This is a genomic window from Thalassobacillus cyri, assembly GCF_900107755.1.
In the GTDB taxonomy this organism is placed as follows: Bacteria; Bacillota; Bacilli; order Bacillales; family Halobacillaceae; genus Thalassobacillus; species Thalassobacillus cyri.
In genome coordinates, this window is record NZ_FNQR01000028.1 from 1 (window position 1) to 49545 (window position 49545).

Here is a 49545-nt window from a genome sequence, read left to right on the forward strand (position 1 = left end):
CCTAATACAGTTAGGAAACGCAACGCGTCCCTTTATTTACCTTAAATTTGAATAAAAGGAATAACTTGATTGATGAATGTAAAATAAAAAAATTTAAAGTGTTAAAAACGATTTATAACCCTTGGTGTATCAACATTTCCGGAGGGAGTCTCGCCGTTTCCCTGCCCATCCAACCAGTTTTGTATTAAACGGACCCTTCAATAGGAGAAAGAATGTACCTGAAACCTCAACTTGACGCATTTACAAAGGAAATGAAGGTGCCAAAGTCTTCTTTCTATCATCATGAGCGGTTTCCACAAATGAGATTTCGATAACTTCCTATGACAAGGAGCGTAGGGAAACGGTGAGACTCCTCGAAAATGCTACGCATTTCCTTCGCGCGTGGGTTAAGTCAAGGAGAAAATTCAAAGTCCTGTGGGAGTTGAGTGATAGCTGAGGCCCCGCAAGGCGAAGCCTGAGGAGACTCAGCACACGCTCACGGAAAGCGAACTGTTTCCCGGAGCCCCTAAACTCCAATATTATCTCGAAATCAAGTCTTCGACTTTTCGGCCATTTAGTTGAATAAGTACTTCATTTTTTGAAATTATTCATACTATGACATCAAAAAATCGAGTATAAATCCTTTGTGGCTTTATACTCGACTTGATTACATCTATCAGCCCGAGGGCGTTTTTTATTGAAAAGGGAAGAGTTATAATATTACGAATCCAGCACGTTTCCAAGGGTAGGAATGGGATGAAACTTGAAAAGTTCAGCAAAATGAACCAAATTATACGTCATTCTTTCAATATTGTTCAGTGCTTTATCATCTCTTGATATATCCACTGCTTCCTCTTGATGGGAATCTATTCTCCCTTCATACGTGGCGTGTGCGTGAGGGGGGATAGCAAACCCTAACATAGTGAGCTGGTAGAATATTGACTGGGCAGCAGTCCGTCCTCCGTCCTCTTTGGCGCCAGCTACTACCACTCCACCGACTTTATTATAAAAAAGGGATTGTCCCTTTTGGTTTTTTAACTCTTGATAACCTTGAAGACGTTCCAATATCAAACTGGCGATACTGCTTTTTTCCCCCATAGAAATCGGGGTGCCGATAATCATAATGTCAGCTTCTTTGATTTTATTAAAGATAAATGGCCAATCGTCATCACCGTCTAGGCGGTCGGTAATTCCGAAAGAAATATGGAAATCTCTTAAGTGGATTCGGTTGGTATCGATCTGTTCTTTTTGCAATATTTTGGTTGTCTCGTGAAGCAGCTGTTCTGTTTCACTTGCGACTGTTCCTCGTTTCAATGTTGTATTCAAGAGTACAGCTTTCAACTTTTTCCCTCCTTTCGTCAGCTTTCCTACTGTGATTATACCTGTTCTTTAATACAGATAAACCAAAGCTGAAAACTTACCAGCTTTTAGTTTCACTCTTTTCTGTTACGGGAAAATACTTGTAAACAAGCAGTCTGACTAAAGGAGTGATTATACATGCTATACCTTGCAAGCGCGTTAGAAAACTATAATATCCAGGCTGTAGATGGAGAGCTCGGGAAGGTGAAAGACTTATATTTTGATGATAATAAATGGACGATTCGCTATTTAGTGGCTGACACAAGAAAGTGGCTGCCAGGAAAAAAAGTGGTCGTTTCCCCATCTGGGGTGGAGATGATAAACACAGAAGAAAAAGTCATTCACGTTAAGAATAAGAAAGAGGACATCAGAGATAATGCAACCCTTGAGGAAAAGCAAGAATTTTCCTATGATAAGGAAGTTGAATTATCGGATACCTTTGGGTGGAAACAATATTGGAGTGGAGAGTTTCTCTGGGGCGGATACCTTACGCCGCTTGATCCTATGGAGGAGCCAGTAAGAACCGCTGAGCCAGCAGGTACAGAAGAGCCGCCGATCAATGATAACGTCCATGGCAGCAACCATAAACTACGAAGTATCGAAAACATTAAAGGTGAGTTCCAACATGGGGTTGTGCATGGGGATAATGGTAAAATCGGTTATATCAAAGATATACTCATTGATGATGAGACTTGGAGAATCAGATATTTCATTGTTGATACCAGTGAGTGGTCAACAAATGTAAGAGTATTAATTTCCCCGGACTGGCTGCAGTCTATAGATTGGGTGGACAAAGATTTCTATATTGATTTAAAACTGGAATCCATCGAAGAAGGCCCTAATTATGAAAAAGACCGGGAAGTAACAAAAGAGCTCGAGGAAAAGATTTATGAAAAATATCGCAAAGAACCTTATTGGAAGTAATGGGAATATTTGCAAAAAGCCCTGCCGTTTGGTAGGGCTTTTTTCTTACCTGATACCTGTCCAGAGGTAATAGGTACTATCTTTTGAAATCATCATTTAATAAAATGTAAACAGCCTGTGCTAGATACTGATTCTATAATTCGATAAGATAGTCACGTTGAATATAAATAAAATCATAGGTCCCTTAATATAGTTAGGTTATACTTCAGAAATAAGGTTGGTTGAAACATATTTGTAACATAAATGAAAAGTTTTTTAATAATTACACCCATAAAATGAAAGACTTTCTCGAAATTACTTAATAGCTGGAGGTGGTAAAGGTTGATCAGGAGTCTGTTTTATAAGAAAACTGACACCTCCCTTAATGAGCAAGTAACATTAGCACAAGCGGGAGACGAAGAAATTCGTAATCACCTATTGAAGCAATATCAACCTTTTATCGCCAAAAATGTTTCTGAAGTATGTAAACGGTACATTGACCAAAACAGAGATGATGAATTCAGTATCGGCTTAATGGCATTCAATGAAGCGATTGATTCCTTTTCCTCCTCCCGAGGAAGCTCGTTCCTATCCTTTGCGCGGCTGGTCATCAAGCGTAAGGTGATCGATTTCATCCGGAATGAGCAGCGCCATTTGATGGCTGCTTCCCTCGATGAGGACTATGAAAATGATGAACAGATGGAGAACCCATCCGAAATCACAGCGGCTAAAGAGCAATATGAACGTCAGACAGAGGCATGGTATAGACGAGAAGAAATCAAAGATTTCCAAATTAAATTGAAGCAGTACAAGCTTTCTTTCAAGGAACTTACCGATGTTTCACCCCAGCATCGCGACGCCCGTGAGTCAGCAATACGGGTAGCGAGGCTGATATATGAAGATGAGGCATTGAGGGAGAAAGTATTGAAAAAAGGCAGACTGCCAATCAAGGATCTTGTCGATCGTGTTGATGTCAGTAAAAAAACGCTGGAACGGAATCGTAAATTCATTTTAGCGATGGTCATCATCTTGAGTGAAGAATATGTGTACCTCCAAGACTATATTAAGGGGGTGGGGTTGTGAGAAAAGGGATTGTCATGGAACACCACCGTGGCTATACCATCGTACTTACCGAATTCGGTACCCTTCTTAAAGCAAAACCACTGAACGATGTAGAAGTTGGAATGGAGACCAGTTTCGAACTTTTACCGGAGAATACTGGGTTAGCAGCGCTATTCCAGTGGAGAAAGCAGCAGGCACAATTAAGAATCATTGCCATAGCAACAGCATTGCTGATAGCGTTATTTCCGCTTTATTCATGGTATGACAGCAACCAGGCTTATGCTTATGTCAATGTCGACATTAATCCAAGCATTGAATTGGAAATCAATGAGGACCGGGAAGTACTGGATATAACCCCCCATAACGACGAAGCCAGAGAGCTTCTTGAAGATCTTTCAGATTGGAAGCATCAAGCAGCAGGAGATGTCATCCTGCAAATCATTGAATTCAGTGAGCAAAAAGGACTGATGAATGATCTTGATAGTGTACTAGTGGGTGTTAGTTATTTGAAAGAGGGCATTGCAAGTGATTTTACCGATGAAATTGAAACGTATGTGAGCAAACACGCGGCAACTTTGACTGTAGCAGCTTTCGTCGTTCCTGAAACGCTCAGAGATAAGGCGAAAGAAAACAAACAATCGGTGAATCGATATATGGCTGAAACATTGTTTGATCCCACCTCGGCAAATACCGATAAATCATCCGATCAAGTGCAGCTTGAAGGGGAAGATAAGGACGTTATTCAATCTTTTTATAATAAGAAACAAGACCGCAAGCCATCACAGACGAAAGAAAACGATACGACAAAAAATAAAGCATCTAACATTGAAAAAGTAACAGATCCAGGACCTCCCGGCCATGAAAAACAAAAGGAAACCCCCGTAAAGAAGAAAGACGAACACCCAGGTAAGGGAAAAGGACTGGATAAAAAATCATCCAACAAAAAAGAAACCCCATCGAAAGGGAATGGTCCTCCGGACAAGGTGAAAGAGAAAAAGCAGCAAGCACCTGGTCACAAAAAGAAGGAGAAGGACTATTCTCCTTCGCGTGCAGATAAACAAAAAAAGGACGATCCTTCCGGTAAAACCAAAATACCTGGCCAGCAAAAAAAAGATAAAAGCTCGAAAAAGCAGAATGCCGACCCGCCAGGACAGGCGAAAAAAAATAATAAAAAGTGATTTATCAGCCGTGAGTGCTCTTGGAGTCTCACGGTTTTTTGCATGTATGGCAGGACTTCAGAATAAATATAATAGAGGACAAGCAATTACATATATCTATTATTCTGAGAAAATAGTATACTAATATACTGGAATCTATTTGTAAAATATAGCACTTATATGAAACTTTCAGCAGGTGAGGTCGTAAGACTATAGTGACAAAAATTATAAGCAGAATCAGGGGGAGAACTATGAGTTACAACCAAAGAAGAAATGGTGCAGGCAGGGGAAAGGGCAGTATCAAAAGCTGGGTGTTTATTGTTTTAACGGTAGTGATCGTAGCTGGCATCGGTGCGACAGCTTTCGGTATGCTGAAGAACAAAAATCCGATGACACGTTATTTGACCGCTGAGCAGAATACGATAGAAAAACAGATGACGTTCATGGATAGTCAGTCAGAGCAGATGGAACAATTGGAAGAGAAGATGATGGGGAATGGATTCCGTAGTAACTCCACTATTACTGCTGATTTTAACCTGGAGGATGGAGCGCAATCGTTTGGTGCCATGCTCCCGATGATTAAAGGAATGGTGTCCTCCTCGAAAATCGAGACAGAACAAAGGATGGATCCTGACACAAAGGAAACGTTCCTGGCATTTGATCTTTTATTGCAGGGACAAAGCTTAGGAAATGCAGAGTTATATCAAAATGAAACGAATGCCGCGTTGAAAGTACCATTTTTATATGAAAGTTATTTCACTTTGCCAAATGACCAATTTGGGGAATTTTTACGGAAAAACGGGGAAGTAACTGTTGGGATGGAAAAACTGCCCAACCTTGCTGACTACCAATCGGCGACACTGACACGTGATGAATTGGATGAAATTGCAGAAGATTATGTAACTACTTTAATTAAAGAATTGGATAAAGAACAGTTCAAGATGGAAAATGGGGTAGCCTATGAAGGCAGCAAGTTCGATAAAGTGACCCTTACCCTGTCTGAAGCCGAAACGAAAGAGATCTTGAAAGTCATGCTTGAAAAATTGAAGAATGATGATCGTATTTGGGATATGGTAGAGGCGCAGATGAACATGAATATGGCTGCTGGTAATATCGAGGATGGCAAGGCTTCTGTCGAGGAGTTGGAAAAAGAAGTAGATAACCTGGAGCTCCCTGATGGATTCAAGCTGGAAGCTTACCTCGATGGAGACGTTGTCGCTTATCGAGATATCAATTTCAAAGTAAGTCATAAAGAAGCAGATGAAACAGCAGCATTTGCTATCCATACGGGTTATTCCGAGGAAAATGAGGATACTTATACCTCGACGATGGAGATGAATGTCGTATCTTCTACGGATGAAGAAGCCATGTCATTTACATTTGAAGAAAAAGGAAAGAAAAGTGGAGAAGAACTTCATTTCGATCACAATATTTCTCTTAAGCTGGAAGAAGCAGGAGGACCTTCCACCATCGGAGCCAATCTTTCTTCTGTGATAAAGGACAATACGACAGAGATGACGTTCGATGTGATGATGGAAGGTGCAATGTTTGCAGGAGGACCTGTTCCTGAAATCGGTGGTTATTTCAATACTGAAACAGAAGTGGATGGGTCTGCTGCGAATCAAAAGATGGATCTTGGCATTGAGTTCGCTATGGAGGATCCGATGACGGGTTCAATAAGCGGGATGGTGGAATTCCATATCGATACAGATACGGAATTCACCAATGACCTGCAATTCCCTTCACTTGACGATAGGGACACAGTTAATGTCATGGAAACTTCGGATCAGGAAATGGAAGAAATTATGATGGAGGTTCAAATGAATCTTCAAAGCTATTATCAAAATATGTTCGGAAACCTTGGAGGCCTTGGCGCCTTTTAAGGGTGTAACTGTTCCGGATAGATAGGAGGATCGGTTGTGCAAAGCATCTCGCTGCTATTACTAGAAATCAGAGCGGCTGCCAGACGGCCGCTCCTTCTTTTTGTTTGTTTACTTGGACCTTTTCTATTGCTTGGATTCCTTGGCTATGCCTTGAGCGGGTTTGTGGAAGAAGATAATGCAAACATTGTAGTTTCGATAGTCGACCATGATCAGACCTTTGAAACAAAGTCATTGATCAATCAACTCCAGGATGATGAAACACTGGCCCAACAGCTTGAATTTGAAGGGATGAAAATGCCCCAAGCTGAACAGGAACTGCAATCTGGCAATGGGACAGGTGTTGTAATCATTCCAGAAGGGTTTACTGCTGATTTGCGAAACGGTACTAATACCCCGATTGAAGTATGGCTGGATGACCAGCAGCCTATCGAATCAGGTGTCCTGCGATTATTGCTGGACAGTGCAGCTAGCTACATTTCTGCCGCACAAAGTGGAGTAAACGCGGTGTACGATTCTGTTATCGAGCCAATGGATCATTCCAGTAACCGCCAGCAGTTATTACAGCAGGTGATCGTTACATTCACTCTGGAGGCACTCGATCGAAATGACTTATTCGATACAAATACTGTGGAGCGTGGGACTAAGATTGGATGGGAAAGGCATGGGGCCATGGCTGTTTGGATGCTTGGTGCGTGGCTGGCGTTGGGCTTGTTCATCACTTCAAGGCAGTCGATTTTACATGGAGGTGTCAGTGATCGTCTGCGTACCATGAATCTAGGAAGAAGTCACATCCATATTACCCAGGTTGTCTTGTACACTTTTTTCCTGTTTATTGCTAATGAAACTTTCTTTTTAGCATATGGCATCTATGACCAGGAGACGCTTCAAGGGGGGGATTTTCATTTGCTGTTGCTGACTCATGCGTTTCTTCAAGCAGCATTAGCAGCCTTTTTACTTGCTTTAAACAGCAGGAAAGGACAAGCGGGATTGTGGTATGTCCTACTGGCGCTTCCGTTGCTGATGGCAAGCGGTATTTTAATTCCTGCCAGCTATCTGCCTCAATGGCTTAGTGACATTACTATGTTTTTACCCTGGCCCCATATTTATCAAGGCCTGCAGCAGCCATCGTCTGGCTTCCTGATCGTACCCGCTGGATTCGGTCTTGCATTGTTTATAACAGGCGGGCTTATCAATCAGAAGGTGGAGAAGCATTATGGTTACCCAGCTTAGACTGCAACTCTTCCGGATGATGCTACGTTGGAAAAGCCTGCTGTTTCTATTTTTATTCCCCTTGGTAATTGTGACGGGCCTTTATCCTATCCTCTCTGTCACTGTATCGGGGACTCAAATCCCCATAGCATGGGTGGATCAGGATAACTCGGAGTTTTCTCAGCTGGTTTATGATCGTCTGCAAGAAAATGAACGTCTTAACATAAAGCCTCTTAACCAGGAAGAAGCGGGAAGACAAGTGCAAACTGGAGAAGTAGAGGCTGTGTTTCTTATCGAAGCTGGTTTTGAGGAACAACTAAAAACTGGAGAAACAGGTGAAATCATCAACTGGATCCGATCAGAGGCTTCTACCCTTGATGCTTTTGCGAAAGAAAAGATTGCATCCGAAGCGGTCAGGGTGATGCTCAACAGTAAAGCAGCCCAATTCGTTGCTGATCGACAAGGGGAGGAAGCCTGGGAAGGAACGTTCAAACGTGCAGATAGTTACTGGGTACCTGAACCTCTTTTTCAAATGGAATTCAAGTGGAAAAGAGGGGTGGAAAAGCAGGGTGGTGCTGCCCTCCCATTATCAGTACAAGGAATGATTTCCTTCTTGCTTTTATATGTAATGGGGGTTACCGCTTACTTATATCGACAATGGTTCGAAGACAAAAAAACAGGTTTATTGGAACGGATAAGATTGAGTACCGGGCATGTATATTACTATTATGGCGCCTGGTTGCTGATCCAGTTCGCCTTATTGATAAGTGTCACTTTGTTTGTATTTGCACTGATGGTACCTGTTTTTCATGTAACTTGGAGTTTACTGACACCCTGGATGCTGCAATTGATGGTAATCATAAGTATTGTCCATGTATTTTTGTTCATGATGGCAATTACACTGAGAAGCTCCGGGTTATTTTTTAGTATCTGTGCGAGTATTATTCTGGCCTCGTTTCTTTTAGGAGGCATTCCTTTAGAAAGCCTGGATGGTTTTAGGATTGGAAAGTGGCTTCCGCACGGTTGGTTGTTTGATTAAAGCTGGATGGAGGGGTGCATGTGATCCGTACAGAAGCACTTGAAAAACATTATAAACAGAAGCTGATATTGCATGGACTATCATGGGATATTAAGTCCGGGGAATCGGTAGGTATTACCGGTCCAAATGGTGCAGGAAAAACAACCTTCCTGAAGTTGCTGGCAACGATTGAAAAGCCGACTGGAGGAGGGTTGTACTTTGAAGAGAAACCCTATTCCACACAGGTTAAAAGAATCCGCAAACGTATCGGATATATCCCACAGGAAATCTCCTTGTTCGAAGGGTTAAAGGTTAAGGAACAAATCAACGCCTGGCGTAAACTGAGTGCTCAAGCCATCGACGAGGTACATGTGAAAAATATGATGGAAGTATTACGTTTGAATGAGGTAATGGATCGGCGTTCCGATGATTTATCCGGCGGCTGGAAGAGAAAGCTGCATTTATGCATCGGATTGTTGCACAAACCGGAAATCTGCCTGCTGGATGAGCCAACTGCGGGTATTGATATGGCAGCCAAAGTGGAAATCATCGATTGGCTGAAAAAGCTTAATGATTCTGGTATGACTCTGGTTTATATCAGCCACGATTGGTATGAGCTGGAGCAGTTGAGCAAACGGTTGCTGCTGATGGATGAAGGAAGTATCGTTTTTGACGGGGGAAAGGCAGAATTGAAGCATTTACCGACAAATGAATATAGCAGGGAGCTTGCCAATATTGTCCACGCCGGCAAGAAAATCGTGGTGCATAAATAAGAGCCTGACTTCGCGCAGGCTCTTTTTGATAGTACAAAAACAATGATGGTTGATAACATTTACAGCGGGCTGCACCCAGCTTCGACGCATAGGGAGTGTTAGTGCCGATCTCGCGACACTAGAATTACTTCATTGAAAGTACTTCGCAGAAAAAGACAAAGTCTTTTTGAGGACGTGGCGTTTTCATCGGTCAGCGCCTACCCCCTCGAGGTCTTAAGTCCATCCTCTCTGTGATTAGAAAAACTTGGCTTATCGCCGTCCTAATGGCGAAAGCCTTAGTTTTTCTTATACTTTGAACCTTTAATAAAGTTAGTTTGAATTAAAGTACAAAATAAAAACCGTCACGTCGAGAATTGTCTTAAGCTTGTCGGGGTGAGCAAGGCGCTTGCACTTTTGTTATATTTAAAATGTCGGTAAATTATCAAGGTTGTTCGTCGGATCACCGTCTGCATCACTGCGTAAATGCTTATCCCCGTCTCTGCCTTGGAAGGTGTTTACATGCTCGATTTCTCCGTTATCAGCCATCTGCTGGGCTTGCTTATAATCGACAACCTGGCCGGAAGACAGTTTCAACTCAATGATATCTCCGTCACCATTTTTTCTTACTGCCACTACTTGTTCAGCCATTTAGATCGCCTCCTTATCCATAGTTTGTACACTTTTATAAATTTTATTTGGTGAAATTTGTACATTTAAAGAAGCGGTTACGAGAAACCTAGAAAAGGGTAAAACTAGACAAGCGATTCATTTTTTTAATAAGCTATATTTAAGATAAACGATTACCAGGAAAGGATAAAATTGCATGTCCAAACTTGATTTATCTCAATTTGAGAAAAAACTGGCGGTCAGAAATCTCCAGGATAAAGATATTGAGGCTATTTTAAAATTACAGGCCATCTGTTTTCCAAATATGGAACCGTGGAAGCGCGAGCACCTGGAAAGTCATTTGCGGTATTTCCCGGAAGGACAATTTGTTGTCGAATATGACGGTTACATCATCGGGAGTTGTTCCAGCCTGATTGTCAATTTTGATGAATATGATGATAAGCATACCTGGGACGACATCACGGATGAGGGCTACATCACTAATCATGATGATGAAGGATACAATTTATACGGGATCGAAGTGATGGTTCACCCGGATTTTCGCGGGATGAAAATTGGCCGGCGTCTGTATGAGGCACGAAAAGAACTGGCGCGTCAATTGAACTTGAAAAGTATCATTATCGGTGGTCGTATTCCCAACTATCACAAATATGAACATGAGCTGACACCGCGGGAGTATGTGGAGGAAGTTCTGAACAAGAATATTTACGATCCAGTCTTGACGTTCCAGGTAATGAACGGATTTACTATTATGCGGATTAATCCCAATTACCTGCCGGATGATACCCAGTCTTCGAAGTACGCGACGTTGATGGAATGGAACAATGTCGATTACCGGGCCAGGACAAAGCGACATTTCAAGACAAGCTATCCTGTCCGCATTATGGTGATTCAATACATGATGAAGAATATTGATTCGTTTGAAGAATTTGCAAGACAGTGTGAATACTACGTGGATGTCGCGGCTGATTTTGGCTCGGATTTTGCTGTTTTCCCGGAAATATTCACTACACAGCTAATGTCATTTCTCGAAGAAAAAATTCCATCGAAAGCTGTGCGCAGATTATCGGAATTCACGGAAGATTATATTGAGTTGTTCACCCATCTGGCAGTAAAATACAACGTCAATGTCATCGGTGGCTCTCATTTTGTGGAAGAGGACGATCATATCTATAATATCTCTTATTTGTTCCGCAGAGATGGTACGATAGAAAAACAATATAAAATCCATGTTACCCCAAACGAGCGTAAATGGTGGGGCATCCAGCCTGGAGATGCTGTCAAAGTATTCGATACCGATTGTGGTAAAATCGCTATTCAGATCTGCTACGACATCCAATTTCCAGAGCTTGCCCGTTATGCCGTCGATAAGGGGGCGAATATCATCTTCGTTCCATTTTGTACCGATGATCGTCAGGGATACTTACGTGTCCGCTATTGTGCCCAGGCTCGTGCGGTTGAGAACCAGGTTTACACTGTTATTGCTGGTACGGTCGGCAACCTCACCCAGGTGGAAAACATGGACATCCAGTATGCCCAGTCCGGCATTTTCACCCCGTCTGATTTTGAATTCGCAAGAGACGGGATTATTGGTGAATGTAACGCTAATGTCGAAACAGTGGTCGTCGGTGATGTCGATCTTGAAATTTTAAGACGTCAGCGTAAATCAGGGACGGTTCGGCAGTTGCATGATCGGAGAAGAGATTTATTTGAATTGGATTATAAATTGGACACCATTGTCAAACCAGAACGAACGTAAGAAAGGAAGATAAAAATGTTGAAAGACCAAGTTGCAATCATTACCGGGGCTTCCCGTGGAATCGGGAAAGAAGTCGCTCGTCAATTAGCCGGGAAAGGTGTGAAACTTGCGATACTCGGAAGCTCGCAAGATATCCACGATACAGCGGAAGAGCTGAAGCAGGAAGGTTATTTAAACGTCCAGTCTTTTGTCGCTGATATCAGCAAAGAGAACGATGTGGAACGTGTAGTTGAAGCTACGAAGAATGCTTATGGGAAAGTTGATATTCTTATTAATAATGCAGGTATCGGTGCTTTCAAAAAGGTGGATGATGTCACCGTGGAGGAATGGAATAAAACATTCGCCATCAATGTCCAGGGTGTTTTCCTCGCTACAAAAGCGGTTCTGCCCATCATGAAAAAAAATCAATTCGGTACCATCATCACCGTAGCATCGGATGTATCCAGGTATACCGGGTTCTCTTTATACGTCAACGAAATACGCCGTTCAAGGCTTTATGGGTGCAGTCGCTCAGGAAGTTCGTGAGCATGGCATCCGGATCGGAACGATCAACCCAGGCATGGTCGACACATACTTTGCCAATAGTAAACAGGGTCTTCCAGAAAAAGAAGAATGGCTGAAAGTGGAAAATATCGCTGAATCGATCGTTTACATGGCTGGCGTTCCTAAACACATGCTGATTGATGAGCTGCATCTGCATCCACTGTCGCAAACTTATCCAAGGCCGTAACTACTGGCTCACGTCAACCGGTTAAATATGTATTAAAATTTGAAAAGCAGCCATAGTGGCTGCTTTTTTTAAACCATCATTGCCGGAGCTGTGGTATCCATGGCATGATCGATATAGGAAAGTAAACTTTCATGGGATTCAAGCAATTGCTGCTCGGTTGAGCGATAATGGAAGGCGTGCAGGAATACTTCAATTTTCTTTGATAAAAATTGGTCCTGTGTCCGCACCATCAAAATCAACAAGTCATCCCATTGTCCCCAAAGCGTGTAATACAACGCTTTGTCATAGTCAGAGTAATACATGGAGTCGCCCCTTTCTAAAGCGAAGGGTTACTTTTATTATGTCCGTCAAACGTTTAAGTCTTCCTGTCGATTGGTACTAAAAATGTCAACACTTGACGGAATGAAACAGGTTTATCGACAGAAAATAAGGGTAATCCATTGAAAGGAGCACTTCTATGACCAGTCATAACGGCAGTAAAGGAAGTAAGAACCAAAGTTCACCACGACGAACAGGAAAATTGCCTGGTGGAAAGATGAATGAAGAATTTGGAAAAGAAATCACTTCCGGCGACCAGAATAAAGGAAAAGAATACCGTTCAAAAAAAGGTCCGAAAGCAAAAAAGACTCATAATAAGTAATGATGGGTGCTCCGGTATTTTCTCCGGGGCAGCCGTCTTTACATAAAGAAAAATATGGTATAATCATTTTGAATATGTTGGAGAGGAGTGGTGTCAGACATGGAAATGGAAAGAGCAAAACAACTACTCATTGGGACGGATAGAAAAGAACAGTTATTTTTATCCAACGTATGGAGTATTGCAGCATTCGGTCTCTTTATGTTGTTCACCTTCACAGTAGCCGGGACAGATACTGCCTTGCGTGTAATGGTCATCTTGACTGAAGTTATCGGGGTTCTGGCATTGGGTGCTGCAATTTTCGGTATTCTATATTTATCTGGAGAACAACAATGGTTTTCGATTGCTAATGTATCCTTTTTGAGTGTATGGGTTATTTTTGCTATCGGTTATGAAATCGGGCTTAGTGAACCAATGAATAATTATTGGCTCTTATTTATTACATATTATATTTTCTTTATCGCTTCCATTGTATTCATTCGATTAGCCTACACAAGGATAGCAGGTGTATATAAGGTAGTGCCGCCTGTTTTTATGTTTGTGAATGCACTGTTGACCGTATATATGGCTTTCTTGAATATGTGGTGGGCATTGACAACTTAACTTTAGATGAAGGCTTATTGCCTTCATTTTTTTGTACTTAAAGAAAGTTTCATTTTGTTAAAAGATTACATTATAAAAAATACTCAGGGTTTCGCCGTAAGTACTAGGCGACAAGCCAAGTTTTTCTAATGGAAAATTTGTGTTTTTATTCTTGGTATCCTGTGTATAAACCTCCTCATTTTTGGAAGGATAATCAACGACAATGATTACATTCTAACCATAAAGAAGGAGGAAGTGTAAAAATGAAAATAAAAACAATTGCTCTCAGCTTTCTTGCGACAACAGCTTTGGTAGCCTGCCAGGCGGATCCAGAAGAAGGAGCACAAAATAACGACAATATTAATGGACCGGAAAATGTAGGTTTTGAAAGAGATGCAGAAGAGATGGCTGATGGCGATGATCGCGGTAAAGGTGACATGCGTAGTACGAATTATGAAGTGGCTGATCAAGCAGCAAAGACCATTACAGACCAAGTAGAAGGTGTCGATCGTGCCAATGTATTGACGACACGTAATAATGCTTATGTCGCGGTAGTCATAGATGGTAAAGATAAAGGCGATAAAAATGGCAATAACAATGATACTAACGGTACTAACAATGATTTAGGCAATCAAATGAATAATGCCAATGGTGTGCGCGACAATGGGAATAATGATAATGGAATGGACGTCGGCAGAAACGAAGATGGAGACGTCAGTGATGAAATGAAAAAGAAAATCGCCGATATTGTCAAGAACCAAAATGAAGATATCGATAATGTGTATGTTTCTACAAATCCTGATTTTGTCGACTTGACTACTAACTATGCCAATAATGTAGACGGAGGAGAACCAGTAGAAGGTTTCTTCCGCCAATTTGGTGAAATGGTAGATCGTATCTTCCCGGACGCAGAATAACAATAACCAGGCTGTTGCTAAAAGCAGCCTGGTTAATTTTTTTTGGCAATCTCCACAGGGAGAATTCTGAGCGGAAAAAAGTACAGAATAATGAATAGTGGAGGTGACAATAATGGCACAAGATGTGTTGTGTGAAGTAAATAACTGTGTGTATTATAAAGAAGGAAACCGTTGTGGTGCATCTGAAATATATGTAGTGAGCCATGCTGGAAGTACTGCTGTAGACAGCAAAGAAACAGACTGTAAAACGTTTGAGCCGAACCACCACTAAAACGAAGCAGCGTCTGGGACGCTGCTTTTTAAAAATTCACTATTGCATATATAAGCATATTCTTATAAGATTATTGATGTGGAGGTGGACGAATGGAAAAAACGACGGTAGACATAGAGCGCGCGGCAAATGTATTGAAGCTGCTTGGAGATAAAACACGACTGACAATCATTGGGCTTTTGAAGGCGAATGAGTGCTGTGTGTGCGAATTTGTCGAGATTTTACAAATGAGTCAGCCGGCAATCAGTCAACATCTTCGTAAACTGCGGGATGCAGGATTAGTAAAAGAGGAAAGACGGGGGCACTGGATTTTTTATAAATTGAATGACACGAATGATATTTATCCATTGGTGTCAGAAGTACTTGAACATATACCGGATCAAACTGAAAAATTAGAAGCATTGGAGAAATCAGGCAAACGGATTCAATGTAATTAATAGGAGGAATTGTTTTTGGCTTCTGTATTATTAGCAACCATCATCTTCATCATTACCCTGATTCTTGTCATCTGGCAGCCGAAAGGTTTAGGCATCGGGTGGACAGCGATCGGTGGAGCAATTCTTGCGTTGCTTGCAGGTGTCGTTGATTTTAACGATGTCGTGACGGTGACAGGAATCGTCTGGAATGCTACGTTAGCTTTCATCGCTATCATTATCATATCCTTGATTTTAGACGAAATCGGCTTTTTTGAATGGTCAGCGCTTCATATGGCACGGATTGCTAAAGGTAAAGGAATTCGGATGTTTGTCTACGTGACATTGCTTGGAGCGATTGTTGCGGCTCTATTTGCAAATGATGGTGCAGCGTTGATATTGACACCGATTGTTCTCGCAATGGTGCGTAACTTGAACTTTAAAGAAACGATGATCCTGCCTTTTATCATGGCAAGTGGTTTTATTGCGGATACCACCTCGCTGCCGTTAGTTGTCAGCAACCTGGTGAATATCGTATCAGCAGATTTCTTTGATATCGGGTTTGCTGAATATGCTTCACGCATGATTATTCCTAACTTTTTTTCATTAGGAGCAAGTATCCTTGTACTGTACTTATTTTTTAGAAAAGATATTCCTGAAGATTACGATATGAACCAGTTGAAAAAACCGGTGGATGCTATCAAGGATCATAAAATGTTCCGGCTCTCCTGGGGAGTATTAGCGGTCTTGCTAGTCGGATATTTTGCCAGTGAATTCATTGGTATTCCAGTTTCTATCATTGCAGGGATCGTTGCTATTTTCTTCCTGGTCATGGCACGAAGAAGCCCGGCAGTTGAAACTGCGAAAGTCATCAAAGGGGCTCCATGGGCGATCGTTTTCTTCTCAATCGGTATGTATGTCGTGGTTTATGGACTTCGTAATGTTGGGCTTACAGATGTCCTGGCTAATGTCATCCAGGCGACGGCAGATACTGGCCTGTTTGCGGCAACTATTTCGATGGGTTTCATCGCCGCTATCCTGTCTTCGATAATGAACAATATGCCGACCGTCATGATTGATGCACTGGCGATTGCCGATACGAATACTTCCGGTACCATTCGTGAAGCATTGATTTATGCCAATGTCATCGGTTCTGACCTGGGACCAAAAATCACCCCGATCGGTTCACTTGCCACGTTACTGTGGCTTCACGTACTTTCCTTGAAAGGAGTAAAAATCTCCTGGGGCTATTACTTCAAGGTAGGGATCATTTTGACTATACCAACACTGTTCATCACGTTAGTTGGTCTATATTTATGGTTGTTGCTCATTTAAATCTAAAAAAAAGGAGAATCATTATGTCTAAAAAACCAGTCATTTATTTCTTATGTACAGGAAACTCCTGCCGAAGCCAGATGGCAGATGGGTTTGGTAAAAAATATCTTGGCGATGAGTATGAAGTATTGTCAGCAGGAATCGAAGCTCATGGCTTGAATCCGAATGCAGTGAAAGCGATGAAGGAAGTAGGAATCGATATCAGCAATCATACTTCCGATATTATTGATCCTGAAATTTTGAACAACGCAGCCTATGCGATTACATTGTGCGGGGATGCTAACGATAAGTGTCCGGTAACTCCTCCGCACGTGACCCGCTATCATTGGGGGTTTGACGACCCTGCCAAAGCGGAAGGTACCGACGAAGAAAAATGGGTTGTATTCCAGCGTGTCCGGGATGAAATAGAAGCACGTATCAAACGTTTTGCAGAACATGGAGAATAGAAATCACTTAAACCGGGGACTTGTTCCCCGGTTTTTTGGGTAAGCACAGCCAGTTTCTAAGTGACTTGGATAATATGTTTGGAAAAATCCCAGCTTGGTTAATAGGTATAATGGAAGGAAATATGTTAGATAAGCAATAGGTTGCAATTTTTGGACATACTATCAACTAACCAATGAACTGTTAGGAGGAATAACAAATGGCTCATAAAGCGATTATTTTAGGAACAGGTCCGTCCGGGTTGACGGCAGCTGTCTATTTAGCAAGAGCAAATATGGAACCACTGGTGATAGAAGGTCCGGAACCAGGTGGACAATTGACATTGACGACAGAAGTGGAAAACTATCCTGGATTTCCTGATGGAATCATGGGACCGGAATTGATGGATAATATGAAAAAACAAGCCCAGCGTTTCGGTGCGACATTTGAACGGGGCTGGGTGACAGATGTCGATACATCAAACCGACCTTTTAAGATTTCCGTAGATGGTCTTGGTGAGCTCGAAGCAGACTCTCTGATTGTTTCTACAGGCGCCTCAGCTAAAATGCTCGGCATCCCGGGAGAGAAAGAAAACATGGGGAAAGGTGTCAGTACCTGTGCAACCTGTGATGGATTCTTTTTCCGGGATAAAAAAGTGTTGATTGTCGGTGGCGGTGACTCCGCAATGGAAGAGTCCAACTTCCTGACCAAATTTGCAAGTGAAGTGAACGTCGTACACCGTCGTCATGAGCTTCGCGCTTCAAAAATTATGCAGGATCGTGCGAAGAACAACCAAAAAATCACATGGAGACTTAACAAAACCCCAATCGAAGTCCTTTCAGACGGTATGAAAGTTTCCGGTCTTAAAGTGAAGGATAACGATACCGGTGAAGAGGAAATTATTGAAGCAGATGGCATTTTCATTGCCATTGGTCATAATCCGAACACGGAATTTCTAAAGGGGCAAGTCGATACGGATGAAAACGGCTATATCCAGGTGACTCCTGGTACGACGAATACCAATATCCCTGGCTTGTTCGCTTGCGGCGATGTCCAGGACAATAAATATCGCCAGGCGATTACAGCTGCAGGAACAGGTTGTATGGCAGCTATGGATGCCGAGAAGTATCTGGAAGGTGAAGTGACGATCGACTGGAGTCAAAACTTATCCTCGTAATAACAAAAGCGTGCAGACAAAATCTGCACGCTTTTGTTACACTTCAGGAAAGTTTTACATTTTTAAAGGGTTAAAGTATAAGAAAAGACTAAGGCTTTCGCCATCAGGAATTGGCGATAAGCCAAGTTATTCTAAGAAATTACTTTTCTAACGTTTCGTCCATGCGGAAAGCAGTTATGAGGCCTGCCAGAAATGGCATCAATGCAACCAGAGCGATAGACCAGCTGACACCGAGCATATCGGCGATGAGACCGGCTAATAATGCGCCGAAAGCATAACCGCTGTCCCGCCAAAAACGATAAACTCCCATTGAAGTAGCCCGCCAATCAGGGTGGGCGACATCACTGATCGATGCCATGATTGTCGGATAAACCATCGCTGTGCCAATCCCTAATAGGAGCGCACCCAACAACCATAAAGGGTAGCTATTGACCATCAATATGAGCCATAGGGATAAAGCTTGCAGCCACATCCCAGTGGTTATTAGCCATTTACGTCCGATTCGGTCACTTAACACGCCAGTGAAAAGCTGGAAAAATCCCCAGGCTGCCGGATAAACGGCGACGACCGTTCCAATTTGTCCGACAGACAAACCGCCAGAAGCGAAGAATATCGGAAATAATCCCCACGCCATCCCGTCTTTCAAGTTAGTAGTGAGACCTGCAAAACTGCTGCTTGCCAGGTTTTTATTTTTCCAGGTCGTACGGCTGAATACTTCTTTTGTCGAGAGAGCATCCGTCATTTGTTGCTTTTCACTTTTAGCCTGGACTTTTAAATGTTTATCTGTATTCTTGGCAAATAGAGATAGAATGAAACCGATGATCACGATTACGATTCCTATATAAAAAGGTTCAGGACTTAACGAATACCTGGAAGCTACATACCCTGAAACTGCTGCCATCAATGCAACACCGATATACCCGGCAAACTCATTGAAACCGACAGCCAATCCGCGCTGTGTCGGTTTGGCAAGGTCAACTTTCATATTTACCGTCATCGACCAGGTTAATGCCTGGTTAATTCCCAAGAGAACGTTGGCAAAAACGATGACCCACCAGGCTTGAGCAAAAATGACAAGCAGGGGGACCGATAAACCGATAGCCCACCCAAGGAGGAGGACGTGTTTTCTCCCAATCCGATCAGCCAGGTCTCCTGCAAAGAAATTGACGATTGCTTTAGAAAAACCGAAACTTACAATGAAAGAAAGAGCAGCACTCGTGGAGGCCAGACCGAATTGTTCTTCACCGATTATCGGCAGAATTGTCCTTTCGAGCCCAACCATCGAACCGACAAAAAAGTTGATTAGAACGAGTAAGGAAAATTGTACAATATTTTCTTTTACACCGACTTGTATTTTATTTAATGACCCTTCCATATCCAATCACCTCAAAAAGATAGCATGCTGCTTCCGTTAATGATTTTGGTTCGCCTGGTATTGCTTCCATTCATGGACACCCGCTTCCAAGCGGGCTGCTTGATAACCTTGTTCTTTGAGAAATTCGACTGCTTCTGTGGCATATACACAATAAGGACCGCGGCAGTATGCGATGACTTCTTTATCACTTGGTAAATTTTTAAAATGGTCATTCAATTCCTCAACCGGAATCGATATCGCTCCTTCTATATGTCCACTTAGAAATTCTGATTGAGGCCTTACATCTATCAGAACATGACTGTCACCTTCCTTAAGGTCGAACCAATCCTCCAGCTCAATCGTTTCTAATTGATCTCCTCTTACAATAAAATCCTCGCGTAAGTGATTTATTTCAGAAATTTGATCTTCGGCAATTGATTTCATGGAAAATAATAAATTTACCACCTTTGGATTGGCTAGCTGGTAAATGACATAGTTCTTATTTTTTTGATAATCAACCAGGCGGGCGTCGAGTAGTGCTTGTAAATGCTTGGACGTATTAGCCATTGACATATTGCTTTCCCGTGCCAAAGTTTCTACAGATTTAGGAGATTGCGAGAGTAAATCTAACAGTTCAAATCGTTTTGGACTTGATAAAACTTTTCCCATTCGTGCGAAATCGCCATATATGGCGTCTTTAAATGTTCTGGCATCCAAAGGAAGTACCTCCTAACTATTCAACTGATTAGTTGAATATTACCATATAAATTTATCTTTTGTAAATGTGTAAACTTTATTCCTTCTCATCATTCTCCTAAAAAACTCATACATTAGAGTAATAATCAATAAGGGGGAGAACTAATTGAGATCTGAGCAGCAACAGCAGCTGAATAAAGCAATTAGCGAAATTACTGAAATCGCAGAAGGGTTTGGTCTGGATTTTTACCCGATGCGTTATGAAATTTGTCCCGCTGATATCATCTATACATTTGGTGCTTACGGCATGCCGACACGTTTTTCCCATTGGAGCTTTGGGAAGCAATATCATAAAATGAAGCTGCAATATGACTTAGGTCTAAGCAAAATTTATGAGCTGGTTATCAATTCCAACCCATGTTATGCATTCTTATTGAATTCCAACAGCCTGGTTCAAAATAAACTGATTGTTGCCCATGTGCTTGCCCACTGTGACTTTTTCAAAAATAATGTGCGGTTTCAGAATACGAACCGTGATATGGTAGAAAGCATGTCTGCGACTGCTGAACGTATTTCTGCTTACGAGCATAAATATGGCAAGCAGGAGGTAGAGGATTTCCTGAATGCCATCTTAGCAATTCAGGAACATATTGATCCTTCGCTGGTAAGGCCGAAATTAGAATGGACGTGGCAGGAGGTAGAGGAAGAGGAAGAAGAAGAACCGGCACCAAGGCCGACACCATATGATGATTTATGGAAGCTTGGCGATGAGCCAAAAGAAGAACCTGCAACCAAAAAGAAAAAGAAATTTCCACCAAGACCCGAAAAAGATTTACTATTATTTATCGAACAGTACAGCCGTGAATTGGAACCCTGGCAGCGCGATATCCTGACAATGATGCGCCAGGAAATGCTGTACTTCTGGCCACAATTGGAAACGAAGATCATGAACGAAGGCTGGGCTTCCTACTGGCATGCCCGTATCCTTCGGGAAATGGACCTGACAAGTGGTGAATCGGTGGAGTTTGCCAAGCTTAATGCAGGGGTCGTCCAGCCATCACGGACACAAATCAACCCTTATTATTTAGGGTTAAAAATCTTCGAAGATATTGAAGAACGTTATGATAATCCGACGGAAGAGATGAAAAAGCGTGGAGTCGAACCAGGTTCAGGTCGAGAAAAGATGTTTGAGGTTAGGGAGATTGAGTCTGATATCTCTTTCATTCGTAATTATCTAACCAAAGATTTGTGCCGAAACGAAGATTTGTACCTGTTTCAAAAGCAAGGAAAGGACTATAAGATTTCCGATAAAGATTATGAAGCGGTGCGAGACCAGCTGGTAACAATGCGTGTAAATGGTGGCTTTCCATACATCACTGTCAATGATGGTGATTTCCTGAAAAATGGGGAGCTTTATTTGAAGCATCATTATGAAGATGTTGAGCTCGATCTGGAATATTTGGAACGGACCATGCCATATATTTATCAGCTATGGGGACGTCCTGTTCATATGGAAACGGTTGTTGAAAATAAAGAAGTGTTGTTCAGTTATAGCGGGAAGAAAGTGCAGAAGAAGTTTTTATAATAAAATAGAAAGTCCTGGCGGTACTTCTCCGCCAGGGCTTTTTTGATGAGCGACGAAATAAGGTATACTAAATGAATACCAGTCCAAGGAGGGAGAGGTTGATGTATAAAAACCTGATAGCAATCGGAATTGGAGGGGCATTAGGGACGCTCTGTCGTTATTTCATTAACCTTCAGACCCTCTCAACTGGCCTCCCGATAGGTACGGTCATAGAAAACCTTATTGGCAGTATGCTGCTCGGTCTGTTTACCGGATGGGTTTTACATAAAAAAACGAAGGAATGGTTTAGTGCGGGAATCGGAGTCGGTTTTTGCGGCGGGTTTACAACGATGTCCACGCTAGCAGCGGACACGATATCCCTCAATGGCCAGGTATCGTTCATAGCGTCTATCATTTATTTAGTCGTTTCAATATTCGGAGGAATCGTTCTTGCTTTTGGTGGATTAGTGCTGGGAGCAAAGTGGAGTGCGAGGTGGAATGGAAGATGAACATTATTTTAGTGGCTATCGGAGGCGCGTTGGGAGCGATGGCAAGGTACCTGCTTGGTTTGATCATCATGAACCGTTTTACGGATCCTCCGATCCCTTTTGCCATGCTGACTGTAAATATCCTTGGATCCTTCGTTCTTGGCCTATTTTTCGGTCTGTTTTATGGTGCTATTCCTGGAGATGCTTATCAAGATTCACTTTTCTTATCTGTGGGAATAGGATTTTTCGGGGCCTTTACAACTTTTTCTACGTTCAGTGTAGAATTAGTCCAGCTGGTGAAGAAGCAATATTACAGCAAAGCTGTTATCTACCTTAGTATATCTGTACTCGGAAGTATTACGGCTTTTGTAGTGGGCTTATATGCAGGGGGATAATGGGGGTTTAATTTGTATTAAACCTATTAATTTTTCTTGCTAAAATAAAAATTGTTCATTATTGTAGGATGTATGGCAATAATTAACTTGTTTTTATATCGTAATCAATTACTTTGGAAAGCTGTGAGTAGCTATGAAATTAAAACATCATAAAATGAAAAGTCTCGATCGGATACATCGATTTACATCTGCGCAACTGATCGTTTTATATTATATATCAGCTGTAATCATCGCTACACTATTACTTAGTTTGCCATTCACCCATCGCCCGGGGGTGGAGTTGACATTCGTTGATACGTTGTTTACTGCTGTAAGTGCTATCAGTGTCACTGGACTTACGGTTGTTAACACAGCTGATACATTCAGCACCCCAGGTTACTTTGTTTTGATGTTCGTACTCCAATTTGGCGGCATCGGAATCATGACTCTGGGTACCTTCGTTTGGCTGTTATTTGGTAAGCGTATCGGTCTGAGGGAAAGACAACTGATTATGACAGACCAGAATCAAACCACTCTCTCGGGTCTGGTTCAATTAATGAAACATATATTAGGGCTTATTTTAATCATTGAGTTTATTGGCTTTTTAATATTAGGAACTTATTTTTTGCAGTATTTCCCTTCTTGGCAGGAAGCCTATATACAGGGAGCATTTGCGGCTGTGAGTGCAACGACGAATGCAGGATTTGATATAACCGGAAGCTCTCTTGTACCATTCGCCGATGACTATTTTGTACAGTTTTTAAACATTGTATTACTGATTCTGGGGGCAATTGGTTTTCCTGTTCTGATAGAAGCAAAAGAGTTTCTTACTTATAAAGGGGATAATTATCGTTTTTCCCTTTACACTAAATTAACGACAACTACTTTCTTCTTGTTAGTGTTGATAGGAACCATATTTATTTTAGTTTTTGAACAGGGAAATTTCCTTGCAGATAAATCCTGGCATGAAAGTTTCTTTTATGCTTTATTTCAATCGGTTACTACTAGAAATGGCGGGCTGGCTACTATGGATGTCAGTCAGTTCAACACAGGAACCTTGTTGGGTATTTCTATGCTGATGTTTATTGGTGCTTCTCCTAGTAGTGTAGGTGGTGGCGTCCGTACCACAACCTTCGCGATAGCTGTTTTGAGTCTTTATGTATTTGCTAGAGGGAAGACGACGATTAAAATCTTCGACAGGGAAATTTATCAAAATGATGTGATACGTTCTTATATCGTAATCACAACGGCCTCATTGATTTGTGCTTTTGCGGTAATCACATTGTCCACGATCGAAGATGCTTTTACTTTGACGGAAATTATTTTTGAAGTATCATCAGCTTTCGGAACGACTGGACTTTCTATGGGGATCACTCCTGAGCTAAGTACTGGCGGCAAATCAGTAATCATGTTACTGATGTTTATCGGAAGAATCGGGATTTTCTCTTTATTATTTATCGTAAGAGGAAAAGAAATCAAAGAACATTATCATTATCCAAAAGAACGAGTCATTATTGGTTGATTCTCAAGAAAGTTATCCTATCCCAGATGTCCTCATTAGGACTATCTGGGATTTTAATTTAAAGCAGCAGGGAATCAGCTGAAGAATTTGTATGAGGAGGGAAATGAAATAAACAGTGGACAAAAGAAATTAAAATTAATGCTCCCATTGAAGTCATCTGGAATTTATTCGAGGGCTCTACGGAAAATATGCAAAAATCATGCCGCAAGTCATGGAGAATGAGCCTGTTGTATTAAAAGAGGAAGTAGTAGGAGCATTTATCGGCAGAAGTATAAAGAGGGTAAGCGAATAAAAGAATATGACGTGGAAACATTGAAGTACCAGAACACTCCTAAGGAGAAAAAGCTTAAAGTAGGATTCACGCTTGCTAAGATGCTTGACATTACAGCGAAATACGAGTTGGAATATATCAATGACACTCCTACAAACTTCCGTTATACGGCAACGAATAAGCCCCTTAAATGGTTTGTGAAAATTTTTATGGTGTTCGCAAGTGAAAAAATGGTGACTCAGTTTGTCGAGAGGGTAAAACGGGTTGCTGAGGAAACGTATCACAATGAAGAAGAGAGTATATAAAAAGGAACAGTTGGTTTATCACCAACTGTTCCTTTTTGTGTCTTATTCAGTAACTTCGATAGAGTTTAGACCGCCAACAGCTGGTTCTTCTCCAGCAAGATCGGTTGTGTTGTCATTACCAAAGCCTAATGCAAAAACTGCGGCCAAAGCTAGTACACCCAAGATTTTAGTGAATTTTTTCATTTGTTCCACTCCTTTACATTAATATTTTAAAGCCTTCTGGTAATAGATGCTTGAAACTTTATAATTCGCCTCCTGGAAATGATAATCTCCAAGAGAGCGGTATGCCCGATAAAGAAGTTCATTTTCATTTTGTTTCTCATAATATTCTATGGCTCTATCTAATTCTTTTAAATATTCCTCATTATTTAAAAATTTCAGGATAAAGTCTGTAAATAAAATAGTGATGTAAGGCTTATTTTGATTAGTTAAATTATTTTCATGTAAAGCCTGATATAACTGGAAGCCTTTTTCTTTTTCTTCCTTGATAATATATATTTCAATTAAAGCCCGATAAGCACTCCACAAGGGAGTTCGTCCTTCTGCCAATTCAATTTCTATAGATTTTTGTAAAAATTCCTCAGCTTCTGAATATTTTTTCAAATCGATATTAATTAATCCCTTATTATGGTAAATAAGTGTTAGCAGTTCTGTATATCCATATTTAGTTGCAGTAATCAAAGCTTGTTTTAAATATTGCAATGCTTCTTCATGTTGACCAGTTTTCATATGTTGGGCTGCCAACAAGTTATTGGTTTTACATAGTAAAATTTCATATTTTTTCGTATATTCAAACATGAACTTGGCTTTTAGGCCAAACTGTATAGCCTTACTATGTAGCTCTAGTTTTCCGTATAATAAAGCGATATTATAAATGACAGCTGCCTTCATAGGGCCTTGCTCGACTGAATCCACAAACATTTCCATGTAGTATGTGCTTTCTTTGATCATATTTTCTGAGAACATTTTCAGCGCCATCATATAATTGAAGCTTTCTCTTACCAGTTTTGGATAAGAGCGTAATTCTGTTTCATCAATATAATGAATGATGAAGTTTTCGTATAAGTCGATGGCTTTTTTCGTATCATTGATTTTGAAGTAATAAGCACATTTTAAACATAAATAAGTGGCTTCCAGGTTGATCGGCGATAGGTACTCGAAATAGTTCTCTTCGATGACATCGATCACTTCTTTTGCCTTGTCCGGGTGCAGGACAATATTGGAAAGAAGCAGGCGTAGAATATATTCCGCGTCTTCATCCCGTCGTTCATAGTTGGTCAAAAAACCCGCGCATACTTCGAATTTACGTTCTAAAGCTTGCAACACATGCGGCCTGGGAGGGTAGTTGCCCTCTTCTATTTTAGCCAGGTAACTGGAAGAGGTAATAGTGTCTGCGGTTTGCTTTAAGGTTAGCTTCCGGTTATTTCTCATGATTTGAATGCGATTCCCGATGTGCATAATCAGACCCCATTGTGTGTTTATTCCAAAGACTCAGATAGAGAGTCTTAATTATTTTCATATTATACCAAAAGTGGAAAAAAGGAAATATGCCTTACTGTTTTTGTGAGAATACTATCATGAAAAACAGGTAAATATACCTATTTGTTGTTGCTTTTTCCTTATTACATGCTTCTGAATTACATGTTTTTCAAGGTTAATTTATCTAGTAATACTACAAAATGATGATGGGTAAAAAGTTATCCTTTTCAAATATTCTGAATATGCTATAATAACTTAACAAATCTGAAGAGGTAAGGAGCGATTACCATGGAACAGCTTAGAGAAAAGCCACATCATGATCCAGTAGATGACAATCGTTCCTTTATGAAGTGAGAGTATAGGCGTATTCGCCCTTGCTCTCTTTTTTTATGCTGAAATTTTAACAAGATAACGTTTGCAAATGGCCGATAGGAGGAAAAAAGGTATGAGATACCGTCGGGTTTTAGTCAAAATCAGTGGTGGAGCGCTTGGAGGAGCCAATAATGAAAATTTCGATCATGCACATTTGGAGCATATCTCCAATGAAATTTTGTCTCTTGTAGATACTGGCATCGAAATAGCAATCGTAGTCGGGGGCGGAAATATTTTCCGGGGAAGGACTGCTGAAGCCTGGGGAATCGATCGGGTAGAGGCTGACAATATCGGTACGATGGGAACTGTGATCAATAGTCTCATGTTACGAGGTGTATTAAAAAGCAAAACGGAGAGGGAAGTCAGAGTGATGACTTCGGTACCGATTTCGACCGTAGCTGAACCATATATCCGTCTGAAAGCTATGCACCATTTGGAAAAAGGATACCTGATTATCTGTGCGGGCGGTAATGGTCAACCGTTTGTGACGACAGATTACCCGGCTGTCCAGCGTGCTGTAGAGTTGGAATGTGATGCTATTTTGGTAGCAAAACAAGGGGTGGATGGCGTGTTCACTGCAGATCCAAATAAACATAAACATGCCAAAATGTATACTTCCTTGAATTATGATGATATTCTTATCAACAACATTCAAGTGATGGACCAGACTGCTTTGCTGCTGGCGAGAGACCACAAGCTTCCTGTCCACATATTTAACTTTGACTACCCTGACATTATGAAAAAATTATGTGGGGGGATGGATGTCGGCACAATTGTTTCGGGCCATCCTTCCATGTTGAAAGAAGACGTATAATTTTACCCCAATAAAAAAGATGATTTATAGGAAGAATATTAGTAACATAGTGATTGACTGTAAAGGAGAGAGCGTTCATGGCAATCAAACCGATCATTTTGTCAGATAAAGAATTTTTGAATCATGAAGAATTGCATTATCCATTCGAAGAAAGAGGATTGCAGTTCGGTGATGGTGTTTACGAAGTAATCCGGGTTTATGATGGCAATTATTATTTAATGGAAGAACACATCGACCGGTTATTCCGTTCTGTAGAAGCAATAAAAATTACGATGCCTTACTCAAAAGAGGAACTGAAAGGTTTGCTTCAGCAGTTGTTAGAAAAAAATCAGGTAGATCTAGACGCCAAGGTCTATTTGCAAATAACGAGAGGCTCGGCAGCCAGGGATCATGCCTTCCCTGTGGATGTGAAGCCTAACTTTTATGCATATGCCCAAGAGTTTTCCAGGAACTTGCCAGCCATGTGGAATGGCGGATCAGTTATGTCCCATCCAGACCACCGTTGGGATTGGTGTTATATCAAGAGCTTGAACCTGCTCCCAAATGTACTTGCGAAACAGGAAGCGAAAGAGAACGGCTGTATGGAAGCGATCCTTCATAAAGATGGAGTCGTTACGGAAGGCAGTTCTTCCAATGCCTACCTCGTGCGAGATGGGAAAGTATATACCCATCCCGCTAAGAAAAATATATTACATGGATGTGTCCGCATGAGGGTGGAGCAGTTTTGTGATGATCTGGGCATACCATTTGTGGAAGAAGCATTTCGTGTCGATGATATTCAACATGCTGACGAGATGTTCATTACCAGCAGTACGACTGAGGTAACTCCAGTCACGCATTTCGATGGTAAAAAAATTACGACAGGCTCTCCAGGTGAGGTTACCAGAAAGCTTCAATATGCCTATGAGAAAGATGCTGGTATTCCAACAGCAAAATCACTCTTCGAAAGTGCGGAAAAGCAAAACGCTTAAAGAGCTTATGTACTACTGTGATATAAATGATACAGGCTAATTTTGCCTGTATCATTTTTTTATCTCTTTTATTTTGAGGAAAGGCGGCCAAACTATCCATGGCGGCTTTTTTTGTGTACGATGAAGAGGAAAGGAGGGGCAACCCGATGAAAAAAGTTCATTTGGAATTTACACCAGTACAATACCAGAAGCTTGTGGAAGCCCTGTTTTTAGGAGGATGGGTAACCAATACCACAAGAGATGATTTAGATGAGGAGTTTGAATCGCTTCGTGACTATGTCTTTCAACATTATAAAGAGGCAGGAATGGAAGGTTTGATTGAAGAGAATCAAGAGATAGGTTATAAAGATTTGAATGTTGACTATGAGTCGACACTGCTTTCCCGTTACATCGATCGTTATGATGAACAAGTATTCTGGGAAAAGCTAGCAGAAAAGTTATCGGACCGTGAGTTGGTTAATTTGGAAGGTCCCATTGCAGTTCCACTCAATGAGGCGCAAATCTTAAAGAAGCTTGCTCTTGAAGAAGAGATTGAAGAAGATTTACACATAAATGGGCTGGAGCATGTGAAGTGGGAGCGAAAATGAATACTTTATTTTCGTGACCTCCCACTTTCTTGTTTCTTCTTCTTTATAATAGCTCCTATCAATAGTAACAGCGGCAGGACAAACCCATGCATTGTTGCGTAAGGAAGCCATGTGCTATTGACAAAACTTTCAAAGTAAGCGACATCAGGATACGCAATGATAGAAAGTACTACCATGCCCATTCCTAATGGCAATAATAAAATCCGATAGTCATCAATTTTTAAAAATTGAGCGATTCCTAAACTGGAAGCATAATAAAGGATGACCAGTTTGAAGAAAATGGTCAGCATCCATACGATGGCCACGATGATTTCTAATCCCTCTAAGAACCCCGCAATATTTATCTTTGTTGCCAGTTCATATATGGGATATTCATTCAAAGCCGTAAGGTCACTGCCTAACACAAGAATGCTGAACAAGGTTATCAGTGTCAAAAAACCGCCTCCGATCAATAACCCTATCAACCAGGCATGTTTGGCTTTGCTTTTTTCTTTCACTTGCGGATAAATCATCAAAAATATGACCATTTCCAGTATCGGAGTGCCGATGACAGTTAAGGAAGTACTTGTAATGGAGCGTAAACCACTACCAAACATGGGCTTAAGGTTATTGATGTCAAGTTGTGGTGTAAGTGAAAGGAAAAGGAAAACCAATAATATAATCATCCAAGTGATGAACATTTCTGCCGAACGGCCAATCGTTTCGATACCCAAACGAGCTCCCAGTATTACGACTAATAAGAAAAGGATATGAGTGTATTGTAGAGGCGTTTCAACCATCATCTGTGTGGTCATGAAATCACCGATATTTCGCAATACTAATGCGGCCAGGATATAAATAAAAGACAGGTGAAAGAAACTGATGATTCGACCGAACCAATTTCCGAAGATATCAATAGCTGCTTCTACAAATGTTTTATTTCCAATGGTAATACTGATTTTATGATATAAATGCACCAATAATATTCCGATCACTGTACCTAATATAGCGGAGATCCAACCATCCTGCTTTGCTCCGGCAGCTAATGGACCAGGAATAATGAGAATGGAACTTCCTATTAAAAAAAGTATCACTAAATACATAAATTGGCGCGCACTGATTGTCTTATTGTTCATCTTTTTCATCCTCGTTGATCGGGTCTAAAAATATTCTTATCTGGCTATAAAATCATTCACTCCAAGAAAGAAAATGGAAAAGAAATGAAAATTCACGTCTATTTTACTTTTGATGTTCCCTTATATGGGTGTCTTTTCTTTTTAATCAAGGCCCCAATCAATAATAAAAGTGGCAGCAAGAAGCCATGCATCAGTTTGTATGGCAGCACATTTTTAACAAACGTCTCAAAATAAGCGACATCCGGATAGACGATGATCGATAACACGACAAGTCCCATCCCTAAAGGTAATAATAAAGGGCGGTAATCATCTAAATTCAAAAATTGAGAAATACCTAATGCAGCAGCATAATAAAGAATCACTAACTTAAAAAAGATAGTCAGCATCCAGACGATCGCTACGATAATTTCTATGCCTTCCAGGAAACCTGCTATGTTTATTTTGGATGCCAGCTCGTAAATCGGATAGGAGTTCAATGCAGTGAGGTCACTGCCGAGCACAAGAATGCAGAAAAAGGTGATCAGACTCAAAAGCCCTCCCCCGATTAATAACCCCCACAGCCATGCGTGCCTGGCTTTTGCTTTTTCTTTTACGTTGGGGTAGAGCATCAGTAAGACAACCATTTCAAGAATTGGCGTATTGATTACAGTAAGTGATGCGCCAATCATTGATTTTGGATAACTACTGAATATGGGCTGGATATTATTTGGCTCAAGCTGTGGAGTAAGAAAAAAGAATAGAAAAAACAGTAAAAGCATGATCCAGGTGATGAACATCTCTGCAGAACGTCCAACCACTTCAATTCCTAAACGAGCGGCCAAAATGACGACAATCATGAACAGAATATGAGTGAATTGCAGGGGGGTATCAATCATGATTTGCGTAGTCATGAAGTCGCCGATATTACGCAAAACTAAAGAAGCAAGGATATAAATAAAGGAAAGATGGAAAAATGCGATGACTCTTCCAATCCAATTGCCAAACACATGAATTGATCCTTGTATAAAGTTTCGGTCTCCAAGTGCTACACCCAGTTTGTGGTACAACAACACAAACAACACACCTGTACTCATTCCAACAATGGAAGAAATCCACCCGTCCTGTTGGGCTGTCGCTGCTAGAGGGGTAGGAACGATCAGGATGGAACTCCCAATTAAAAAAAGAATGACAAGGTACATGAATTGACGCGGGCTGATTGTGTTATTATCCATCTTCATTCATCCTCGCTTAAATCATTTGTACAAAGTATTTTGCAGCCAGGTATTGACAGGGGCATAAAAAGCCTGGATAAGGTCTAAGGGATTTGGCGGTTCTTTGCCCATGCTCTCAATTAAGCTAACCATAGTAGCTGCAAATAGGAAGAAACAAAAATAACCTAACTCTTTCTTTTTGTTTTCCTTTATAAGTTTGGGAGCTTCAATAAAAAAGATAGCAGCTGCTACTAGCACCACACCTAGAATCGGCCACATGAAAACATCTACCCTTCCTTTTGTACAGGTTGTACATTTGTCCCTTTTCTTCTGATATTGACTTTCACATCAAACTCTACATCTGTTTCGACAAAATGAGCATTCCATTCTTTTTCGACCTTTTTCCAGTAGTTGGGTTCTTTTCGATTGATCGCATTTCCGAATCCGAAGATATCACTTTTATATACCTCTTGTGCTGCTTTAACAGATAGTTGCATTTTATCTTTGATGTCACCTTCCGTTTTCTGTTCAATCATTTGGAGGGTTTCCGGTTTACTTAAGTCAATCTGGCATTCGACTTCCCCGACATTCCCTTCTGCTTCTATCTCTACTGAAATAACAGGCTTTCCTTTTTTCAATTTGGCATCAATGGCTGCGTTTGAACGCAAAATTTCTACCCCGATTTTTCCGCTACCTTCCTCTTTACAAGGAAAGTTGATTAACGTGTTTTTTACGTTTCCTACAATGTAATTGTAGCCTTTACTCTCAGCCTCGTTCAGCCATCCGAGCATCCGGTCGTCTTTAAAGACGCTAAGGTGGTCTATCTCTAAACGGGTGGGAGCATCAGGGGATTCGATATTTTTAATAGAGTTACCAGTATCTTCACTTCCGTTTAATAAAATACCAGTCATGACGGGGCTTTTCCCTGTGCTTCTTATATCAGAAATGACTTGATCAATATAGACACCCTCTGTAGCGGCCCAGTTTTCTTGAGCTGCAGTTATTGTGTCCATGATTTTATTTGCCGGAATCTTTTCATACGGGGTGATGACACTGAGAATGTCTTCAACGCTTGCGTTTTTTGCTATGGTCATAAAAAAGCTTGTGCGGAATTCCGCGTCCCTATATAGTAAGTCCAGCGCCGGGAGAACTCCTTCTTCAGCGAGAGACTGTCCGAGTATTAATAAGCGCAGCTGTGAAAAGTAAATTTTTCGTGGTGCTTTCTTCGTCATTTTTCGAATAGCTTCAAAAAGTGTTTCCCCTTCAGCTTTATAGAGGGTAACAGGGGGGCGTGTAGTTGCCTTTTCTGCAGCAATTTCAGAGGGGTTGATGATTTGTACCGTTAAAGAATAGGTTCCCTCTTCTGTCTTATCGATCCCTAATGCCACTGCAATTCCAAGCTCGTCAAGTTCCCGGCTGCTCCAGCAGCCTGACAGGAAAATAAGATAAGAGAACATGATCAGGATCAGCCTGCTTTTTCCCCAGAAATACCTTATTCCCTTCATTTTGAGCCCTCCTTCGGTTGGTTTCGGCCACTCGTCCGTTTTTCGTTTTTATGAGCGGTAGCAGAAGGCCTGGACAGCAACCCCCAGTGTGGAAATCGGACCAGTACATCTTTCTGGTCTTTCGGAACTAGTGGTGCAAACGGTGACATATATGGAACTCCAAAAGATTGCAAGCTGCACAGGTGGAGTACCAAGGCAATCAAACCGAGTATGATTCCATACAATCCAAACGTAGCAGCTAGTATCATCAAGGAGAATCGGAGCATCCTGACAGGTATCGCCATATTGTACGATGGGAAAACAAAGCTGCTGATTGCAGTGAGGGCAACGACAATGACCATTGCCGGAGAGACAAGACCTGCCTGGACCGCTGATTCACCCAATACTAACGCCCCTACAATCGAAACGGCAGAACCGACAGCTTTCGGAAGCCTTACCCCAGCTTCACGAAGGATTTCAAAGGTCGCTTCCATAAGCACAGCTTCGACAAAAGCCGGAAATGGCACACCCTCACGCTGGGCTGCTAAGTTGATCAATAAGGGCGCTGGAATCATTTCCTGGTGAAAGGTTGTGATCGCAATGTATAAAGAGGGCATGAACAAAGCGATGACAAATGAAAATAGTCGTAATAACCGGATGAATGTTCCGATATCATAACGTTGGTAGTAATCTTCGCTGGACTGCATGAAGTTGACGAAGAGCGCAGGGACTAACAGAACATTAGGTGTGCCATCTGTAACAATGGCTACTTTCCCTTCTAAAAGACCCCCAGCTATCGAATCCGGTCGTTCCGTATAATAGACTTTTGGAAAGGGGGAATAAGGGGGATCTTCAATGAATTCCTCGATATACCCACTTTCCAGCACTCCATCGATATCTATCTTATCTAAACGGGCATGTAACTCTTTTACTACGCTTTCATCTGCAGTACCCTCGATATATAGAACTGCGACATCGGTAGCGGTCACTTTTCCGATTTTCTTAGCATCGATGCGAAGGTTTGGGTTCTTAATTTTTCTACGCACCAGCGCTGTATTCGTCCGAAGCGTCTCAGTGAAAGATTCTTTGGGACCACGAATGACACTTTCCGAGGTGGTCTCCTGTACCCCACGGTCTTTCCAGCCTTTTGTACTAGCGGATAATGCACGTGTTTCATTATCAAGCAGGACCAGAGTTTCTCCGGATAATAAGCGGAGGAGCAAGTCATCAAGTTTGTTTGTTTCCGTAATTTCTCCTATTGGAAGAGCTGAATCTTTAATCTCATCATAGACATGGGCAAGGGAGATGTTTTCTGGGGGCACCTCAACCATCATGACTTCCAGGATGAAATCCTGCACAGAAGTTTTATCTACAAGACCATCGATAAAAAGGACCGCTCCTTTGATTTTGTTGCTGCTATTCAACGTCATACGCCGTATTACCAAATCAGAAGCGTCACCTAAAGTTTTTTTAATCACAGTCAAGTTGCCTTCTAAACTCTCGTCTATTTGTTTCGCCAGCCTGGAGTCTAGTTGAACATTATCATTATTATTTGTTGTTTTTTTCTTGCGACGTCTCATGGTGCTTGCCCCTTTGCAGATGCTTTGCGTATTAGTTTGCACACCTGCAGGTAATTTATGAATATCGTAAACCTAATGGCTGCAATGGTGACTATCTTTTTTCACAATTGTCTGAAAAAAATTACAAGTAAGCGATTGCTCAATTACAGTTTGAATTTAGCCATATTTATAGTAAAATATATTTGCTGCATAAGAATCACCATTACAGATATCCACGCAACACTTTTCCACAAAAGGGAAGTCGATGAAATGTTTGAATATTTCATCTATTTCTGCTAACATTATTTTACTAGACAACTTTAAAAATGAGGGGGCTTATTTATGAAAAGAAGAAATTGGATGTTAACGTTCGCTATGATGTTAACGCTTTCGCTGTTCCTTGCTGCATGTGGCGGCGGTACTGCTGACAACGGCGGAGAAGGCGGGGAAGAAGGTGGCGGCGATGAAGGCGGCACCACATTCCTTAACATTCTGACAGGTGGATCTCAGGGTACATATTATCCACTTGGCGGAAGCTTTGCTACAATCATCAACTCTAATGTAGATGGAGCCGAGGCTAACGCGGTTTCAACAGGAGCTTCTGTAGAAAATATGAAGAAGCTTCGTGATGGTGACGGAGAACTTGCATTTACCCAAACAGATATTGCTTCTTATGCAGCTAATGGAGAAGTAATGTTTGATGAGGCTATTGAAGGCGTTCAGGCGATCGGAACTCTATACCCGGAAACCATTCAAATTGTAACTACGAAAGATACAGGAATTGAAACGGTAGAAGATTTGAAAGGGAAGGTAGTTTCTGTTGGTGCACCAGGTTCCGGTACGTATGCCAATGCTAAAAATATTCTTGAAATCCATGGGATTACGATGGACGATATTGAAAAGCGTGACCTTGAATTCGGTGATTCTACTTCTGGTATTCAAGATGGAACTATTGATGCAGCATTCATTACATCCGGGACACCTACTGGAGCGGTAGAAAGTCTTGCAGCTACTACGGATGTAAATATCGTTACTTTCGGCGATGGAAAAATCCAGGAGCTGATTGACAAGGTTCCATTCTATTCAGAAGATGAAATTCCATCTGGAACATATGGATTAGATGAAGCGGTACAGACAGTAGCCGTACAGGCTATGCTCGTTACTACTTCTGACATGGATGAAAACACCGTTTACGACATCACCAAATCCATTTTTGAAAATACCGATCAGATTACCCATAGCAAGGGTGAAGTAATTACAGCAGAATCTGCGCTTAAGGGTGTAGGAATCGATGTTCATCCTGGTGCACAAAAGTACTTTGATGAAGTCGGCGTTTCTGCAGAATAATAAAAAGCCTGACAGGATTAATTTGGCTTGTGATAGACCGATGTTATATCGGTCTATCTTTTCTTGTGAGAAAGGAATATAAGAATGGAGAGGTTTGCACAAAAAAGAGTAGTAATGGCTGTCATGATAGGTTTTATTTTTTTATCTGCAGCTTCGTTATGGTTATTTTACCCCTACCAATATGTTCTAGCTCTCCACACAAAAGATACAGACAAACCTTCGCTTTTCCTTCCGGTGGAGGAAGGGGACCGTTTTCAAATCAAGTTTACGCACTCCATTCATTTAAGTGATGTCATCGAGGAGTATGAAGTGAAAGATAAAAAGCTTATCCCTGTTCAATTGATATACGAGGATACAGCAGTAGGTATGCCTTCGAATGCCGGTGAGGGGGAAACATTCAAGGCCAAAGATGGAAAGTATTATATAACGGGGTTAAAGGGAGAGCATAAGTACATCGATCTTTCTGTCGGACAGGTAAAAGCAAAGCATACGATCTTATTTAAGGATCGTTCTTACCTTCTAAAGGAATATGTAGGTGGTGGTACAATAGTTCGTATTCAACCCCTCTATATAAACAACTGGGAACTTTTGAGAGGAGTGAATGTGCATGAGTAAGAAAGATCAATCACTATCCGTAGAAAAACAACAAGAAATCATGCAGAAATACGATCCTGAATCTTCTGTACGAGAACTGACTGGACTCTTAGCTAAGGTCGTATTTTTTATCTTATTAGCATTTTCCATCTATCAGTTATATACAACCACCATCCATCCTCTGCCAGCGCAAATCCATCGATCTGTGCACGTTGGATTCGGCCTGGTATTGATATTTTTATTATTCCCTGCGTCTCAAAAGAACCGTATTAAGGGAAAGATAGCATGGTATGATGTTGTGCTAGCCGTACTTGGATTTTGCGTTGGTGCCTATTGGCCTTTATTTTATGAACAAATAATTATGCGAGCCGGAGATATGAGTACACTGGACTTTTATATTGGTATATTAGCAGTAACCCTTGTGTTAGAAGCGACCCGACGTGCGGTAGGCTTGCCAATTACGATCATTGCGGCACTATTTCTGGTTTATGCTTATTGGGGACGGCAAATGCCGGGATTTTTGATTCACCGTGGTGTGAACCTGGATAGTCTGGTACAATCCATGTTTTTCACGACGGAAGGTATTCTCGGAACACCGATTGCTGTATCATCCACTTTTATATTCTTGTTCTTATTATTTGGTTCTTTCTTAGTAAAAACAGGAGTTGGGCAATATTTTAATGATTTGGCAGTGACACTTGCTGGTAAACGGACAGGTGGACCTGCGAAAGTGGCTATTTTTTCCAGTGCCTTGCAAGGTACGATCAGCGGGAGTTCAGTTGCCAACGTTGTTACGTCCGGTTCCTTTACGATTCCGATGATGAAACGATTGGGATATCGCCGTGAATTCGCTGGTGGTGTAGAGGCTGCTGCTTCCACAGGTGGTCAGCTGATGCCTCCAATCATGGGTGCGGCAGCATTCTTGATGATCGAATTTATCGGGATAGATTATTGGAGCATCGCTAAAGCAGCTGCTATTCCGGCCTTACTGTATTTTACTGGTGTATGGATTATGACTCATTTTGAAGCGAAACGTACAGGACTGAGCGGATTGTCAGATGCGGAAATGCCAAATCGCAAAGAAGTCTTCAAGAAAATCTATCTGCTATTGCCGATTGTGGCGATCGTTTTCTATCTAAGCAGTGGGCTTAGTGTCATGCGTGCAGCTATTTATGGTATTCTCACTACCATTCTTGTCGGTCTGATGAGAGAAGAAAAGTTTCGAAAAATATACCCGATTGTATTCGGGGTAGTTGCGGTAGGTATGGGGATTTATGGATCGATAACCGGCGGTTTTTCCGTCACGACTTCCCTTGTTTCAGCAACGATTGTGACCATTCTTGTGAGCTATCTCTTTGATGGCAACTTCAAAGATACCATCGATGCTCTTGTTGATGGGGCTCGGACAGCACTTGGAGTGGTAGCAGCAACTGCAGCGGCTGGTATTATCGTTGGGGTCGTTACGAAGACGGGGCTTGGTTTAAAGCTTGCTAACAGTTTGGTATCGCTGGCAAACGGGGAAATACTGCTGACCCTGTTCTTTACGATGCTGGCAGCTATCATCCTTGGAATGGGCTCGCCGACTACAGCAAACTATATCATTACCTCAACGATTGCAGCGCCTGCTCTAATCCTGCTAGGTATTGCTGACCTGCCGGCGCACATGTTTGTCTTCTACTTCGGTATAGTGGCTGATATAACACCACCTGTTGCACTTGCAGCGTTTGCAGCATCTGGTGTGGCAAGCTCTGAACCGATCAGGACAGGGGTGAACGCAGCTAAGCTAGCCATTGCTGCTTTTATCATCCCTTATATGTTCGTTCTGGAGCCAAAATTATTGATGATTGACACGACAGCCCTAGAACTGATCTGGATCGTGTTCACAGCTGTCTGTGGCATGCTGGCTATCGGTGCCGGATTGATTGGTTACTGGTTCCGTCAGCTCATGTGGTTTGAGCGAATCATCGCCTTGGCTGGAGGGCTGACACTGATCTACCCTGGTGGTTATTCGGATATCATTGGATTATCTGTGTTTGCAGTCATCCTGGGGATGCAGTTCCTTCTTAAACGGGATACACTTGGTGTACCGGTTGAAAGAGGCAGGAAAAAAGCAGAATCCTAATAAAATATGAACATCCTCTATCAAAAAAAGCGACCTGTCTATCCAGGTCGCTTTTAGCTCTTTTTTAAAGCATTTTGTCTTTCTGATCAATACCCCATAATTTGATGAGTGGTCGTGAGAGGACATAAAAAAACTGAATGACTGGTCCCGTAGATAAGGCGACGATCAATGTCCCAATACCTACTGGTGCTCCAAGCAGATAACCGATTAAAGCAAGCCCGGATTCTGCAAATATACGCACAGAACTTTTAGATTGATTTGTCTTTTTATTAACGATCATCATGAAATGATCTAATGGAATCCGTGGGAAGGGTGTTCGCAGGTAGAAGGCGATACCAGCACCCATCGCGAGTAAACCTAGTGTGAAAATAAGCCATTGTGTCCACCAGACGTCGTATCCAGATTCAGGCAGCATGTTGTAAAGAAAAATATCTAACGTCCAGCCACGGACGACAATTGGCAGGATGGACTCATATACAGGCCTTTTCTTTTCAATCCAGGCATTGATAAGTAATAAAATGATGAAGCTGATAATCAATACAGTACCCACAGAGACAGGCAGGTGTATCGATACACCAACAGCAACACTGTCCCCGGGCCCTACACCTAAGCCTGACTTGATGATCATTGCCAGACCCAGACTGGATAGTACAATTCCTGCCAGATAGATCAGGAAAAGAATCAAATGTCTCATAATGCAGGCTCCTTATGCTAAAACAGTAAGTGACGCTTTAATAATCATATACTTCCACTATTTCTCTGTAAAGTTCGAAGTGTCGCTGTTTTTATTTTATAGTAGAAGGGAAGCTATCATGTATAGATCAAGAAAAGACGGGAGGCAGTTATATGCAGTATGCAATCGTAACGGGAGAATCAAGAGGGTTAGGAGAAGCTATTGCTAAAGACTTCATTGAATATGGGGTGGATGTCATTGGGATTTCGCGCTCGGGCAGTAAAGAGCTGACAGAGTTTTCCGAACAGGAAAAGGCGGATTATCACCATATGGCATGTGATTTAAGTGATAGTGCTAAGACAGAACAGTGTTTTGAAAAAATAGCAGATGAACTGTTCAATGAAGAAACCTATCACATTTATCTGATCAATAATGCCGGCATGATCGAGCCGATTGAAACGGTAGGAAACCTGGATGCAAAGCAGGTAACAAAGCATGTCCAGGTCAATCTGTTAGCACCGATCGTATTGACCAACAGTCTGCTCTCCTATGCGGACAACCATGAGGTGGAATTGACCATCGTGAATATCACCTCTGGCGCTGCAGAAAAATCCACCCCTGGCTGGAGTACGTACAACAGTACAAAGGCAGCAATGAATCGATTCACCGCAACAGTGGCAGCGGAGCTTGAGAACCAGGAAAAAGACCATCGTATCCTTGCCTATAGTCCGGGAGTGATGGATACAGATATGCAGGATGTCATCCGTTCAGCTTCTAAAGAGGCCTTCCAGGATGTCAAGAAGTTCAGGAAGTTGAAAGAGGAAGGGCAGCTGCGAGGCCCAGACACGGTATCAGCTGTGTTGATGGATCTACTGAATAAACCCAATGAAATAGAAAACGGAAAAGTATATAAACTGTATGATTTAATCAAAGAATAAAATTCTAATAGATAATAGTAATGTTGCTAAAAAAAAGTGGGAGAGTGGAAATTCCCCCGTTTGTTGAACAGTGGTTTCGTTACCCTTGAGAACGGTGGATGTGTGCTGGGAAACCACTCGCTTTCCGTGGGCGTACGGTGAGCTTTCTCTGGGCAAAGCCCTTCGGGATCTCACCATGTACTATATTCCCACAGGACTTTGAATTTCCTCTTTGAATCAACACCGCACGAAGGAAATGCGTAGCATTTTCGAGGAGTCTCACGGTTTCCCAGCCCATATTACTTAGGTGAATGGAACGAAACCTGTACTTATAAACCAGACAGGTATTTCCTCAAAGAGCTCTAAATTAATGGGCTTTCCTTAAACAAGTGACAGTTTGAACAAATCATCTCGGATTCGAGTCTTCCACAAGCCTGCTATTTTGTTGACGGCGCAATATCCCAATGATCAATCACAAAATGGGGGAAGGGTTTCTTTTTGCATAGTAAATAAGTGTTCTATTTGTTCATGTGTATTACGACCGATTGATAATTCTGGCAGCCTATCTTTTTGAAAAAAGGCTGCATGGTCCGTTTCTATTCCACCTTGAAGTTTTCCATCCTTCCAATCACAGGCGATGAAAACTTTATAGATGTGAGATGCCATGGGTGGGTGAGGGTGTTTGTGCATATCCACCAACCCCAGTAGCTGCCTTGCTGCTACTTCAATACCTGCTTCTTCATAAACCTCTTTGACAGCCACTTCCTTAGGGGAAAAGCCGATATCCGCCCAACCGCCTGGCAATGCCCATTTTCCATCTGATTTTTCCTGGACAAGCAATAATTTTTCTTCATGAAAAACTACCGCGCGAATGTCGACCTTCGGTGTCTGGTAGCCTGTTTCATTGGCGAATAAATCGATTATTTTTTCCATCGGTTCATCGGTATATTCCTCAAGAATTTCTGTACTTAACTCCCGCAGGCGCTGATAGCGTTCCACGTCATAAACATCTTTTGTATAGGTAAGTCCTGCTTGCGAAATTGCTTGTATTTCTTTTGCCCATGTCAACCATTTGTCCGACATTTATACTCCCCCCTGGTTAGTTTTTTCGATAAGTAAGCAATAACATACCAGTTGAAAATGGCTTCGCTTCATATAACTCCAGCTGCTGTTCTACGTCATTCTTTTCAAATAACGGGATACCGCTGCCGATCATTGTCGGCTGGATGGCGATTTGATATTCATCGATAAGATTTTTGTTGATGAAATGATGGATCACCTGTGCGCCACCTACCACCCAGATATTTTTGTGCTGATCATTTTTTAGAAGGTTGATCAGGGGGCGGATTTGTTCGGGCTGAATAAACGTCGCATAATCATCGCTGCCTTCTTGCATGTTAGAAACAACATAGACATCCTTGGATCGGTATGGGAATTGGTCAGTCAACTGAAAAATCTGCTCATATGTTTTCCTGCCTAGAATCACGGTATCGATGGTAGTGATGAACTTTTCATAGCCATAATCCTGGTCATCCCAGAGCCAGTCGATCGCCCCGTTCTCACGAGCGATATAGCCATCAACACTTTGTGCTATGTATAGAACTACTTTTCCCATGACATTACCTTCTTTCTAAAATTTGTTGCAAACGTATACATACCCATCATATAATAGTTGTAACGAAAAAAGAAGGGACTGAAGAATAGAGCGATGAAGTACTGATCCTATTGCTTAAACGAGATATGAATAAGAAATTCACTCGTTCAGAGATGGGGTTAGTCTGTCCAAAACAGGATATCATTGCTTGATCAGTCGTAGTATGGAGAAATACTGCCCTCATACCTACCTGTACATGGAATGATTAGACACCACTTCTCTGAACCATCAGGGAGGTTTTTTTATGCTTTTAATGAGAGCGATGAACATTCAATTTACTATCGGCCCACGCCGGTTATTGGATATAGAGGAACTGAAAATCCATAAAGGTGATCGAATCGGACTGGTTGGGAAAAATGGGCAGGGTAAAACGTTGCTGTTGAATTATTTGGCAGGAAAAACAGAAATGGAGCCGCAGGTTGACTTTCATACGGACTTTAGCTGGTTTCAACAATTGGGAGATCCAGATAACCATGATAATGAATGGAAGACATTAAGTGGCGGAGAAAAGACTTTAGCAAAGCTGGAGCGGCTATTTGCTGAAGACAGTGACCTCCTGTTTTTGGATGAGCCGACCAATAACCTGGATTGGCAGCATATCGAACAATTGGAACGGCAGTTAGAAAACCATCAAGGAGCATTTTTAATAGTATCCCATGATCGTAGTCTGCTGGGTAAAGTATGTACAACGATATGGCATTTGGAAGATGGGAAAATAACTAGCTACCAGGGAGATTACAGCTTCTATGCCGATCAGAAAGAACTGGAACATAAACAGCAGCAGGAAGCGCATGAAAAATATTTGAAAGAGAAAAAGCGCTTGACCGAACGTCTGACTAAGAAGCGCAAGCAGGCAAAAGGCATGCGTAAGCCACCGTCGAGGATGGGGAACTCGGAATGGCAGCTTGGCAAAAATAAAGCTGCCGGTCAGCAAAAGAAAATCGAGCGTGTCTCAAAAAATATAGAAAACCGGATGGAAAGGCTGGAAAAAGTAGATAAGCCTTTCGAGTGGGAGGAAGTGAAGATGGACTATGTCCTGCACTCGCCTATTCACCGAAAGCAGTTGTTGATGGCGAAAGATGTTCATGGGTCGGTGGCAGGCCGGGAGTTGTACCAGGTTCCTTTCCTCAAGTTAACAACTGGTTCGAAAACCGCCTTGATTGGTGCAAATGGCAGTGGTAAAACTACCTTAATCCAGCAGTTGCTTAAAGGAGGAGAAACGGTCGATTTTGCTGCTCAGGTAAAAATCGGTCATTTTGATCAGATGTTGAAAAGCCTGCCAGTGAAGGAAACGGTGTTGCAGTATGTGCAATCGACCAGTCAGCTTCCTGAGCATTTACTGCGGATTATTCTTGGGAGACTGCGATTTAAAGCAGACGATGTCCATAAAACGATTGGTGTCTTGAGCGGCGGCGAGCGGGTCAAAGTGGCTTTGGCTCGTTTGTTGACCGGCGACTTTAACCTTTTGATTCTCGACGAACCTACCAACCATCTGGACCTGGAGGCGATCGAGGCGCTGGAAGGGCTGGTGCGAGATTACCCGGGTACTGTTTTATATGTCACACATGATCGGCGATTTGTGGATCGTACCACGACCCATCTCTGGGTGCTGGAAGAACAAACAGTCCATAGTTTTGAAGGAAGTCTCGAAGAGTATGGAAAAGTGAAACAGAAGCCAAAAGAGGTGGAGGAGCAGGAGTATAATATGATGACTCTGGAAACGAAACTGACTGAGCTGGTCAGCAGAATCAGTATGGCTCCTCAAGGTGAAGATAACAGCGACCTAGAGGAAGAATATCAACAAGTGCTCGGTCAGATAAGAAAGTTGAGGAATAGCTGATCAGATTAATTTCCTGTACCCTATCTCCCAATTTGGTCACTGATACAAAAAAGTGCTGGCACGCGTATGCCAGCACTTTTAATTAGGAACAGCTGTTAGCTAATATTGTTTTAATGGTTGGATAATGAAGCGTTCGGTTTATTATGAACACCGAGACGTTTAACGAGCTTCGAACTGTCTTCGTTCAATCCAGTGATTTCTACTTCTTTTCCTTGTTCCCGGAACTTCAGTACGAGTTTATCAATCGCAGCAACTGCAGAATCATCCCAGACATGGGAGTGGCTGAAGTCTACTTTGATATGATCCGCGTCTGCGTTGAAGTCAAAGTGTTTGATCAAGTTATCGACAGAAGCGAAGAATACTTGTCCTTTTACTGTATACGTCAACGTACGTGTTTGTTCTTCGAATTTCTTTGCTACATGCACAGAAGAAATTTTTGCTACGAAGAAAATGGCACTTAAGATGACACCAGCAAGGACACCTTTGGATAAGTCATGGGTTTTAACTACCGTTACAACGGTAACGATCATGACAGCGGCGTCTGTTTTAGGCATAACGTGAAGCTTCGTCAAAGAGCTCCAGTCGAAAGTACCGATGGAAACCATGATCATCACGCCTACTAGTACGGCCATCGGGATTTGGACTAATACATTTTGAAAGACGATAATCAAAAGCATGAGGAAGACACCAGCAATCAGTGTCGATAAACGTCCTCGACCTCCTGATTTTACATTGATAACGGATTGACCGATCATTGCACAGCCAGCCATCCCGCCAAAGAAACCGGCAACGACGTTAGCAACACCTTGTCCGCGTGCTTCTTTGTTTTTATCACTTGGCGTATCGGTCATATCGTCGACGATTTGCGCTGTCAATAATGATTCAAGCAAACCGACAAAAGCTAAGGCCAAAGCGGTTGGGAAAATGATCTGCAATGTTTCGAAAGTCAAAGGAATGTCAGGAATTAAGAAGATTGGCAAGGTACTAGTCAATTCGCCCATATCTCCTACCGTCTTCACATTCATCCCTGTAGTAGTGACTAAGATTGTCATAGCAACGATAGCTACAAGCGGTGCCGGTACTGCTTTCGTAATGCGAGGGAATAAGTAGATAATCCCTAAAGACCCGATTACTAAAGCGTACATTGGCCAGCTTTCACCGACAAAGTGGGGTAGCTGGGAGGTGAAAATCAGGATCCCAAGTGCGTTTACGAAACCGATCATAACCGAACGTGGGATGAATTTCATAAATTGCCCGATTTTCAAAGCACCTAAAGCGAATTGGATAATACCTGTCAAAATCGTGGCGGCCAGGAGGTATTGTAAGCCATGCTCCGCAACTAATGTCACCATCAATAACGCCATAGCACCTGTCGCAGCTGATACCATTCCAGGACGTCCACCCATAAAAGCAATAACGACAGCGATACTGAAGGAAGCATAAAGACCGACCATTGGATCAACTCCGGCAATGATCGAGAAGGCGATGGCTTCTGGAATCAATGCCATGGCAACGACCAATCCTGCCAATACATCGTTCTTCATGTTTCCAAACCATTGATTTTTAATTGTTTCTACGTTCAATGCTGCACCTCTTTTCTAAATTTTAAAACTGTTGCACTGTCCGTAACAGTGCTATTTCCGGCAAGAACGAGACTGATTATATCACGCCTGTGAGAGAAGTGGTAATCGTATGTAAGCGTATAATTTAAACACATACTTTTAAATACTTCTATTTGCTGTCTTATAATAGGCAATATCAAGTTTCTACTATTTTTATAGTAAAAATTACATTTGAAAAGGGTTTGTTAAGCAATACGTGGATAGCAAGAGAGTAGATTCCTTATTCTATACGAATCAAAATTACCAGTTGAAAATAAATAAATACTAGTAAAAAGTTGTCCCGTATTTTTACAAACGTGATAAAATGAAAGAACTACTTTTGAAGAGGGAGAAATTTATGTACAAGAATATTTTGATTGCTGCTGATGGTTCCGATCACTCGATCCGTACAGCAGAACAAGCAGCAGAGCTTGCAAGACTGCAAGAAAATGCTCAAATTACTGTCATCTATGTTGTCGATGGAGATACTTCCAAACATGATGTTCTTGCTGAAGGGAACCAGGCAACCATTGATAGGAAGCGGCTTGAACGTCTGAAGCCGATAGAAGAACGTCTGGATAAAGCTGGAGTCGGCTATAAGGTTGTTCTGAAGCGCGGTGAGCCAGGGCCAACGATCGTCAACTATGCTAATGAAGAAGATATCGATATTGTCATCATTGGGAGCCGAGGTTTGAACACGCTTCAGGAAATGGTTTTAGGAAGTGTCAGCCATAAGGTGGCAAAGCGGGCACAATGTCCGGTCATGATTGTTAAATAGTAAAAAAATGCTTGAACCCATCGATGGATTCAAGCGTTTTTTATATCGTGTTGTGATAATGCGTGCGAATCAATCTCTTCAATACAACATGGCTGATTGCAATGGCACCAGCAAGTAAGAGAGCTAGCAGCAGGGCGGTCATCCATAATCCTTCTACAGCATCGATATTCCAAATTATAATTACAATAAAGCCGAACGCCCCCATCTCGATTAATAAAGCAAACAGGCTAATGAGCCTGGATTTGAACACCTCCTGTTCATCAGTCCAATGAAGTTTAGGCTGATTCAAATCAAGTGCAGTCCCTACCAGGCTGGTGAACCAGCTTGCTAATAACGTTAGCCCGACCCAGAGTGCAAATAGGCCTGGTGGCATGTTTAAGACTGCGATGCCGATGATAGCCAGTAATAAGATGGAAAGCAAATTGATCAACCAGGCAGTGGCTGCCTTACTGAAAATAACGGCTTCAGGATGGACGGGCAAATATAAATTCGCAGGCCAGTTCCTTCCGTCTCGGGAAATGGATGAGTAGGATGCCGGATTTACACCTAAGATGAATAAAGAAAATACGAATAGTAACAGCAAGGAAGTCTTACCTTGGAATTGACCGAGCATGGTTCCGAGCATGCTAAATGAGCTGGAAGAACTCTCAAACAGCAAGATAACAATTAAGAAAACCGGGGCAAATAAACTCTGCACGACACATTGCATGAAAAAGGTCGGGGTCCGGAAAATAATACGTAATTCTTTCTTGATCATTGCTGCAACTACAGGTTGATGCTTGATTTTTCTGGTAACTTTATGAGGATCAAACGTTTTCCTGCTGCCGGCAGTCAAGCCGAGTATACCTTTGAAGTAAAGCTTTTGCCCTGCCAAAAGGAATAGGAGAACAGCGCCAGTAGAAATAGCAAGCATTAATAATAGAAACAAAAGCCCGCTCAACTCTCTGGCATAGTTTAAAGCCATTGTGCTAAAGTAGGCGGTTGGCACCATCCCGGTAATCAAATCAAGCAACCCATTCTGTTCCTGAATCAGGGCGGCGGCTCCTTCAGCGGTCTGACCTGGATCTTGATTCAAACGGATAATGATATTGAAACCAATGATAAATACGAAACTCAACAGACCGGCAAATACTTTCGTACGGTCTTTATTTTTGGCAATGTTGGCGTATCGCATGAAAAACATCAAAATGATGGCTACCACTGTGAATGGAACGACTGGGAAAATGATGAACAGGATAAAGGCGTATAAATAATAGATGAAACTTGCGCCGCTATGGATGCCGAATAATGTTAATATAGGGACCATCAGAACGCCACTTGTCAAATAAAGGCTGATGAATGGAGCGGCTGCCTTACCAGCCAATAATTGGTAAGGGTGGAAAGGATAAGGGATGAAGCCTTCGATATCTTCTGCAAAATAGAACGAGCTTAATATTGAGCTTAAGCTTACGAAAAACAGGATGAAGGTTATCCCGACAAACAACAGACCAAGCAGGGCGTTTTCATTCCCTGTCGGGGCAAGTTGCTGATAGAGTGTTGCCACGATAGAATTCATCAAACTAATGAATATAAAGGCGAAAGGAACCAGGAACAATAATAAAAACAGGTAGCCAAGTTTTTCTCCTGTACTTTTTCCTGCCATGGAATATTGCATTTTTAACATGGTATGGATTAGGCGTAGTGTCTTATTCATTATTGGTCAGCTCCAGGAACACTCTCTCCAGATTTTCATCCGCTTCAAACTGCTCTTTCATTTCCTTCATATTACCCCTGAACTGAAGCTGGCCACTATTGATGATGGCAACCTCGTCACACAGTTGCTCCACCACTTCCAGCACATGGGTGGAAAAAAATACAGTATTACCTTTTGCCGCATGTTCCCGCATCATTTCTTTCAATGTATAAGATGATTTCGGATCAAGCCCTGATAATGGTTCATCCAGGATCCAAACATCAGGATCATGAAGTAAGACACCGCTGATGACAGTTTTTTGCCGCATGCCATGTGAGTATGTCTGTATGTAATCATCCAATGCTTCATATATACCGAAACTTTTTGTGAGATAGTCTATTTTTTCTTCTCGGATATCTCTGGGAAGGTCGTACACGTCCCCAATAAAGTTTAAATATTCGATTCCCTTCAGACGAAGGAAAACATCCGGGCTATCCGGGACATAACCGAAAATTTTTTTCGCTTTCATCGGCTCTCGGGTGATGTCAAACCCATTAACGGTTATGGTGCCATTATCAATCGGCAATATGCCGGTTATCATTTTTATGGTCGTCGATTTTCCCGCTCCGTTAGGCCCAAGAAAACCAAAGATCTTTCCGTCTGGAATGACTAAGTCCAGGTTTTTGACTGCAGTTTTTCCAGCGAATTCTTTCGTCACATGATTGATCGAAATCATAACCTTCCCCCTTGCTGAACTGTCTCTGTTATATGTACGATTTCCCCGGAAATAAGTTTCATAAGAAAGGGCAAGGGTTTATCTGGCTTCGGGTTTAGCAGGAGGCTAACTGGTTAAAGATAGTACCATTAAATATTCATCGAAATAGCTATCCCCGTTTTTTATCGCATTTTTTTCAGTGCCAAAGATAGTAAAGCCCAGGGATTTGTATAAACGGACGCCCGGGGTGTTTGTTGTTACTACACCTAACAACAGCTGTTCAATGCCAGCTTGTTTGGCATCGTGGATCGCCTGCTCGATCAGCTGCTTTCCGATATTCTTACCTCGGTAGTCAGGAGAAACGTACATGGCAAGGATATCAGCTTTGTGATAGAACTTTTTGTGGGATTGTCTTAGCATCGTGACCGTTCCAATCAACTGGGAATCTTCAAAAGCTCCATAAGTATAATTGTGGTCACTCGTCATCCTGTCTGCAGCTTGTTCGACAGGTTTTTCCTTAGCAATGGCATCCTCATACGTAGTAATGAATGCATCAGGCGAAGTTTTCAAGGCCTCCAAACGAAGCTCCCAATAGCTGACTGTGTCCTTTGCACTTAAACGTCTTACTTCCATAATTGTCCACCCCTTATGTTTTAATAACTCATTTCCTGCTTTATTTAATACAAATTTGACCCTGTTAAACATTGTTGTTTATTTTTTATAAAATACTTATTCAATTATTGGGCCGAAAAGTCGAAGACTTGATTTCGAGATAATATTGGAGTTTAGGGGCTCCCGGAAACGGTTCGCTTTCCGTGGGCGTGTGCTGAGTCCCCTCAGGCTTCGCCTTGCGGGGCCTCAGCTATCACTCAACTCCCACAGGACTTTGAATTTTCTCCTTGACTTAACCCACGCGCGAAGGAAATGCGTAGCATTTTCGAGGAGTCTCACCGTTTCCCTACGCCCCTTGTCATAGGAAGTTATCGAAATCTCATTTGTGGAAACCGCTCATGATGATAGAAAGAAGACTTTGGCACCTTCATTTCCTTTGTAAATGCGTCAAGTTGAGGTTTCAGGTACATTCTTTCTCCTATTGAAGGGTCCGTTTAATACAAAACTGGTTGGATGGGCAGGGAAACGGCGAGACTCCCTCCGGAAATGTTGATACACCAAGGGTTATAAATCGTTTTTAACACTTTAAATTTTTTTATTTTACATTCATCAATCAAGTTATTCCTTTTATTCAAATTTAAGGTAAATAAAGGGACGCGTTGCGTTTCCTAACTGTATTAGG

The 49545-nt window shown here is 41.8% G+C and carries 49 protein-coding genes and 1 pseudogene; 31 read left to right on the forward strand and 19 right to left on the reverse strand.

Going from position 1 to position 49545, the window contains the following annotated elements; translation table 11 throughout:
* Nucleotides 1–699: 699 nt before the first annotated feature.
* Nucleotides 700–1320: a flavodoxin family protein gene (locus tag BLV00_RS21015; protein WP_093046869.1), complete on the reverse strand. Its 621-nt coding sequence runs from the start codon at nt 1318–1320 to the stop codon at nt 700–702.
* A gap of 156 nt (nt 1321–1476) precedes the next feature.
* On the opposite strand from BLV00_RS21015, the gene BLV00_RS21020 reads away from it, so the two are divergent.
* The 7 genes from BLV00_RS21020 to BLV00_RS21050 all read left to right on the forward strand — a co-directional run bounded on the left by BLV00_RS21020 (nt 1477) and on the right by BLV00_RS21050 (nt 9343).
* Nucleotides 1477–2262, forward strand: coding sequence for a PRC-barrel domain-containing protein (locus tag BLV00_RS21020; protein ID WP_093046870.1), 786 nt, complete (start codon nt 1477–1479; stop codon nt 2260–2262).
* A gap of 321 nt (nt 2263–2583) precedes the next feature.
* On the forward strand, nt 2584–3324 hold the full coding sequence (gene sigI / locus BLV00_RS21025; RefSeq protein ID WP_093046871.1) for an RNA polymerase sigma factor SigI: 741 nt from the start codon (nt 2584–2586) through the stop codon (nt 3322–3324).
* Nucleotides 3321–4481 (forward strand): anti-sigma-I factor RsgI family protein, encoded by a 1161-nt coding sequence (locus BLV00_RS21030; protein WP_093046872.1) that lies wholly within the window; start codon nt 3321–3323, stop codon nt 4479–4481. The genes sigI and BLV00_RS21030 overlap by 4 nt, the downstream gene beginning before the upstream one ends.
* Before the next feature lie 230 nt (nt 4482–4711).
* Nucleotides 4712–6343, forward strand: a complete 1632-nt coding sequence (locus BLV00_RS21035) for a DUF6583 family protein (protein WP_093046873.1) — start codon at nt 4712–4714, stop codon at nt 6341–6343.
* Nucleotides 6344–6379: 36 nt separating this feature from the next.
* The gene (locus tag BLV00_RS21040) at nt 6380–7573 is read left to right on the forward strand and encodes an ABC transporter permease (RefSeq protein ID WP_176791774.1); all 1194 of its coding nucleotides are present in this window, start codon (nt 6380–6382) and stop codon (nt 7571–7573) included.
* A gap of 19 nt (nt 7574–7592) precedes the next feature.
* Nucleotides 7593–8591, forward strand: a complete 999-nt coding sequence (locus tag BLV00_RS21045; protein WP_245729037.1) for an ABC transporter permease — start codon at nt 7593–7595, stop codon at nt 8589–8591.
* Between the two features lie 20 nt (nt 8592–8611).
* Complete coding sequence (locus tag BLV00_RS21050) at nt 8612–9343, forward strand: ABC transporter ATP-binding protein (protein WP_176791777.1); 732 nt, start codon at nt 8612–8614, stop codon at nt 9341–9343.
* A 402-nt stretch (nt 9344–9745) separates the two neighbouring features.
* On the opposite strand, the gene BLV00_RS21055 is transcribed toward BLV00_RS21050, so the two are convergent.
* The gene (locus BLV00_RS21055; RefSeq protein ID WP_093046877.1) at nt 9746–9970 is read right to left on the reverse strand and encodes a DUF3892 domain-containing protein; all 225 of its coding nucleotides are present in this window, start codon (nt 9968–9970) and stop codon (nt 9746–9748) included.
* Nucleotides 9971–10145: 175 nt separating this feature from the next.
* Between BLV00_RS21055 and BLV00_RS21060 the strand changes: the two genes are divergently transcribed.
* Both BLV00_RS21060 and BLV00_RS21065 read left to right on the forward strand, forming a co-directional pair.
* The gene (locus BLV00_RS21060) at nt 10146–11708 is read left to right on the forward strand and encodes a bifunctional GNAT family N-acetyltransferase/carbon-nitrogen hydrolase family protein (RefSeq protein ID WP_093046878.1); all 1563 of its coding nucleotides are present in this window, start codon (nt 10146–10148) and stop codon (nt 11706–11708) included.
* 15 nt (nt 11709–11723) lie between these two features.
* Nucleotides 11724–12438: pseudogene (locus BLV00_RS21065) on the forward strand (SDR family oxidoreductase).
* Nucleotides 12439–12506: 68 nt separating this feature from the next.
* Here BLV00_RS21065 and BLV00_RS21070 read toward each other — a convergent pair.
* Nucleotides 12507–12740 carry a YhdB family protein gene (locus BLV00_RS21070; RefSeq protein WP_093046879.1) on the reverse strand — a complete coding sequence of 78 codons (234 nt, stop codon included), beginning with the start codon at nt 12738–12740 and terminating at the stop codon, nt 12507–12509.
* Between the two features lie 155 nt (nt 12741–12895).
* On the opposite strand from BLV00_RS21070, the gene BLV00_RS21075 reads away from it, so the two are divergent.
* The 8 genes from BLV00_RS21075 (at nt 12896) to trxB (ending at nt 18193) form a co-directional block, all read left to right on the forward strand.
* Complete coding sequence (locus tag BLV00_RS21075) at nt 12896–13078, forward strand: hypothetical protein (RefSeq protein ID WP_028781890.1); 183 nt, start codon at nt 12896–12898, stop codon at nt 13076–13078.
* Between the two features lie 99 nt (nt 13079–13177).
* Complete coding sequence (locus tag BLV00_RS21080; RefSeq protein ID WP_093046880.1) at nt 13178–13678, forward strand: hypothetical protein; 501 nt, start codon at nt 13178–13180, stop codon at nt 13676–13678.
* Between the two features lie 242 nt (nt 13679–13920).
* Nucleotides 13921–14574 carry a YhcN/YlaJ family sporulation lipoprotein gene (locus tag BLV00_RS21085; protein WP_093046881.1) on the forward strand — a complete coding sequence of 218 codons (654 nt, stop codon included), beginning with the start codon at nt 13921–13923 and terminating at the stop codon, nt 14572–14574.
* A 112-nt stretch (nt 14575–14686) separates the two neighbouring features.
* The gene (locus tag BLV00_RS21090) at nt 14687–14845 is read left to right on the forward strand and encodes a DUF1540 domain-containing protein (protein WP_093046882.1); all 159 of its coding nucleotides are present in this window, start codon (nt 14687–14689) and stop codon (nt 14843–14845) included.
* 92 nt (nt 14846–14937) lie between these two features.
* A complete protein-coding gene (locus tag BLV00_RS21095) occupies nt 14938–15282 on the forward strand; it encodes an ArsR/SmtB family transcription factor (RefSeq protein WP_093046883.1) in 345 nt (114 codons plus the stop codon).
* Nucleotides 15283–15297: 15 nt separating this feature from the next.
* Complete coding sequence (locus BLV00_RS21100) at nt 15298–16593, forward strand: arsenic transporter (protein WP_093046884.1); 1296 nt, start codon at nt 15298–15300, stop codon at nt 16591–16593.
* A 23-nt stretch (nt 16594–16616) separates the two neighbouring features.
* On the forward strand, nt 16617–17039 hold the full coding sequence (gene arsC / locus BLV00_RS21105; RefSeq protein WP_093046885.1) for an arsenate reductase (thioredoxin): 423 nt from the start codon (nt 16617–16619) through the stop codon (nt 17037–17039).
* 197 nt (nt 17040–17236) lie between these two features.
* The gene (gene trxB, locus BLV00_RS21110) at nt 17237–18193 is read left to right on the forward strand and encodes a thioredoxin-disulfide reductase (RefSeq protein WP_093046886.1); all 957 of its coding nucleotides are present in this window, start codon (nt 17237–17239) and stop codon (nt 18191–18193) included.
* Between the two features lie 139 nt (nt 18194–18332).
* Here trxB and BLV00_RS21115 read toward each other — a convergent pair whose 3' ends face one another.
* Together BLV00_RS21115 and BLV00_RS21120 are read right to left on the reverse strand one after the other, a co-directional pair.
* On the reverse strand, nt 18333–19568 hold the full coding sequence (locus BLV00_RS21115; protein WP_093046887.1) for an MFS transporter: 1236 nt from the start codon (nt 19566–19568) through the stop codon (nt 18333–18335).
* Between the two features lie 36 nt (nt 19569–19604).
* The gene (locus tag BLV00_RS21120; RefSeq protein ID WP_093046888.1) at nt 19605–20264 is read right to left on the reverse strand and encodes an ArsR/SmtB family transcription factor; all 660 of its coding nucleotides are present in this window, start codon (nt 20262–20264) and stop codon (nt 19605–19607) included.
* A 145-nt stretch (nt 20265–20409) separates the two neighbouring features.
* Between BLV00_RS21120 and BLV00_RS21125 the strand changes: the two genes are divergently transcribed.
* The 5 genes from BLV00_RS21125 to BLV00_RS22435 all read left to right on the forward strand — a co-directional run bounded on the left by BLV00_RS21125 (nt 20410) and on the right by BLV00_RS22435 (nt 24767).
* Nucleotides 20410–21828 carry a SpoVR family protein gene (locus BLV00_RS21125; RefSeq protein ID WP_093046889.1) on the forward strand — a complete coding sequence of 473 codons (1419 nt, stop codon included), beginning with the start codon at nt 20410–20412 and terminating at the stop codon, nt 21826–21828.
* Between the two features lie 101 nt (nt 21829–21929).
* Complete coding sequence (locus BLV00_RS21130) at nt 21930–22316, forward strand: fluoride efflux transporter FluC (protein ID WP_093046890.1); 387 nt, start codon at nt 21930–21932, stop codon at nt 22314–22316.
* The gene (gene crcB / locus BLV00_RS21135; RefSeq protein WP_093046891.1) at nt 22313–22690 is read left to right on the forward strand and encodes a fluoride efflux transporter CrcB; all 378 of its coding nucleotides are present in this window, start codon (nt 22313–22315) and stop codon (nt 22688–22690) included. The genes BLV00_RS21130 and crcB overlap by 4 nt, the downstream gene beginning before the upstream one ends.
* A gap of 154 nt (nt 22691–22844) precedes the next feature.
* Entirely contained in the window at nt 22845–24191 is a 1347-nt protein-coding gene (locus BLV00_RS21140; protein ID WP_093046914.1) for a TrkH family potassium uptake protein, read from the forward strand.
* Between the two features lie 303 nt (nt 24192–24494).
* Complete coding sequence (locus tag BLV00_RS22435; protein WP_245729036.1) at nt 24495–24767, forward strand: hypothetical protein; 273 nt, start codon at nt 24495–24497, stop codon at nt 24765–24767.
* A gap of 42 nt (nt 24768–24809) precedes the next feature.
* Here the strand turns inward: BLV00_RS22435 and BLV00_RS22135 are convergent, their stop codons facing one another.
* Both BLV00_RS22135 and BLV00_RS21150 read right to left on the reverse strand, forming a co-directional pair.
* The gene (locus BLV00_RS22135; RefSeq protein ID WP_176791782.1) at nt 24810–24950 is read right to left on the reverse strand and encodes a hypothetical protein; all 141 of its coding nucleotides are present in this window, start codon (nt 24948–24950) and stop codon (nt 24810–24812) included.
* Nucleotides 24951–24968: 18 nt separating this feature from the next.
* Entirely contained in the window at nt 24969–26225 is a 1257-nt protein-coding gene (locus BLV00_RS21150) for a helix-turn-helix transcriptional regulator (RefSeq protein ID WP_093046892.1), read from the reverse strand.
* Nucleotides 26226–26691: 466 nt separating this feature from the next.
* On the opposite strand from BLV00_RS21150, the gene pyrH reads away from it, so the two are divergent.
* From pyrH to BLV00_RS21165, 3 genes are all read left to right on the forward strand, one after another.
* Nucleotides 26692–27432 (forward strand): UMP kinase, encoded by a 741-nt coding sequence (gene pyrH / locus BLV00_RS21155; RefSeq protein ID WP_093046893.1) that lies wholly within the window; start codon nt 26692–26694, stop codon nt 27430–27432.
* A 77-nt stretch (nt 27433–27509) separates the two neighbouring features.
* Complete coding sequence (gene dat, locus BLV00_RS21160) at nt 27510–28403, forward strand: D-amino-acid transaminase (RefSeq protein ID WP_093046894.1); 894 nt, start codon at nt 27510–27512, stop codon at nt 28401–28403.
* Nucleotides 28404–28549: 146 nt separating this feature from the next.
* Nucleotides 28550–28990, forward strand: coding sequence for a hypothetical protein (locus tag BLV00_RS21165; protein ID WP_093046895.1), 441 nt, complete (start codon nt 28550–28552; stop codon nt 28988–28990).
* A 5-nt stretch (nt 28991–28995) separates the two neighbouring features.
* On the opposite strand, the gene BLV00_RS21170 is transcribed toward BLV00_RS21165, so the two are convergent.
* From BLV00_RS21170 to BLV00_RS21190, 5 genes are all read right to left on the reverse strand, one after another.
* Nucleotides 28996–30105 (reverse strand): GerAB/ArcD/ProY family transporter, encoded by a 1110-nt coding sequence (locus tag BLV00_RS21170; protein ID WP_176791785.1) that lies wholly within the window; start codon nt 30103–30105, stop codon nt 28996–28998.
* Nucleotides 30106–30203: 98 nt separating this feature from the next.
* On the reverse strand, nt 30204–31316 hold the full coding sequence (locus BLV00_RS21175; protein WP_176791787.1) for a GerAB/ArcD/ProY family transporter: 1113 nt from the start codon (nt 31314–31316) through the stop codon (nt 30204–30206).
* A gap of 21 nt (nt 31317–31337) precedes the next feature.
* The gene (locus BLV00_RS21180; protein WP_093046898.1) at nt 31338–31574 is read right to left on the reverse strand and encodes a hypothetical protein; all 237 of its coding nucleotides are present in this window, start codon (nt 31572–31574) and stop codon (nt 31338–31340) included.
* An 8-nt stretch (nt 31575–31582) separates the two neighbouring features.
* Nucleotides 31583–32800: a Ger(x)C family spore germination protein gene (locus BLV00_RS21185; protein WP_093046899.1), complete on the reverse strand. Its 1218-nt coding sequence runs from the start codon at nt 32798–32800 to the stop codon at nt 31583–31585.
* Nucleotides 32797–34359 carry a spore germination protein gene (locus BLV00_RS21190; protein ID WP_093046900.1) on the reverse strand — a complete coding sequence of 521 codons (1563 nt, stop codon included), beginning with the start codon at nt 34357–34359 and terminating at the stop codon, nt 32797–32799. Before BLV00_RS21190 ends, BLV00_RS21185 begins: the two co-directional genes overlap by 4 nt.
* 321 nt (nt 34360–34680) lie before the next feature.
* On the opposite strand from BLV00_RS21190, the gene BLV00_RS21195 reads away from it, so the two are divergent.
* From BLV00_RS21195 to BLV00_RS21205, 3 genes are all read left to right on the forward strand, one after another.
* A complete protein-coding gene (locus BLV00_RS21195) occupies nt 34681–35685 on the forward strand; it encodes a TAXI family TRAP transporter solute-binding subunit (RefSeq protein ID WP_093046901.1) in 1005 nt (334 codons plus the stop codon).
* An 84-nt stretch (nt 35686–35769) separates the two neighbouring features.
* The gene (locus tag BLV00_RS21200; protein WP_093046902.1) at nt 35770–36300 is read left to right on the forward strand and encodes a DUF1850 domain-containing protein; all 531 of its coding nucleotides are present in this window, start codon (nt 35770–35772) and stop codon (nt 36298–36300) included.
* Nucleotides 36293–38401: a TRAP transporter permease gene (locus tag BLV00_RS21205; RefSeq protein ID WP_093046903.1), complete on the forward strand. Its 2109-nt coding sequence runs from the start codon at nt 36293–36295 to the stop codon at nt 38399–38401. The genes BLV00_RS21200 and BLV00_RS21205 overlap by 8 nt, the downstream gene beginning before the upstream one ends.
* Before the next feature lie 64 nt (nt 38402–38465).
* Here the strand turns inward: BLV00_RS21205 and BLV00_RS21210 are convergent, their stop codons facing one another.
* Nucleotides 38466–39095, reverse strand: coding sequence for a YczE/YyaS/YitT family protein (locus BLV00_RS21210; RefSeq protein WP_093046904.1), 630 nt, complete (start codon nt 39093–39095; stop codon nt 38466–38468).
* 152 nt (nt 39096–39247) lie between these two features.
* On the opposite strand from BLV00_RS21210, the gene BLV00_RS21215 reads away from it, so the two are divergent.
* Nucleotides 39248–40012 carry a (S)-benzoin forming benzil reductase gene (locus BLV00_RS21215; RefSeq protein WP_093046905.1) on the forward strand — a complete coding sequence of 255 codons (765 nt, stop codon included), beginning with the start codon at nt 39248–39250 and terminating at the stop codon, nt 40010–40012.
* 447 nt (nt 40013–40459) lie between these two features.
* Here the strand turns inward: BLV00_RS21215 and BLV00_RS21220 are convergent, their stop codons facing one another.
* Both BLV00_RS21220 and BLV00_RS21225 read right to left on the reverse strand, forming a co-directional pair.
* The gene (locus BLV00_RS21220; RefSeq protein ID WP_093046906.1) at nt 40460–41074 is read right to left on the reverse strand and encodes an NUDIX hydrolase; all 615 of its coding nucleotides are present in this window, start codon (nt 41072–41074) and stop codon (nt 40460–40462) included.
* Between the two features lie 16 nt (nt 41075–41090).
* Entirely contained in the window at nt 41091–41606 is a 516-nt protein-coding gene (locus BLV00_RS21225; protein ID WP_093046907.1) for a dihydrofolate reductase family protein, read from the reverse strand.
* Between the two features lie 283 nt (nt 41607–41889).
* On the opposite strand from BLV00_RS21225, the gene abc-f reads away from it, so the two are divergent.
* Nucleotides 41890–43485: a ribosomal protection-like ABC-F family protein gene (abc-f, locus tag BLV00_RS21230; RefSeq protein ID WP_093046908.1), complete on the forward strand. Its 1596-nt coding sequence runs from the start codon at nt 41890–41892 to the stop codon at nt 43483–43485.
* Between the two features lie 110 nt (nt 43486–43595).
* Here abc-f and BLV00_RS21235 read toward each other — a convergent pair whose 3' ends face one another.
* On the reverse strand, nt 43596–45068 hold the full coding sequence (locus tag BLV00_RS21235; RefSeq protein WP_093046909.1) for a SulP family inorganic anion transporter: 1473 nt from the start codon (nt 45066–45068) through the stop codon (nt 43596–43598).
* A gap of 376 nt (nt 45069–45444) precedes the next feature.
* Here BLV00_RS21235 and BLV00_RS21240 point away from each other — a divergent pair, with 376 nt between their 5' ends.
* Complete coding sequence (locus tag BLV00_RS21240; protein WP_093046910.1) at nt 45445–45864, forward strand: universal stress protein; 420 nt, start codon at nt 45445–45447, stop codon at nt 45862–45864.
* Between the two features lie 40 nt (nt 45865–45904).
* Here BLV00_RS21240 and BLV00_RS21245 read toward each other — a convergent pair whose 3' ends face one another.
* The 3 genes from BLV00_RS21245 to BLV00_RS21255 form a co-directional block, all read right to left on the reverse strand.
* Nucleotides 45905–47557 (reverse strand): putative ABC transporter permease subunit, encoded by a 1653-nt coding sequence (locus tag BLV00_RS21245; protein ID WP_093046911.1) that lies wholly within the window; start codon nt 47555–47557, stop codon nt 45905–45907.
* On the reverse strand, nt 47550–48272 hold the full coding sequence (locus BLV00_RS21250; RefSeq protein ID WP_093046912.1) for an ABC transporter ATP-binding protein: 723 nt from the start codon (nt 48270–48272) through the stop codon (nt 47550–47552). Before BLV00_RS21250 ends, BLV00_RS21245 begins: the two co-directional genes overlap by 8 nt.
* Nucleotides 48273–48377: 105 nt before the next feature.
* Nucleotides 48378–48884 carry a GNAT family N-acetyltransferase gene (locus tag BLV00_RS21255; protein WP_176791790.1) on the reverse strand — a complete coding sequence of 169 codons (507 nt, stop codon included), beginning with the start codon at nt 48882–48884 and terminating at the stop codon, nt 48378–48380.
* Nucleotides 48885–49545: the final 661 nt, after the last annotated feature.

Bases quoted from the DNA above. Each gene is read 5' to 3' on its own strand.
- BLV00_RS21020 (WP_093046870.1), top strand. From the start codon at position 1,477: ATGCTATACCTTGCAAGCGCGTTAGAAAACTATAATATCCAGGCTGTA.
- BLV00_RS21035 (WP_093046873.1), top strand. From the start codon at position 4,712: ATGAGTTACAACCAAAGAAGAAATGGTGCAGGCAGGGGAAAGGGCAGT.
- BLV00_RS21045 (WP_245729037.1), top strand. From the start codon at position 7,593: ATGCTACGTTGGAAAAGCCTGCTGTTTCTATTTTTATTCCCCTTGGTA.
- BLV00_RS21055 (WP_093046877.1), bottom strand. From the start codon at position 9,970: ATGGCTGAACAAGTAGTGGCAGTAAGAAAAAATGGTGACGGAGATATC.
- BLV00_RS21060 (WP_093046878.1), top strand. From the start codon at position 10,146: ATGTCCAAACTTGATTTATCTCAATTTGAGAAAAAACTGGCGGTCAGA.
- BLV00_RS21070 (WP_093046879.1), bottom strand. From the start codon at position 12,740: ATGTATTACTCTGACTATGACAAAGCGTTGTATTACACGCTTTGGGGA.
- BLV00_RS21075 (WP_028781890.1), top strand. From the start codon at position 12,896: ATGACCAGTCATAACGGCAGTAAAGGAAGTAAGAACCAAAGTTCACCA.
- BLV00_RS21080 (WP_093046880.1), top strand. From the start codon at position 13,178: ATGGAAATGGAAAGAGCAAAACAACTACTCATTGGGACGGATAGAAAA.
- BLV00_RS21085 (WP_093046881.1), top strand. From the start codon at position 13,921: ATGAAAATAAAAACAATTGCTCTCAGCTTTCTTGCGACAACAGCTTTG.
- BLV00_RS21090 (WP_093046882.1), top strand. From the start codon at position 14,687: ATGGCACAAGATGTGTTGTGTGAAGTAAATAACTGTGTGTATTATAAA.
- BLV00_RS21095 (WP_093046883.1), top strand. From the start codon at position 14,938: ATGGAAAAAACGACGGTAGACATAGAGCGCGCGGCAAATGTATTGAAG.
- arsC (WP_093046885.1), top strand. From the start codon at position 16,617: ATGTCTAAAAAACCAGTCATTTATTTCTTATGTACAGGAAACTCCTGC.
- trxB (WP_093046886.1), top strand. From the start codon at position 17,237: ATGGCTCATAAAGCGATTATTTTAGGAACAGGTCCGTCCGGGTTGACG.
- BLV00_RS21115 (WP_093046887.1), bottom strand. From the start codon at position 19,568: ATGGAAGGGTCATTAAATAAAATACAAGTCGGTGTAAAAGAAAATATT.
- BLV00_RS21130 (WP_093046890.1), top strand. From the start codon at position 21,930: ATGTATAAAAACCTGATAGCAATCGGAATTGGAGGGGCATTAGGGACG.
- crcB (WP_093046891.1), top strand. From the start codon at position 22,313: ATGAACATTATTTTAGTGGCTATCGGAGGCGCGTTGGGAGCGATGGCA.
- BLV00_RS21140 (WP_093046914.1), top strand. From the start codon at position 22,845: ATGAAAAGTCTCGATCGGATACATCGATTTACATCTGCGCAACTGATC.
- BLV00_RS22135 (WP_176791782.1), bottom strand. From the start codon at position 24,950: ATGAAAAAATTCACTAAAATCTTGGGTGTACTAGCTTTGGCCGCAGTT.
- BLV00_RS21150 (WP_093046892.1), bottom strand. From the start codon at position 26,225: ATGCACATCGGGAATCGCATTCAAATCATGAGAAATAACCGGAAGCTA.
- pyrH (WP_093046893.1), top strand. From the start codon at position 26,692: ATGAGATACCGTCGGGTTTTAGTCAAAATCAGTGGTGGAGCGCTTGGA.
- dat (WP_093046894.1), top strand. From the start codon at position 27,510: ATGGCAATCAAACCGATCATTTTGTCAGATAAAGAATTTTTGAATCAT.
- BLV00_RS21165 (WP_093046895.1), top strand. From the start codon at position 28,550: ATGAAAAAAGTTCATTTGGAATTTACACCAGTACAATACCAGAAGCTT.
- BLV00_RS21170 (WP_176791785.1), bottom strand. From the start codon at position 30,105: ATGAACAATAAGACAATCAGTGCGCGCCAATTTATGTATTTAGTGATA.
- BLV00_RS21175 (WP_176791787.1), bottom strand. From the start codon at position 31,316: ATGGATAATAACACAATCAGCCCGCGTCAATTCATGTACCTTGTCATT.
- BLV00_RS21180 (WP_093046898.1), bottom strand. From the start codon at position 31,574: ATGTGGCCGATTCTAGGTGTGGTGCTAGTAGCAGCTGCTATCTTTTTT.
- BLV00_RS21185 (WP_093046899.1), bottom strand. From the start codon at position 32,800: ATGAAGGGAATAAGGTATTTCTGGGGAAAAAGCAGGCTGATCCTGATC.
- BLV00_RS21190 (WP_093046900.1), bottom strand. From the start codon at position 34,359: ATGAGACGTCGCAAGAAAAAAACAACAAATAATAATGATAATGTTCAA.
- BLV00_RS21195 (WP_093046901.1), top strand. From the start codon at position 34,681: ATGAAAAGAAGAAATTGGATGTTAACGTTCGCTATGATGTTAACGCTT.
- BLV00_RS21200 (WP_093046902.1), top strand. From the start codon at position 35,770: ATGGAGAGGTTTGCACAAAAAAGAGTAGTAATGGCTGTCATGATAGGT.
- BLV00_RS21205 (WP_093046903.1), top strand. From the start codon at position 36,293: ATGAGTAAGAAAGATCAATCACTATCCGTAGAAAAACAACAAGAAATC.
- BLV00_RS21210 (WP_093046904.1), bottom strand. From the start codon at position 39,095: ATGAGACATTTGATTCTTTTCCTGATCTATCTGGCAGGAATTGTACTA.
- BLV00_RS21215 (WP_093046905.1), top strand. From the start codon at position 39,248: ATGCAGTATGCAATCGTAACGGGAGAATCAAGAGGGTTAGGAGAAGCT.
- BLV00_RS21220 (WP_093046906.1), bottom strand. From the start codon at position 41,074: ATGTCGGACAAATGGTTGACATGGGCAAAAGAAATACAAGCAATTTCG.
- BLV00_RS21225 (WP_093046907.1), bottom strand. From the start codon at position 41,606: ATGGGAAAAGTAGTTCTATACATAGCACAAAGTGTTGATGGCTATATC.
- abc-f (WP_093046908.1), top strand. From the start codon at position 41,890: ATGCTTTTAATGAGAGCGATGAACATTCAATTTACTATCGGCCCACGC.
- BLV00_RS21240 (WP_093046910.1), top strand. From the start codon at position 45,445: ATGTACAAGAATATTTTGATTGCTGCTGATGGTTCCGATCACTCGATC.
- BLV00_RS21245 (WP_093046911.1), bottom strand. From the start codon at position 47,557: ATGAATAAGACACTACGCCTAATCCATACCATGTTAAAAATGCAATAT.
- BLV00_RS21250 (WP_093046912.1), bottom strand. From the start codon at position 48,272: ATGATTTCGATCAATCATGTGACGAAAGAATTCGCTGGAAAAACTGCA.
- BLV00_RS21255 (WP_176791790.1), bottom strand. From the start codon at position 48,884: ATGGAAGTAAGACGTTTAAGTGCAAAGGACACAGTCAGCTATTGGGAG.